This is a genomic window from Mesorhizobium sp. WSM4823 (assembly GCF_055811195.1).
Window position 1 is genome coordinate 958,809 of record NZ_JBVVQL010000001.1, and the last position, 56,464, is coordinate 1,015,272.

General features: G+C 62.9%; 49 protein-coding genes and 1 pseudogene (1 of these 50 running past the window's edge). 28 read left to right on the forward strand and 22 right to left on the reverse strand.

All coding sequences use genetic code 11. The features are described 5' to 3' along the window. Positions 1–211, reverse strand: partial view of a hypothetical protein gene (locus AC0L26_RS04560; RefSeq protein ID WP_473631449.1) — the 5' portion only. 806 nt of this gene lie to the left of the window's left edge; 211 of the gene's 1,017 nt are visible here — the first part of the coding sequence; it begins with the start codon at positions 209–211; the stop codon falls past the left edge of the window. Between the two features lie 409 nt (positions 212–620). Between AC0L26_RS04560 and AC0L26_RS04565 the strand changes: the two genes are divergently transcribed. Genes AC0L26_RS04565 through AC0L26_RS04575 form a run of 3 tightly spaced genes read left to right on the forward strand, consistent with a single transcriptional unit; the run spans position 621 to position 3,569 of the window. After that, complete coding sequence (locus tag AC0L26_RS04565; protein ID WP_473631450.1) at positions 621–1,889, forward strand: ADP-dependent glucokinase/phosphofructokinase; 1,269 nt, start codon at positions 621–623, stop codon at positions 1,887–1,889. Positions 1,890–1,901: 12 nt separating this feature from the next. Then, positions 1,902–2,675: an SDR family NAD(P)-dependent oxidoreductase gene (locus AC0L26_RS04570; protein ID WP_473631451.1), complete on the forward strand. Its 774-nt coding sequence runs from the start codon at positions 1,902–1,904 to the stop codon at positions 2,673–2,675. 60 nt (positions 2,676–2,735) lie between these two features. Continuing rightward, entirely contained in the window at positions 2,736–3,569 is an 834-nt protein-coding gene (locus tag AC0L26_RS04575) for a DeoR/GlpR family DNA-binding transcription regulator (protein WP_473631452.1), read from the forward strand. 86 nt (positions 3,570–3,655) lie between these two features. Here AC0L26_RS04575 and AC0L26_RS04580 read toward each other — a convergent pair whose 3' ends face one another. Together AC0L26_RS04580 and AC0L26_RS04585 are read right to left on the reverse strand one after the other, a co-directional pair. Then, positions 3,656–5,107, reverse strand: a complete 1,452-nt coding sequence (locus AC0L26_RS04580) for an ROK family protein (RefSeq protein ID WP_473631453.1) — start codon at positions 5,105–5,107, stop codon at positions 3,656–3,658. A 150-nt stretch (positions 5,108–5,257) separates the two neighbouring features. Beyond that, on the reverse strand, positions 5,258–6,163 hold the full coding sequence (locus AC0L26_RS04585; protein ID WP_473631454.1) for a tagatose-bisphosphate aldolase: 906 nt from the start codon (positions 6,161–6,163) through the stop codon (positions 5,258–5,260). 282 nt (positions 6,164–6,445) lie between these two features. Here AC0L26_RS04585 and AC0L26_RS04590 point away from each other — a divergent pair, with 282 nt between their 5' ends. From AC0L26_RS04590 to AC0L26_RS04610, 5 genes are all read left to right on the forward strand, one after another. Beyond that, positions 6,446–7,351: a sugar-binding transcriptional regulator gene (locus AC0L26_RS04590; protein ID WP_473631455.1), complete on the forward strand. Its 906-nt coding sequence runs from the start codon at positions 6,446–6,448 to the stop codon at positions 7,349–7,351. 456 nt (positions 7,352–7,807) lie between these two features. Next, a complete protein-coding gene (locus AC0L26_RS04595) occupies positions 7,808–8,788 on the forward strand; it encodes an ABC transporter substrate-binding protein (RefSeq protein ID WP_352937196.1) in 981 nt (326 codons plus the stop codon). A gap of 99 nt (positions 8,789–8,887) precedes the next feature. Beyond that, on the forward strand, positions 8,888–9,949 hold the full coding sequence (locus tag AC0L26_RS04600) for an ABC transporter permease subunit (protein WP_473631457.1): 1,062 nt from the start codon (positions 8,888–8,890) through the stop codon (positions 9,947–9,949). Beyond that, positions 9,942–10,697: an ATP-binding cassette domain-containing protein gene (locus AC0L26_RS04605; protein WP_354492030.1), complete on the forward strand. Its 756-nt coding sequence runs from the start codon at positions 9,942–9,944 to the stop codon at positions 10,695–10,697. The genes AC0L26_RS04600 and AC0L26_RS04605 overlap by 8 nt, the downstream gene beginning before the upstream one ends. Positions 10,698–11,315: 618 nt before the next feature. Then, positions 11,316–11,570 carry a hypothetical protein gene (locus tag AC0L26_RS04610; protein WP_473631458.1) on the forward strand — a complete coding sequence of 85 codons (255 nt, stop codon included), beginning with the start codon at positions 11,316–11,318 and terminating at the stop codon, positions 11,568–11,570. Positions 11,571–11,664: 94 nt separating this feature from the next. On the opposite strand, the gene AC0L26_RS04615 is transcribed toward AC0L26_RS04610, so the two are convergent. The 3 genes from AC0L26_RS04615 to AC0L26_RS04625 all read right to left on the reverse strand — a co-directional run bounded on the left by AC0L26_RS04615 (position 11,665) and on the right by AC0L26_RS04625 (position 15,447). Then, the gene (locus tag AC0L26_RS04615; protein WP_473631459.1) at positions 11,665–12,795 is read right to left on the reverse strand and encodes a DmpA family aminopeptidase; all 1,131 of its coding nucleotides are present in this window, start codon (positions 12,793–12,795) and stop codon (positions 11,665–11,667) included. 56 nt (positions 12,796–12,851) lie between these two features. Further along, positions 12,852–14,417, reverse strand: coding sequence for an exodeoxyribonuclease VII large subunit (xseA, locus tag AC0L26_RS04620; RefSeq protein WP_473631460.1), 1,566 nt, complete (start codon positions 14,415–14,417; stop codon positions 12,852–12,854). 73 nt (positions 14,418–14,490) lie between these two features. Beyond that, positions 14,491–15,447: a LysR substrate-binding domain-containing protein gene (locus AC0L26_RS04625; RefSeq protein ID WP_473631461.1), complete on the reverse strand. Its 957-nt coding sequence runs from the start codon at positions 15,445–15,447 to the stop codon at positions 14,491–14,493. A gap of 231 nt (positions 15,448–15,678) precedes the next feature. Between AC0L26_RS04625 and AC0L26_RS04630 the strand changes: the two genes are divergently transcribed. Beyond that, entirely contained in the window at positions 15,679–15,969 is a 291-nt protein-coding gene (locus AC0L26_RS04630; RefSeq protein ID WP_352937205.1) for a DUF1127 domain-containing protein, read from the forward strand. Positions 15,970–16,116: 147 nt separating this feature from the next. Here AC0L26_RS04630 and AC0L26_RS04635 read toward each other — a convergent pair whose 3' ends face one another. The 4 genes from AC0L26_RS04635 to AC0L26_RS04650 form a co-directional block, all read right to left on the reverse strand. Then, positions 16,117–17,208, reverse strand: coding sequence for a DUF937 domain-containing protein (locus tag AC0L26_RS04635; RefSeq protein ID WP_473631462.1), 1,092 nt, complete (start codon positions 17,206–17,208; stop codon positions 16,117–16,119). Positions 17,209–17,309: 101 nt separating this feature from the next. Continuing rightward, positions 17,310–18,683, reverse strand: a complete 1,374-nt coding sequence (locus AC0L26_RS04640) for a glutamate--cysteine ligase (RefSeq protein ID WP_473631463.1) — start codon at positions 18,681–18,683, stop codon at positions 17,310–17,312. 103 nt (positions 18,684–18,786) lie between these two features. Then, on the reverse strand, positions 18,787–19,521 hold the full coding sequence (locus AC0L26_RS04645) for a 16S rRNA (uracil(1498)-N(3))-methyltransferase (RefSeq protein ID WP_473631464.1): 735 nt from the start codon (positions 19,519–19,521) through the stop codon (positions 18,787–18,789). 31 nt (positions 19,522–19,552) lie between these two features. Beyond that, positions 19,553–20,215: a hypothetical protein gene (locus AC0L26_RS04650; RefSeq protein WP_473631465.1), complete on the reverse strand. Its 663-nt coding sequence runs from the start codon at positions 20,213–20,215 to the stop codon at positions 19,553–19,555. An 87-nt stretch (positions 20,216–20,302) separates the two neighbouring features. Here AC0L26_RS04650 and AC0L26_RS04655 point away from each other — a divergent pair, with 87 nt between their 5' ends. Continuing rightward, complete coding sequence (locus AC0L26_RS04655; RefSeq protein ID WP_473631540.1) at positions 20,303–21,001, forward strand: type 1 glutamine amidotransferase; 699 nt, start codon at positions 20,303–20,305, stop codon at positions 20,999–21,001. 268 nt (positions 21,002–21,269) lie between these two features. Further along, a complete protein-coding gene (locus AC0L26_RS04660; protein ID WP_352937229.1) occupies positions 21,270–21,401 on the forward strand; it encodes a hypothetical protein in 132 nt (43 codons plus the stop codon). Between the two features lie 551 nt (positions 21,402–21,952). On the opposite strand, the gene AC0L26_RS04665 is transcribed toward AC0L26_RS04660, so the two are convergent. Genes AC0L26_RS04665 through AC0L26_RS04675 form a run of 3 tightly spaced genes read right to left on the reverse strand, consistent with a single transcriptional unit; the run spans position 21,953 to position 24,758 of the window. Then, positions 21,953–22,726, reverse strand: coding sequence for a metallophosphoesterase (locus AC0L26_RS04665; protein WP_352937228.1), 774 nt, complete (start codon positions 22,724–22,726; stop codon positions 21,953–21,955). A gap of 35 nt (positions 22,727–22,761) precedes the next feature. Further along, the gene (locus AC0L26_RS04670; protein WP_292405417.1) at positions 22,762–23,898 is read right to left on the reverse strand and encodes an alpha-hydroxy acid oxidase; all 1,137 of its coding nucleotides are present in this window, start codon (positions 23,896–23,898) and stop codon (positions 22,762–22,764) included. Positions 23,899–23,954: 56 nt separating this feature from the next. Continuing rightward, on the reverse strand, positions 23,955–24,758 hold the full coding sequence (locus AC0L26_RS04675) for a FadR/GntR family transcriptional regulator (RefSeq protein WP_352937215.1): 804 nt from the start codon (positions 24,756–24,758) through the stop codon (positions 23,955–23,957). 261 nt (positions 24,759–25,019) lie between these two features. Here AC0L26_RS04675 and AC0L26_RS04680 point away from each other — a divergent pair, with 261 nt between their 5' ends. The 5 genes from AC0L26_RS04680 (at position 25,020) to glcF (ending at position 30,191) form a co-directional block, all read left to right on the forward strand. Next, positions 25,020–26,516: an FAD-linked oxidase C-terminal domain-containing protein gene (locus tag AC0L26_RS04680; protein WP_473631466.1), complete on the forward strand. Its 1,497-nt coding sequence runs from the start codon at positions 25,020–25,022 to the stop codon at positions 26,514–26,516. A gap of 98 nt (positions 26,517–26,614) precedes the next feature. Continuing rightward, positions 26,615–27,199: an ASCH domain-containing protein gene (locus tag AC0L26_RS04685; RefSeq protein ID WP_473631467.1), complete on the forward strand. Its 585-nt coding sequence runs from the start codon at positions 26,615–26,617 to the stop codon at positions 27,197–27,199. Next, complete coding sequence (locus AC0L26_RS04690) at positions 27,196–28,452, forward strand: FAD-binding protein (protein WP_473631469.1); 1,257 nt, start codon at positions 27,196–27,198, stop codon at positions 28,450–28,452. Before AC0L26_RS04685 ends, AC0L26_RS04690 begins: the two co-directional genes overlap by 4 nt. Beyond that, positions 28,449–28,850, forward strand: a complete 402-nt coding sequence (locus tag AC0L26_RS04695; protein ID WP_354492019.1) for a DUF4870 family protein — start codon at positions 28,449–28,451, stop codon at positions 28,848–28,850. Before AC0L26_RS04690 ends, AC0L26_RS04695 begins: the two co-directional genes overlap by 4 nt. Positions 28,851–28,859: 9 nt before the next feature. Then, positions 28,860–30,191, forward strand: a complete 1,332-nt coding sequence (gene glcF, locus AC0L26_RS04700) for a glycolate oxidase subunit GlcF (RefSeq protein ID WP_473631470.1) — start codon at positions 28,860–28,862, stop codon at positions 30,189–30,191. Between the two features lie 18 nt (positions 30,192–30,209). Here glcF and AC0L26_RS04705 read toward each other — a convergent pair whose 3' ends face one another. Continuing rightward, on the reverse strand, positions 30,210–31,130 hold the full coding sequence (locus AC0L26_RS04705; RefSeq protein WP_473631471.1) for a bifunctional 5,10-methylenetetrahydrofolate dehydrogenase/5,10-methenyltetrahydrofolate cyclohydrolase: 921 nt from the start codon (positions 31,128–31,130) through the stop codon (positions 30,210–30,212). A gap of 301 nt (positions 31,131–31,431) precedes the next feature. Further along, a complete protein-coding gene (locus tag AC0L26_RS04710) occupies positions 31,432–32,178 on the reverse strand; it encodes a L,D-transpeptidase (RefSeq protein WP_473631472.1) in 747 nt (248 codons plus the stop codon). 212 nt (positions 32,179–32,390) lie between these two features. On the opposite strand from AC0L26_RS04710, the gene AC0L26_RS04715 reads away from it, so the two are divergent. Further along, a complete protein-coding gene (locus tag AC0L26_RS04715) occupies positions 32,391–33,026 on the forward strand; it encodes a DNA-3-methyladenine glycosylase I (protein ID WP_473631473.1) in 636 nt (211 codons plus the stop codon). A 31-nt stretch (positions 33,027–33,057) separates the two neighbouring features. On the opposite strand, the gene AC0L26_RS04720 is transcribed toward AC0L26_RS04715, so the two are convergent. Beyond that, on the reverse strand, positions 33,058–33,309 hold the full coding sequence (locus AC0L26_RS04720) for a hypothetical protein (protein WP_473631474.1): 252 nt from the start codon (positions 33,307–33,309) through the stop codon (positions 33,058–33,060). Positions 33,310–33,525: 216 nt separating this feature from the next. Between AC0L26_RS04720 and hisS the strand changes: the two genes are divergently transcribed. From hisS to AC0L26_RS04740, 4 genes are all read left to right on the forward strand, one after another. Further along, a complete protein-coding gene (gene hisS / locus AC0L26_RS04725) occupies positions 33,526–35,028 on the forward strand; it encodes a histidine--tRNA ligase (RefSeq protein ID WP_473631475.1) in 1,503 nt (500 codons plus the stop codon). 178 nt (positions 35,029–35,206) lie between these two features. Then, positions 35,207–36,328: an ATP phosphoribosyltransferase regulatory subunit gene (locus AC0L26_RS04730; protein ID WP_473631476.1), complete on the forward strand. Its 1,122-nt coding sequence runs from the start codon at positions 35,207–35,209 to the stop codon at positions 36,326–36,328. After that, entirely contained in the window at positions 36,325–37,020 is a 696-nt protein-coding gene (gene hisG, locus AC0L26_RS04735) for an ATP phosphoribosyltransferase (protein ID WP_473631477.1), read from the forward strand. The genes AC0L26_RS04730 and hisG overlap by 4 nt, the downstream gene beginning before the upstream one ends. A gap of 287 nt (positions 37,021–37,307) precedes the next feature. After that, entirely contained in the window at positions 37,308–39,074 is a 1,767-nt protein-coding gene (locus AC0L26_RS04740) for an AMP-binding protein (RefSeq protein ID WP_473631478.1), read from the forward strand. A gap of 147 nt (positions 39,075–39,221) precedes the next feature. On the opposite strand, the gene AC0L26_RS04745 is transcribed toward AC0L26_RS04740, so the two are convergent. Beyond that, complete coding sequence (locus tag AC0L26_RS04745; protein ID WP_473631479.1) at positions 39,222–42,371, reverse strand: efflux RND transporter permease subunit; 3,150 nt, start codon at positions 42,369–42,371, stop codon at positions 39,222–39,224. Then, positions 42,368–43,534 (reverse strand): efflux RND transporter periplasmic adaptor subunit, encoded by a 1,167-nt coding sequence (locus AC0L26_RS04750; RefSeq protein ID WP_473631480.1) that lies wholly within the window; start codon positions 43,532–43,534, stop codon positions 42,368–42,370. The genes AC0L26_RS04745 and AC0L26_RS04750 overlap by 4 nt, the downstream gene beginning before the upstream one ends. Before the next feature lie 79 nt (positions 43,535–43,613). Between AC0L26_RS04750 and AC0L26_RS04755 the strand changes: the two genes are divergently transcribed. Continuing rightward, positions 43,614–43,835 carry a cysteine rich repeat-containing protein gene (locus AC0L26_RS04755; RefSeq protein WP_352938459.1) on the forward strand — a complete coding sequence of 74 codons (222 nt, stop codon included), beginning with the start codon at positions 43,614–43,616 and terminating at the stop codon, positions 43,833–43,835. 282 nt (positions 43,836–44,117) lie between these two features. Here the strand turns inward: AC0L26_RS04755 and AC0L26_RS04760 are convergent, their stop codons facing one another. Then, positions 44,118–45,026 carry a hydrogen peroxide-inducible genes activator gene (locus AC0L26_RS04760; RefSeq protein ID WP_473631481.1) on the reverse strand — a complete coding sequence of 303 codons (909 nt, stop codon included), beginning with the start codon at positions 45,024–45,026 and terminating at the stop codon, positions 44,118–44,120. A 142-nt stretch (positions 45,027–45,168) separates the two neighbouring features. On the opposite strand from AC0L26_RS04760, the gene katG reads away from it, so the two are divergent. Next, the gene (gene katG, locus AC0L26_RS04765; RefSeq protein WP_473631482.1) at positions 45,169–47,367 is read left to right on the forward strand and encodes a catalase/peroxidase HPI; all 2,199 of its coding nucleotides are present in this window, start codon (positions 45,169–45,171) and stop codon (positions 47,365–47,367) included. Between the two features lie 82 nt (positions 47,368–47,449). Here the strand turns inward: katG and AC0L26_RS04770 are convergent, their stop codons facing one another. After that, entirely contained in the window at positions 47,450–48,127 is a 678-nt protein-coding gene (locus AC0L26_RS04770) for an MIP/aquaporin family protein (protein ID WP_473631483.1), read from the reverse strand. A 335-nt stretch (positions 48,128–48,462) separates the two neighbouring features. Here AC0L26_RS04770 and AC0L26_RS04775 point away from each other — a divergent pair, with 335 nt between their 5' ends. The 5 genes from AC0L26_RS04775 (at position 48,463) to AC0L26_RS04795 (ending at position 54,166) form a co-directional block, all read left to right on the forward strand. After that, a complete protein-coding gene (locus AC0L26_RS04775; RefSeq protein WP_473631484.1) occupies positions 48,463–49,752 on the forward strand; it encodes an RsmB/NOP family class I SAM-dependent RNA methyltransferase in 1,290 nt (429 codons plus the stop codon). A gap of 97 nt (positions 49,753–49,849) precedes the next feature. Then, a complete protein-coding gene (locus AC0L26_RS04780; protein ID WP_352938473.1) occupies positions 49,850–50,308 on the forward strand; it encodes a PaaI family thioesterase in 459 nt (152 codons plus the stop codon). Positions 50,309–50,312: 4 nt separating this feature from the next. Then, a complete protein-coding gene (locus tag AC0L26_RS04785) occupies positions 50,313–50,978 on the forward strand; it encodes a 5'-methylthioadenosine/S-adenosylhomocysteine nucleosidase (RefSeq protein ID WP_473631541.1) in 666 nt (221 codons plus the stop codon). Positions 50,979–51,033: 55 nt separating this feature from the next. After that, positions 51,034–52,596: a glutamine-hydrolyzing GMP synthase gene (gene guaA, locus AC0L26_RS04790; protein ID WP_473631485.1), complete on the forward strand. Its 1,563-nt coding sequence runs from the start codon at positions 51,034–51,036 to the stop codon at positions 52,594–52,596. A 316-nt stretch (positions 52,597–52,912) separates the two neighbouring features. Beyond that, positions 52,913–54,166: a tyrosine-type recombinase/integrase gene (locus AC0L26_RS04795; protein ID WP_473631486.1), complete on the forward strand. Its 1,254-nt coding sequence runs from the start codon at positions 52,913–52,915 to the stop codon at positions 54,164–54,166. On the opposite strand, the gene AC0L26_RS04800 is transcribed toward AC0L26_RS04795, so the two are convergent. Then, a complete protein-coding gene (locus AC0L26_RS04800; protein ID WP_473631487.1) occupies positions 54,147–54,515 on the reverse strand; it encodes a helix-turn-helix transcriptional regulator in 369 nt (122 codons plus the stop codon). The genes AC0L26_RS04795 and AC0L26_RS04800 overlap by 20 nt on opposite strands. An 877-nt stretch (positions 54,516–55,392) precedes the next feature. Next, positions 55,393–56,080, reverse strand: a pseudogene (locus AC0L26_RS04805) (YggS family pyridoxal phosphate-dependent enzyme); the annotation flags it as partial. Positions 56,081–56,464: the final 384 nt, after the last annotated feature.

Sequence of the window (56,464 nt, forward strand, 5' to 3'; positions counted from 1 at the left end):
TGTCGACGATGTCCTGTTTGATGATCTCCTCGATCTGGGCGAGGAATTCCTGGCGGCTGCGGCGGCGCGGCGGCTTGACCGAGCAGTCGAAGCCGGTAGCGGTCACGCCGGCGCCGACGTCGCTGTCCTTGGCATCAGCAATGACGAAGTCGGTCGGCTTGTAGCGGCCTGCGCGGATGTTCGCCAGCTTCCTGTCGAGTCTCGTGAGCATAGGTGTTCCTCGGTAGAAATGTTGTACTGCCCTGCCATCGGCGCTCTTCCTTCGCCGCTCCAGGCTCGGAGTCATATGCGGATATTTCTCATAATCTGTCAATAGCTGTCTAAGTCTCTCTAATTTCATGCCAACGCAAGCCGTTTTCCGGCGTTTCGTTGCGGGCACGTCCTGCTTGCCGAGGCGAGAATTTGCCTTATGCGATTGTTTACAAAGATAAAGTTTCTTCTTGCCGACATATGGAGCAATTTGAGCATTTGCAGCAAAATTTCTTGCTGCGCTGCGCAAAGACGGGGGCTTACAATGCACATCTGCGCTATTTTGGCACGAGGTTGGCAAAAATCACATTGACGATTTGGAAGATAATGATAGCAATTGACAGCGTCGCTAGGCGAGGAGGAGCGCGGCCATGAGGGATGGGTTCACCGGATCGTGCGCGGAACGCTATTCCGCCCTGGTCGATCCACGGTCCGGTCCGCTTGGCGCGGACGCCCTGTCGTCGGCAGGCCTTTTCTTGTGCGGCATCAGCGCATGCGTCGATGCGCGGGTCGAGATGCATGACATGCAGCCGCTTCTGGACGCACCCGCCGATACTCCTGCGGCGCAACTTGCCAACCTTCTTCTTTCCCGTGCCGCGTGCGGGGTGGGCGGCGAGGTACGGTTTGACTGGTCGGAAGGCCCGGCATGGCTGCGCGAGCGGCTGCCGCTGCGCTATGCACTGGGGGGAACCGGTCCTCAGGCGGCTTGGGTGCTCGGGCAACTTGGCGTCCGCTCTCTGGTCGCCATCGAGGATCGCCACGCGGCGATGCTGCGGCAGATACCGGCCGGCGTTCTGTTGGCGGAAAGGGGGGCGCTCAAAACGGCGAATGCGGTATCGGCCGCTGGCCCGCACATCCCCGAAATCTTCATCTTCGAATTCACCGCCGGCCGCGCGATCGGCGCTGCCGTGCCGACCCGTTCCTCGCGTGTCATCGTCCGCTTCTGTGACCGCGGCATTCAGCATGACGAGCATTTCGAGGCCATGTCACGTCGGCTGGCACCGTCAGCCGCCGCCGGGCTTCTTTCCGGACTGAACGACGAGGCGGTGGAGAATGTCGGCGCCGCCAGCCGGCACGTCTTCGCTCTTAGCCGCGACTGGAAGGCAGCCGGCCTCAAGACGATCCATTTCGAGCTGGCGGGCTATGCGACGCAGCAGGCAGTCGAGGAGCTTTTTGCCCACGCCCGCGGCGCAATCACCTCGCTCGGAATGAGCCACTCCGAACTGCTCGCCATGAACCCGTCCGCCCATCATCCCATGGAGGCTCTTGTGGCGCTCGGCGAACGGCTTGATCTGGAGCGAGTCTGCGTGCATGCCGATACATGGGCCGCCGCTGCAACCTTGAACGACCCGAAGGAAGAGGAACGCGCGCTGATGGCAGGCTGCGCAATCGCCAGCGCCAGGGCAGCGAACGGAGAGCCCGCACGAACCATCGCGATCGCACCGACGGCCGAATTCCATCCGCTTCCCTTCGAGACGCCTGTCAGCAAGGGGCGCTGGACCTTCGTTGCCTGTGCTTCTCCCTATGTCGAGAAGCCAGTGACGACGCTCGGCCTGGGTGACAGCTTCACCGCCGGCTGTCTGCTCATCCTCGGACGCAACCGCCACGCCGATGCCGGCCCCACCCTCCAACACGCCTGAAGGACAATCCGCATGTTTCTCGAACGGTTCCGCCTGGACGGCAAAACGGCCTTCATCACCGGCGGCGGCCGCGGCATCGGCCTGTCGACGGCCGAAGCGCTCGCCGAAGCCGGCGCACGGGTCATCATATCAGACATGGATCCGCAAGTTCTGGAGGCAGGGCGTGACGAGCTGAAGCGGAAGGGCCACGATATCGAGGCGGTACAGCTCGACGTAACCGATTCCAAGGCCGTTGCCGCAGCTGCTCGATCCGCCAACGAGCGTCACGGCGCGGTCGATATCCTGATCGCAAATGCCGGGATCGCCTGGCCCGACACCGGCGGGGAGGAGATGAGCGACGAGGTATGGCTGAGGGTGGTCGACGTCGACCTGAACGGCGCCTATTGGTCCTGCCGGGAATTCGCAAGACCCATGCTCGAACGGGGCCGGGGCGCGATCGTCACGCTCGGTTCCATGTCCGGACTGATTTCCAACAAGCCGCAACGTCAGGTGCACTACAATTCGGCAAAGGCAGCCGTCCACCACATGACACGCTCCCTTGCGGGAGAATGGGCCGAACGCGGCGTGAGGGTAAACTGTGTCGCGCCGACCTATGTCGATACCGTCATGTCGCGCGGCGGCTTCACCGACGATAAGCTGATGCCGGTGTGGATGGAGATGACGCCGATGAAGCGCGTTGCGCGCCCGGACGAGATTGCCGCCTCCATCCTCTTCCTCGCCTCGGATGCCGCGAGTGCCATGACCGGCACGGTTGTGGTCGTGGATTGCGGCTATACGATTTGGTAGAGATTGACCGATTTGGCTGAAATCTGTCGACCTTCCTGTCGGCTACCAAGCGGGTGAAGCATGGAGTCTCCGAGCAAACGCGTCGATATCGTTCCTGCCAAGCGGCAGGCTCTTATTTTGGAGCACCTGCGCGTTAGCGGCGCGGCCAGCATCCAGGAGCTCGCCGACACGATCGGCGGATCGCAATCGACGGTAAGGCGAGATCTCGAACATCTGGTGGAAAAGGGTTATCTCGAGCGTACCCACGGTGGCGCGCATTTGCTGCAACCGATGCGCGCCACCTTCGAACGCGAGATGACTGTCAATGCAGAGCTGCAGCACGCCGAGAAGGTAGCGATCGGCCGCGAGGCCGCGCAGCGGCTGAGCGCTCGCGACAGTGTCATCTTCGACAGTTCCTCGACCGTTATGGAGGTGGTGCGCGCCGCCGCCGATCGGGATTTGCCGCTGACCGTTGTGACGAACAGTCTAGAGATCGCCGATTTCGCGGCCGACATCAAATCCTGGCGCATCATCCTGCCGGGCGGCACCGTCCGTCCCGGCTACCGGCACCTTGCCGGTGAGCCGGGCGAGAGCTTCATCAAAACGCTCCATGCCGACCTTTGCATGACAGGTGCTTCGGCTGTGACGGGCACGCTGCTGACGGAAACCTCGCTGGAGGTGGCTTCGCTCAAGCGCGCCATGATCTCTTCTGCCCGCAAGACGATCCTGCTCGTCGACAGCTCGAAGTTCACCGCACCTGGTTTCTGTACGCTCTCGGACATTTCCGAAATCGACGAGGTGATCACCGACGAGGGCATCTCCCAGGACGCACTTTCGTCCTTGCGCTCCGCCGAGCGAAAAGTGACGGTGATTCGCGTCAGCGCCTTGCCGGCCTCAGGGCGTTCAAAATTGTGATACCGTCGCTGTGTCGAAAGTGCCGACGGCAATCAAGTTGCCCCGAATTTGCAACTTGCCCCGAATTTGTCAGGCGGCCGCTCTGCCTATGCATCCGCCGCAATCGTCGCCTGCAGCCATTGCGTGATGGCATCGAAAGCGATCGGTTTGGTGGTGTCGACGTCAAACAGCGGCCCGCGCCGCAGCGGCTCGGCACGCTTGGCCAGTTCGATGAGTTCGGGGATATAGGCCGCGCCAGGATGGCCGGCGGGGCGCTGGTCGAGCCGTGCGCGATAGCGCTCGGCAAGAACCTCGCCGGGCGCGTGACACCAGATTTCGGCGGTCTGTTCGACTCCGGCCCTTCGCAGGTGATCTTCGAGCAGCTGGCGCGGCTGAAAGCCGAACCAGGCATCGACGACAATCGTGGTGCCCGCTGGAGCTTCGCCGACGACCGACCAGATGGCCTGGTAACTGGCGCGGCCGAGCAGGCGGTTGAATTCACGGTCGCCGCCGCCGAGCGCCTCGAGGAACGGGTTCTTGATCGTATCGAGCGTAAGCAGCGGCCATCCCATCCGGTCGGCGATGCCGCGTGAGACCGTGCTTTTGCCGCTGGCCGGGATGCCGTTGACCAGCACGGCGCGCCTGGTCCGGCCGAGCCGGGCGGACGGCAGAGACACTGGCGACGGTGGTGCGACTGTTGCCTGTGCGGCGAGCGCCTCCAGACCGGCGCCGATGACACCGGCGTCGTCGCCAAGTTGCGCCGGTTCCACCGGGCATTGGTACCAGGGAGCCAACGCGGGGGCGATGGCAAGTGCCCTGTGAGCCGCCAGGCCAAGTCCGCCGCCGAGCAGGACCAAATCTGGGGCGAACATCGCCACGGCCGAATCGATTGCCGCACGCAGCGGCCTGGCCCAGGCTTCCAGTATGCCGCGCGCCAGCATGTCACCGTCCGCATCCCGGGCAAAAAGCTGATCGACCGAAACATCCGGACCGAGGCCTGCCCGCGTGATGTGCCGGCCAAGTGCGGTGCCTGAGCTGGTGGTCTCAACGCAGCCGCGCCGGCCGCAGACGCACGCTTCGCCCGATATGTCGACAGTGATATGGCCGAGTTGCCCTGCCGTTCCCTTGCCGCGGACGATCCGCCGGTCTTGGACCACGGCACCACCAATGCCGGTCCCGATCGTGAACATGACGATGCTTTCATGGCCTCTGGCGGCGCCTAATGCCATTTCCGCGACCAGTGCCATATTGCAGTCATTGTCGATTACGACGGGCTTGCCCGCCAGGCTTTCCAGCCGCTGCGCCAGGGATATCGAGGCCAGGTTGACATAGCCTCCGGACAACACCGCGCCAAGCCGTGCATCGACGCGTCCGGGGACGCCGATGCCGATGGCGGCAACGCTGGGTGAATCGAGCCGGCGCACCATTCCGGCGATCCGGGAGAGCACGAGCTCCGGATCCGGCGCGCTTTTCTCGGAAATACGATCGAGGATTTCGCCTGTGCCAGAAATGCGGGCGGCGCGCAGATTGGTGCCGCCGATATCGATTCCTATGGCCATCGAACTAGAGCCTGTTTCATTTCGACTAAATCGAAATGGGGCTCTATCTTGCTGTTTGACCATGATCTTTTCCGAAAACCGGTCTCCGCTTTTCGGGATCATGGCCTGAGGCATGACGTCCCGTGCGTGCCTGGTGTGAACGCCGAATAGCTAAGCGGCTTTCTGCCGGTAGTTTCCGATCACCGCCTGAAGCTCGCGCAATCTCGACACTGCGATAGTCCTAAGCCTTTCCCGCTGAATGTCACGGTCAAGCGAGATACAGTCCTTCCACAGCGACCGGCCGGCGATGACGCCTGACGCGCCGTTCTTCATGGCGATCTCGACCTGGCCGAGGAAAGTCTCATGGTTGACACCGGCGGAGAGAACCGCCCATGGCACCTCGCCAGCCATGTCGGTGATCCTGGCGCAGGCTTCCGGCGTTCCGGGATAAGGGAGCTTGAGCACCTTTGCCCCGCATTCCAGTGAAATCCGGGTGCCCTCTTCGACAAGCAAAGGGATCTTGGCAGTATAGTCTTCAAGGCTTTCGCCTTCGACCTGATAAGTCAGGAACTCGACGACGAGCAGAAGGTCTTCTTGTCCGAAGTCGGCGATGCATTGGCGCAGAATGGCGATATTGTGCTCATTCGCCTCAGGCCTATCGGCCCTGAGATAGACCATGATCTTGCCGCCGGTCCCGCCGAGCTCGCGAACACGACGCGCGTCGATGTCGGGAACGAGGCGCGACAGGCGGTACCCGCCGGGCGAGACGTCGAAGCCCGAGGCGTCGAGGCCGATGAGCAGAGCCGTATCGCGATTCAGCACGCCTTCATCGACAACTCGCGGCACCGCGCAGAGCGGGTCGAGCAGCACGCAGGATGCCTGGCTGGCGAGGTATTGCGTGATGTCCGACTTGGTGTCGCCGAGCATGTCGTTGGTGATCTTGGCCTGTTCTGCAGGGGCCGACGCGAGCAGGCTCCGCATGCCGCCGCGCTGATCACAGGCGATGGCCATCATGGCTCCGTCCTTGCCGCATATCTGCTGGTAGCCGCGCAACTCTGCGGTCGTCATCTTTGTCATGGTCTTTTGTCCGATGTTGGCGCCCATTCGCCAGGGCGCGGATCCGTGGAACGAGAAAGGTTCAGTTTTTACCTGCCTGTCGGCAGAGATTTTTGCCGCTTTGATGCGCTATCAAACCGAGAATTCCGCCTGGCCCGCAACCGGCTCCGGAAACGAGCCCACGTTGCGAGTCGGCCGAATTTGCGCGATAACTCCCATCGGTCGATAAGCCTGTAACACATTGCTGAAAGGAATTGCAACCTGTCTATCCCTCCCGCACAAGATGCGGCCGCATCGCGGACGATGCTGCATACGGTCGCCAAACTGCACTACGAGGCGGAGATGTCGCAGGTCGACATCGCGCGGCGGCTCGGTGTCTCCACCGCGACCATATCGCGCCTCCTGCAGCGGGCGAGGGCAGAGGGCATCGTGCGGATCGAGGTTCTCGATCTTGCAGCGCCTGAAGGCATCGCCACGCAACTGATCGAAGGGCTAGGACTTCGTGACGCGGCGGTCATTGAGACGCCGGCAGCTGGCACGCTGACGGCGCTCGCGGCACCGCTCGGCGCCTTGCTCAAGCAAGCCGAACTGACGGCCGGCTCGGCGGTCGCCATTGGCTGGGGGCGCGCAGTTCGCGAGGTGATCCGGGCAGGCCTGCCGCGCATTCCCGGCGTTCTTACCGTCGCTGCCACCGGCGGCATGCAGCAGCAGGCGCCGCATTTTCAGATCAACGAATTCGTCCGGCTCGCCGCTGAAGAGTTCGGCGGGACGCCGCATTTCATCCATGCGCCCTATCTGCCGTCCAGCGAATTGCGTGAGGTCTTCCTAGGCGATGCGGCCATCCGCGACAGCGTCGCGCTTTGGGAGCGGACCGACGTTGCAATCGTCGGTGTCGGCCTGCCCCATGCCATCAACCAGCCTGAGGCGAGCGCGGCCACGCTGAGCGAACAGGCCCTGTTTCATGCGGCTGGAGACGTTATCAGGCATTATTTCGACGCCGAAGGTAATCTTATCCCGTGGGAGGGGGAGAGCCGGATGATCGCAATGTCGCCGGCCCAGCTTCGAGCCGTTCCCCTGGTGATCGGTGTTGCCGCCTCGCCGGAGAAGGCGACGGCCATTATCGGTGCCGTCCGCGCCAAGCTTATCAATGCCCTGGTAACAGACACCAAGACTGCTCAGGCCATCCTCGAGGCTCTCTTGCCGCAATAATCGATCCCAAGCTGATCGACATCAACTGCGGCTCGCGAGCCGGCCGCTGCGAAATCATCAGTTGTCGTTGAAGAGTTGGAGCAATAGTCTGCGTGCGTACGGGCTCTGCGGAGCAGCCAGATGTTGTGCGGTTTTGAAAGGGTTTCGACCCGGAAATACCGGGGTTGCAATTTCTTTCAGCAAAGTGTTACAACCTCGCGACTAGGCGCATGTGCGCCGAGCGGCGCTGTTCCCTGGATCTTGCGGGGGCCAGGACCGGGACTGCACGCAGCAGGCTGGTCGGTTTCGACTGGCTGATCTAAACGGATGGGGGGCGCTCGGGAGGAAAGCTGCCCATAACAGCAAGCAGGCGAAACCCGTTTCTCGCCGTCAGCACGTCACGTCGCCGAAACGAATTGACGGCCATTTCAACGTCAATCGCAACGGCAAATCTGCCAACATTAAGAGGAGGATGTTATGAAGAAGATTGTTGCCGCCCTGGCGGCTCTCGCCATCTGCGCAACGGCGCTGATCACGCCCGCTTTGGCGCAGGACAAGAAGTTCACCGTTGCTCTCGTTCCGGGCCTTACCACCGACGGCTTTTACATCACCATGCGCAAGGGAGCCCAGGCGGCAGCCGATGCTCTTGGCGTGAGCCTGGTTTTCCAGGGCGCCCCGGATTTCAATCCGGTAACGCAAGTCCCTGTGCTTGATGCCGTCATCGCCAAGAAGCCGGACGCCATCCTGATCGCGCCGACCGACAAGGTTCAATTGGTCGAGCCGCTCCGCAAGGCCCATGATGCCGGCATTCCGGTGATCACGGTCGACACCTTCATCGGCAGCGGCGTTTACCAGACCGGCGCCGGCGAGGCGGATTTCCCGCTGTCCTATATCGCTTCAGACAACGTTCTCGGCGGCGAGATCGCCGCCCGGGCATTGGCCAAGGCCGTAGGCGACAAGGGCAAGGTCTACGTTTCGAATGTGAAGCCTGGCATTTCGACCACCGATCAGCGTGAAGAGGGCTTCAAGAAGGAGATGGCGGCCAACCATCCCGGCATCACCGTGCTCGAAACCCAGTTCAACGACAACGACGCCAATAAGGCCGCCTCGCAGCTGCAGGCTGTGTTCGCGCGCAATCCCGATCTCGTTGGCGTGTTCGGTGCAAATCTGTTTTCGGCGCTCGGCGCGGCGAATGGCGTCCAGCAAGCTGGGCAGACCGGCACCGTCAAGGTGGTGGCGTTCGACGCGCCGACCAGCATCGCCGACAACATCAATACCGGCTTGGTGGACGTTGCGATTGCCCAGCATCCGGCTGAGATCGGCTACTATGGCGTCGTTTCGGCCTATGCCCACCTGACCGGCCAGTCGATCCCGGTTGCGATCGGCACCGGCTTCACGATCATGGACAAGTCGAACATCGCCGATCCGAACATCTCGAAGTACCTCTATTCCGAATGAGTCCAAACCAGCTTGATCTCCTTCCGGCTTGCCGGGAGGAGATCTGCGCCGGGTCTCTGGGACCCTGTTGACGGAGGCCGCGCCGCGGATCGGATATCAATGACCTCAACATCGCCAATCGAGCAAAGCGAACCCCATGTCGCTCCACAGGCCGACCATTGTGATCCAGCCAGGACCTGGCTCGGACGCATCGCCGATGGGCGCGCCTGGCTGTTTCTCGCCGGCCTGATCATCTGTTTTGAGGTTTGGTCGAGGCTCTCCTTCGGCGCGACCTTCATGCTCAATCCGTTCAACCTGCAGTCCATTGCGATATTCGCCGTGGCGCCGCTGCTGCTTGCGACCGGACAGACATTCGTCATCATTTCGGGAGGCATCGACCTCTCGCTCGGCTTTATTATGGGCCTTGCCGCTGTTGTCGCGGCCCATGCCACTAATCTGGCCGGCGTCGCCATGCCGCTGCCACTGGCCATGATGTTGGGCATTTTGGCGGCCGTGATCGTCGCAGGCGTGCCTGGCGTCATCAACGGCTTGCTGATCTCGCGCCTGAGAGTTCCGCCTTTTATCGGCACGCTTGGCATGTTCGGCGTTGCGCGCGGCGTTGCTTACCTGCTGGCCGGCGGCACGACGGTGCCGGTCCAGAATTCCTGGTTCGCGCTGCTCGGCAACGGCAGGTTCTACGGCGTGCCTTATCTCGTCATCATCGCCGCCGTTTTCGTCGTTGTGATGCACTATATCCTGAGTCAGACCCGGTTCGGCCAGCACAACTACGCTATCGGCGCCAATGTGCAGGCGGCGCGTCGTGCCGGCATCGACATCAGGGGCCATACCTTGCGTCTTTATGTACTTTCGGCGATGTGCGCAGGTCTCGGTGGCGCGCTCTATGCAGCGCGCTTCGCCGCGGGCGCGGCCCAGGCCGGCGAGCCGTTGCTGCTCGACAGCGTCGCGGCCGTCGTGATCGGCGGCGCCAGCCTGTTCGGCGGGTCCGGCACCATCTTCGGGACGGTTGCCGGTGCGCTGGTGATCGCGGTCATTCAGTACGGGCTGGTTTTCGTCAATGTCGAGCCGTTCTGGCAATTCATCGCCGTCGGCTTCGTCATCATCATTTCCGTTCTCATCGACCAGGCGCAGCGCCGGTTCAGTGGAGCCCGTCAGGATGAATAGCCCAGCCCAGACCGCCCCCCTTCTGGAAGTCCGGAACCTTTCCAAGCACTTCGGCGCCGTCCGGGCGCTCAACGATTTCTCCATGGTTGTGCGGCCCGGCGAAGTGGTGGCCCTGGCGGGCGACAACGGCGCCGGCAAGACGACGCTGATCAAGGCGATATCGGGCGTCTTTCAGCCGACGGGCGGTGAAATTCTGCTGAGGGGGCAGCCGGTGACATTCGCGACGCCGCATGAGGCGCGCGACAAAGGCATCGAAACCATCTATCAGGATCTCGCGCTCGCCGACAATTTGTCTATCGGCGCCAATATCTTCCTCGGCCGTGAGCCCATGCGCAAGGCCTTCGGCTTTTTGCCGGTGCTCGATCGCAAGGCCATGGCGGTTGCCGCCAAGAAGACGATGGGCCGGCTGGATTTCCATGTCAGCCGGCTCGACGCCCCGGTCAGCAATTTCTCCGGCGGCCAGCGGCAGGCTGTCGCCATCGGCCGGGCCGTTTATTGGGACGCGCAGATCCTGATCATGGACGAACCGACCGCGGCCCTCGGCGTGCCCGAACAGCGCAAAGTCATTTCGCTCATCCACCAGCTCAAGGCGCAAGGGCGGGGCGTGATCTTCATCTCGCATAATCTGCAGGATATTTTCGCCGTTTCCGACCGCATCGTCGTGCTGCGCCGGGGCGTTCAGGCCGGCGAGCGCAAGATCTCGGAAACCAATCATGACGAAGTCGTCAAGCTCATGGTTGGCGGATAGGCCGAACTTTCGATTGCTGAAACAGCCACTTCTCGAGGCTAACATCCGTCCGCCGTATCGCGGCCTGCACGGCGCCAGAACCCGTCAGGACAGGCAGGTCGCCGGCATAGCTACTGCGCCTGGCCGCTGCGCAGCATCGCGATGCGCTCGCTCGATTTCCGGCGAAATATGCTCGTTCCCGATGACGGTAAGATGCCATCCAGCTATGCGCGACGTAGCGGGAAGAGGCAGGATGGCGAGCAGAGTCGACATTGCTTGAGGATGTCACTATATAGCGGCGGCTTCGGCCCGCGTACCTAGGGTCGCGCGGCGAATGGCGTCACATATTATGACACCTGTGGTGATGGCAATCGGCTGGAATACCGAAAAAAAGCAAGTAGAAACAATGGCGCGATCCGGGGCATGATCCCAGCATATGGTGCCGGTCTCCTCAAGAAAACAGAATCCCCTCAAGAATTAGAATGAGCTCCTTGAACCTTCGATTTCCTTCAGCTCTGTGGAGCTTGGACAAGATCGGCTTGCCGGGTGACGACGACTCGGTTGGAATGGGGCGTGCATCTTTTCCGGGATGCTGGCGTTTATGATTACCAACCGGCGCAGCCGCCAGGGAATAGCAGTATGAGTGAACACGCGATCGAGTTCTTGCAGGAGTGGATCGGCGAAAAGGTCCACTGCCACGCCTCGCCGGACAGGATCGAGAAGCAGGCCGAGACCCTCGCCAGGGAATGCGCCGCCAAGGCGGCTGAGGCCGGCATACCGCTGGAGGACATCCAGGAAGAGGTTGGCGATATCAAGGAGCTTATAGCGTCGAGGCTGGAAGAAGCGGCCGAGGCCGAAGAGGAAGAAAAGAATTCGGATAAGCCCACCGAGTGATATGCCGACCCGGCGAAAGGCCGGGAAAGGCATCTATTGACCCGGCTCAACCATTTTCAAGACCTGCGCCGCGCGTGCGACGGCGCCAGGCAGTTTACGTCCCCTGACTTACACCGAATCTGCTTTCGAGCCATGCCTTCGGCAGCGCCGGCACAAAATTGCCGTCCCGCCCGGTCATGTCGTCATTGGCGACCAGCGCATTGAGGATTGCCTCCTCCACACTCCCGATCACCGCGTCGAAGAATGGATCGATGTCGCTGTCGGGGATGAAATCGGCGTTGGCGATGCTGCCTGACGGCGCCAGTGCCGCCTCGCGGTTGGCGGTCGAAAAGCCCAGGAAAATATCGCCCGAGCTGTGATAGCCGAAGCCGCCGGTCATGGCGACGCCGAGCGGCACCCGGCGGGCCAGCCGCTTCATCTGATGCGGCAGGAATGGCGCATCGGTGGCGACGATCCCGATGATAGAGCCCTTTTCGGCGCGTGGCGTGCCTTCGCGGATCGCCGGTTCCTCGAGGTCTGGCCCGGCGCGCAGGCCGCGAATGGTAAAATTGCTCCGCTTGCCGAAATTCGCCTGCACGAACGCGCCGACCGTGTAGCGCCGGCCGTGCCATTCGACGACGCGCGATGCCGTGCCGGAGCCTGCCTTGAAACCGAAGGCGATCATGCCGGTGCCGCCGCCGACGCTGCCTTCCTCGATCGGCCCATTGGTCGCGCCGTCGAGTGCCGCGGCAACATGCTCGAATGTGAGATGGTGGCCGTTGATGTCGTTCAGGAAGCCGTCATAGGTTTCCGCCGCCACCGGCAGGCCCCAGGCGCTGTCGAGCGCGGCTGGCAGCACGCGCTGCATCCAGCGCAGCGTTCCGTCGCGTGAAACCCCGCAGGAATGCGTGTTGGTGATAGTGATCGGGAAATTGAAGGCGCCCGTCTCCTCGACGATGTGCGAGCCGGTCAATTCGCCATTGCCGTTCTGGCTGAAGATACCGGCAAAGACCGGTGTGGCCAGATCGGCACGCGGTCTGGGCAGGATAGCGGTCACCCCGGTGCGCACCGGGCCCTTGCCGACCACCAGCGCACCATCGCCGGAAATCAGCGTCGAATAACCGACCGCAACGCCAGGCACATCGGTGATGGCGTTGAAAGGTCCGGGGACGCCGTCAAAACTTACGCCGAAGGCTCTTGCGCGAGGCCTGCCGGACGGTGTCGTCTGGTGATGATTGTCGGTCATTGCCATTCAGAAGTCATTGCCACTCAGAAGTCATGGGCATTCAGAAGTCATGGCATTCAAAACAAAGAGCCCTGATTGCCATGCTCCTTGGCTTTGGCGACTGGCCTTACAGTTGCTTTCGGCCGTGCGGCACCGCTGGTCGCAACCGCATTGGCGGTTCCGTCGGCGAACTCCAGCGAAAGCGCCATCCCCGACGCCACGTCAGCCGCCTGCTTGATCACCGTACCGTCGGCGTCTTTCACCAAGGCAAAACCCCGCGCCAGCACCGCCTTGTGCGACAGCGTCGCCAGCAGCCGGTCGGCCTGGGTCAGTTTCCCCCGCAACCGTTCGATTCGCACCGAAATCACCCGGTCCTGCCGCCGTGACAAAGCAGCCAAAGTATCGGCCTGCAATTTTTGCCGCCTTGCAATCGGCGCGGGGGACAGCCTTGCAGCGGTACGCGAAAACCGTGTTCGCCGCTCGCGCACGATGGCGAAGAACGCCGCTTGCGCGCGGGCGAGGTCGCGGCCTGCCAGCGTGCGGGCCTCGTTCATGCGTCGCGACAGCGTGGCCGGCGTCAGCCGCTGCGCCTGAAGCCTGGCTCGCTTGCGTTGGACACTGACGGACAGCGCCCGGCCAAGCCGGCTCGTCGCCTCGTCGAAACGCCGGCGCGGCAGCGCCAGCAATTGGTCGGGCGAGGGCAGCGCACGGGCGGCGGCACGGACCGCCTGGCGCTTGCGCTCGAAATTACGCGATGCCGCTGCCTTGAGCCGCGCACCAAGACCGGCAAGCGTCACTTCTAGGTCGGCCCGCACGGGCACGGCGATTTCGGCGGCACCCGTCGGTGTCGGCGCCCGCACATCCGCCGCCAGGTCGATCAGCGTCCAGTCCGTTTCATGGCCGACAGCGGAGATCACTGGAATGCGGGAGGCGGCGACGGCACGAGCCAGCGCCTCGTCATTGAACCCCCAAAGGTCCTCGAGGCTGCCGCCGCCACGCGCCACGATCAACAGGTCGGGCTGCGGGATAACACCATCCTGCGCCAGTGTGTTGAAACCGGCGACGGCGGCGGTCACTTCCGCGCCTGCCGTCTCGCCCTGCACCCGCACCGGCCACACAAGCACATGCAGCGGAAACCGGTCCTTGATCCGGTGGATGATGTCGCGAATGACGGAGCCTGTCGGCGAGGTGACGACGCCGATGACGCGCGGCATGAATGGCAGCAAGCGCTTGCGACCGGCATCGAACAGGCCTTCGGCCTGCAGCCGGCGCTTGCGTTCTTCCAGCAGTGCCATCAGCGCCCCGGCGCCGGCCGGCTCCAGATTGTCGATGACGATCTGGTAGTTGGACTTTCCGGGATAGGTGGTGAGCCTGCCTGTGGCGATCACCTCCATACCTTCTTCGGGGCGGAATTTCAGCCGGCTCATCGTGGTCTTCCACACCACGGCATCGAGCCGCGCGCGGTCGTCCTTCAGGCAGAAATAGGCATGGCCCGAGGAATGCGGCCCGCGATAGCCGGAAATTTCGCCGCGCACCCGCACATTGCCGAAGACGTCCTCGACCGTGCGCTTCAGTGCGCCGGAAATCTCGCTCACCGTGTATTCGGTGGCATTGGTGCGTGATTCGGATACTGCGTCGCTCATTGGCCGATTGGGGGGCGGTTGTGCGTCCGCGTCAAGACGGCTGTGTCCGGTGCCTGCCCAATTGCGGGGTCTTTCACCAGCCCGGCAGGATCTGGTTCGGCTTGGTTCGCTTCATCTTCGAAAAGGCGAGCGCTGCAAAGTCGAAGGTTCCCGTCTCTTCGCCGAGCGGCACGGAAATATTGTCGAGGCTTTCCGAAATGTGACGGGCAAGCGCCTCGACGATCTCCGGTCGCGACGTCTGGCCGCGCATGATGCCGATGCGGCAATCGGGCAGGGGGCAGAATCCCTCGGCGTCGCCCAGAACCCTCATCCCGGGCCGCAGCGCACATTCCGGCAGCACCGAGATCGCCAGGCCGGAAAGCACCGCGGCGGTGATGACGGTTGCCGAGAAGCTGGTGAACAGGATGCGGTAGTCACGGTTCTGCCGGTCGAGCACGTCGACGGCAGCCCGCCGCCAGATGCAGTTCGGCCGGCCGAAAGCCATCGGCAATGTGTCTTGCTCATGCGTCGCGTGGTTGGCCGAAGTGACCCACAGCAGCGGTTCGCGCCGCACCACTTCCGACTGGCCGTGCGCGTCATTGTGCGTCACCAGCGCCAGATCGAGATTGCCGCGCTTGATATGGTCGACCAGCCCCGGCGTCGGCTCGCAGATCACGGTCAGCTCGACACGCGGATTGGAACGGGCGAAGCGGGCCATGATCTCGGGCAGGAAGCGATCGGCATAGTCGTCCGGCGTGCCGATGCGGATCGTGCCTTCGAGCCGCCGGTCGTCGAAGGCAGCCAGCGTTTCCCGATTGAGGAACAGCAGCCGCCTTGCATAGGACAGCAGCCTGTCGCCATCCTCGGTCAGCTTGTTGGTGCGCCCGTCCTTTTCGAACAGCGGCTTGCCGACCCGTTCCTCCAGCCGGCGCATCTGCATGGACACCGCCGACTGCGTCCGATGCACCTCTTCCGCCGCGCGGGTAAAGCTGCCGGTGTCGACGATCGAGACGAAGGTCTGCAACTGATCGAGATCGAGTGGCGCTTTCATCGGTCCAATCCATCATTAGTGTTGATGCTAAAGATTAGAAACATTCGTTGGATTAATCAATCAAGCAGTGGCAGATTCGGCATTGTCCACATCAAGGCAGTGCATGTCGCCTAAGTGGTCACCGTTTTTGGGACGACGACGTGCATCTTCTACGTGGATCGGGACCGGAACGGCCGCTGTTGCCAGCGCCGATCGCCCCGCTTCGTCCGTTCAAATATGAAGGAGGCTGATATGGCTACGTTCGACTTCGCCACCGAGACTTCGCGCATCACGTCGCGTCCGGCTATTGCGACGCGCGCGGCCAATGCCATTTCCAACGTCTACCGCGCCTGGAAAAACCGCCGCGCCTTCTACCGCCTCGGCGAAATGTCGGACTCCGAACTCGCCGACATCGGCTTGACGCGCGCCGATCTCCACGTCGCCATTGAGGTACCGTTTGGCCGCGATCCAACCGAGAGGCTTCGCGTCATCGCGACCGATCGCGCGGACACGATCGAGGATCTTGCCCGCAAGGTGGCCTGATCGCGTTCCGGTTGCTGCCCAGGATTTCGCAGGCTCCCACTCCCTGCCGGTTCCCCGCCGGCTCGCCTGCACACTGCCCGGTTCTCACAAGGACCGGGCATTTTCTTTGGGCGGCGCTGAAGATCAGGTGTCGGCCACCTCGTCAGTTTACCGCCGACCCATTCCCTGCTTGAACTGGTCGAAGATCGACTCCATGCCCTTTTGGTAGTCGTCGCGCTGCTGCGCACCCGTCTCGAACATCTTGCCGAACAGATCGTCGAATGGATTGCTTGGCCTGCCGCTCGGATTGGGCGCGGGCTGCGGTGCCTGGCGCTGTTGCGGCGCAGGCTGCCCCCCAGCCATGCCGCCCCCTTGGCCGCCGCCGAACATGTCCTGCAGCACCTTGCCGAGCGGATTGTCGCCCATCGGATTTTGCGTCTGCTGGGGCTGGCGCTGCGGCTGCTGCGCGCCACCGCCGAACATGTCCTGCAGCACTTTGCCGAGCGGATTGTCGCCCATCGGATTCTGCGTCTGCTGGGGCTGGCGCTGCGGCTGCTGCGCACCACCGCCGAACATGTCCTGCAGCACCTTGCCGAGCGGATTGTCGCCCATGGGGTTCTGTGTCTGCTGTGGCTGGCTTTGCGGCTGCTGGCCACCGCCGCCGAATATGTCCTGCAGCACCTTGCCAAGCGAATTGTCAGCTGGGTCTGCAGGCTGCGGCGGCTGGCGTTGCTGTGGTGCCGGCGCCTGGCCGCCGCCGCCCGCTTGCCGCATCATCTGCTCGATGAGCTCGCCGAGTGGATTGCCGCTGCCGCCGAAGCCGCCGGCCCCCTGCATCTGGTTGTTGGTCTGTTTGAACAGACCGCCCATGACCATCGAAGCGACGGCCGGCAGCATCTGCTGCAAGACCTGCTGGCTAACGCCGCTTGCCTGCGCAGCCTGGCCGGCAACGGCGCGCGACAGATCCTTCGAGCCGAACAGATGGCCAAGAATGCCGTTGCCTTCATCGACGCCCTGCGGCGAGAAAGCCCGGCTTGCGTCCTCGAAATATTTGGCGTGCTGGCCGCTGGCCATTGCCGTCATGAACGAGCCGAGCCCGTAAGGGTCGGAGGTGTTGCGCTTCAGCCCCTGTGAAAAGGCCGGCAGCAACGCCTCGACCGCCGATTGCGTTTGCTGCTGCGAAAGCCCGAACTGTTGGGCCAGCGCCTGCATGCCATTTCCGTTCTGAGCCTGTGCTAGAATGTCGAACAAGGAAGGCATTGGTTTTCTCCTCGGGAAAATCCTAGGGAGAGAAACTAATCCGTTTCCATCATTGATTGAAGCGGCTTTCTTGAGCTGTCGGCCAAGCGGATAGCGAACAGTTAATACGCATACTCCATGAACACTGGCTCGATCGAACCGCCCCAGCGCGTATGATAGGCCGAGAGCAGCTCTTCGGCGCTGGTGGTACCGCGCGCGACGACTTCGTCCAGCGTGCTGAGGAACGAAGTTTCGTCGTAGCCGTCACGGTTCTTGCGGCCGCGGTTCTTCAGCCCCATGCGGGAGATGACCAGCACGTCGCGGGCGATCTCGCGCAGTGTCGTGTTGCGGAACGGCGCCGAAATACCTTGCGCGGGCACGGCGTTGCGCATTGCCAGCACTTCTTCATAGCTCCAGCTCGAGGTCAGCGCCTCGGCCGCGTCGAGCGCCGCCGCGTCATAGAGCAGCCCGACCCAGAACGCCGGCAGCGCGCAGATGCGCCGCCACGGTCCGCCATCGGCGCCGCGCATTTCAAGGAAACGCTTCAAGCGCACGTCGGGAAACAGCGTCGACAAATGGTTCGCCCAATCGCCCATCGTCGGCAGCCCGTCGGGTATCTCCTTGCGGGCGGCACCTGCCATGAACTGGCGGAAGGTGACGTGCGTCATGTCGTGGTACTGGCCGTCGCGGATGACGAAGTACATCGGCACGTCGAGCGCCCATTCGACATAGTCGGCGAAGCCGAAATCGGGCGAGAAGCAGAATTCGAGCAGGCCCGAGCGCTGGTTGTCGGTGTCGCGCCAGATGTCGCCGCGCCAGCTCTGCAATCCGTTGGGCCGGCTCTCGGTGAAGGGCGAGTTGGCGAACAGCGCCGTCGACAGCGGCTGCAGCTTCAGCGACACCTGCATCTTGCGGCGCATGTCGGCCTCGCTCTCGAAGTCGAGATTCACCTGGATGGTGCAGGTGCGGTACATCATGTCGAGGCCCTTGGTGCCGACCTTGGGCATATAGCGCGTCATGATCTCGTAGCGAGATTTCGGCATTTTCGGCGTCTCGGCCAGCGACCATTTCGGGCTGCCGCCGAGGCCGAGGAAGCGGATGCCCATAGGCTCGGCGATCTCGCGCACCTGCGCCAGATGCGCATTGCCCTCGCGGCAGGTCTGGTGGATCGTCTCCAGCGGTGCGCCAGACAGCTCGAACTGGCCGCCGGGTTCCAGCGAGATCGCGCCCTGGCCGGTCGGCTCGACCAGGCCGATGATGCGGCCGTCGTCGATGATAGGATCCCAGCCGAGTTTTTCCTGCATGCCTTCGAGAATGGCGCGGATGCCGTGCTCGCCGCCATAGGGCACCGGCGCATTGCCGTCGATATAGAACGGGAATTTCTCGTGTTCGGTGCCGATGCGCCATTTGTCGCGCGGCTTGTTGCCTTCGGCCAGATGCTCGACAAGCTCGTCGACGCCTTCAATGGGCCGGAAATCGGTTGTGTCGCGCGCCATTACAAGTCCTCTGCAGGCGGTCAGACGACCGCCGACGCTAGATGACGAAATGTCAGTAGACGAGCAAGCGAAAAATCCTGAGCCACAGGGTAACTGGAATTGATCACCAGTCTCCGACCGTCGCCTGCATCACGGCAAGTGCCGCCACCGCAGCCGTATCGGCGCGCAGGATGCGGGGACCAAGCGGAATCGCCGTGACGAAGGGCAGCGCCCTCAGCAGCCTTCGTTCCTCGTCGGAAAACCCACCCTCCGGCCCGACCAGCAGCCCGAACTTCTTCTCCCGCACCGCTTGCAGCGCGGGCAGGGGATTGTTGGTCGAGGCATCCTCGTCGCAGAAGATCAACCGCCGTTCCTTGTCCCAGCCTGCCAGCAGGCGTTCGAATTTTTCCGCCTCGCGCACCTCCGGCACGGCCAGGATGCCGCATTGTTCGGCGGCCTCGACGACATTGGCGCGCAGGCGTTCTATGCCAGGCTTTGTCGCTTGCGTGTGCTGGGTGACGACCGGCTGCAGGACGCCGGCGCCCATCTCGACCGCCTTCTGCACCAGATAATCGAGCCGCCCCTGCTTCAATGGCGCAAAACAGTAGACGAGATCGGGCAGCGGCGGCTGCGGCCGCTGCAAGGTGAGCACCTTCAGGCGTACCGCTTTCTTGGATTTGGCGGCGATTGCCGCTAACCATTCGCCGTCACGGCCGTTGAACAACAGGACTTCGGCGCCTTCGCCGAATCGCAGCACATGCATCAAATAGTGGCCCTGCTGCGGGCTCGCCTCAAACTCGATATCCGGTCCGAGGTCGTCCGGCACGAACAGCCGCTGCATCTTGTAATTGGCGCGCATCGCCGAGGAATGGGCGAGCCGGCTCCTGGCGTCAAGTCTCGGCCGAGGGATGCCAGACGGGTTCGTAGCCTTGCCTCAGCACGGATACGGTGGTTGCCGGCGTGAGCAGGCGGATTGGACGGTTGGCAAAGCCGCCGAATCCCACCGGATGGCCCCCCACCGGATGCGTATAGCCTGCGAACGACCAGCGCAGTGCCTTGCCGCTGCGCAATGCATAAGCGTTGCCGCCGTCCGCGACCATAGCGCCGTCCGGCAGCCCGGCAAGCTCTTCTGCGGATACGACCGGTGCCCGCCCGCCTGCCGCGAGCCGCTCCTTATGCAGTCGCTTGTCGACCTGCGGTGCGCGCGGCTCGGCAATGCCGAAGGATACGCCGAAGCGCTGGACGAAATCCCTGGCCCGTTCGCGCCGGCAGAAGAAGCAGGGCCGATGCCCGGCCGAGAGCGCCGTCACCTCGTCCAGGAAAAACAATTCGGTCCAGCCGGGTTTTCCTCCTGGCCGATTTCGGCCCATCGGCTCGCGCTGCGCGTCGCGGAATTCGCAGACGCAGATGATCCAGGCATGCAGCGCCCAGCGCTTTTTCAGCAGCGTCTTCGTTTCGGGATCATGGATGATGCCGCGATTGCCCATGAACAGGCCGCGTTCCGGCACGGCATGGATGACGCCGAACGGGTCTACCCGGTTCTGCAGTGGCATAGCTTTCTCCCCGAATACGCATCTTGGCTGGAATGACGGCGGCATGATATCGCTCGTCGCATCTTTTTCGTGTCAGCAGGTTTTTCGATGCGGGTGCTGGTGGTCCAGAACTACGACAAAGCGGGCCTTGGCCAGGTCGGCGCAGCGCTTGCTGAGGCCGGCGCCGATCTCGATCTGCGCCGCCCCTATCAAGGCGATGCCCTGCCGGAAGATGCTGCCGGGCACGACGCCTTGGTGGTGCTTGGCGGTGGCCAGAACGCGCTGGCCGACGACGACTATCCCTATTTCCCCGCCTTGCTCGAACTGACCCGCGATTTCGCCGACAGGGACCGCGCCGTGCTCGGCATCTGCCTCGGCAGTCAGCTGGTCGCCCGCGCCTTTGGCGGCGAGAACCGGATCGGCGCTGCCAACGAATTCGGCTGGTGCGGCGTATCGCTGACGCCGGCGGCCAAGGCCGATCCGGTGCTCGGCGCACTGCCCGAGAAATTTCCTATCTTCGAATGGCACGACGACACCTTTGTGCTGCCTGAAAACGCCGTGCGGCTCGCCGGCAACGATGTCGCCGAGAACCAGGCGTTTCGCATCGGCCGCGCCGTCTATGGTTTTCAGTTCCATTTCGAGGCCGACCGTCCGATGGTCCGCGACTGGAGCAAGTCCTTCGCCCCGCTCATAGCCCAGCGGCATCCCGACTGGAGCGATCGGCTCGACGACGAAATCGCCCGCAACGGACCGGATGCCGATGCCGCCGGGCTGGCCATCGCCCGCGCCTGGGTGGCGGCAATCTGACGCTTGTCAGGACGTACGTTGCATATTTGGCACGCCGGCAAAAATCCGCTGTGGACAGTTTCTTTCGTCCTTGGCTTGTGGCCGCCCGCCACCCTAGAAGGCACCCGCTCTGCATCGTCAATGCAACGCGATAAACCCTTTGGATCACTCGCGCGACACATCGCCGATACAGAACATCCCTAGAAGCGCGAAATCGTGTTTTCCGTTTCAACCCATTGGTAACCCGGCTCGTGCACAGATACAGAAAGCTCAACAAGAGATGACGTCCGTGAAAGCAGCGCTTCTGTCCTTTGTCATGTTGTCGGCCATCGTGTTGTGCGGCCTCGGCACCTATGCTGGCGACGCAGCCAACAATCACAACGCCATCGACGGCTATGGCGTCACCACTGCGCTTCGCTAGGCTCTCTGCACAGAGATTTTGATTCTTTGACTGGGCCTGACAGGCACCATCGATAGTTGCTGGTAACCGGCCTGCAATCTCCAGGGTTTACGATTAGCCAGCCATAACCCAGGCCTTCGTCATCCTAGGGCGGAGCGACGCGAAGCGGAGCGCAGACCCTGGGATCCATTCCGTTACATCGGCCGAAGAATGCAGCGGTCCAGAACGGCGGTCGTACCGGCAATGGCGCCAGCAACCCTTAAACCATGACCGGCTACGTCCATATAAGCGCTTGTCAGAGTGCGGCACGATCTATATCGGCGTTGCCAACGACCTCGGCCGCCGGATGCCAGAGCACAACCGGTCAGCGTTTGCGCTTCACCAGCCGCTACGGCCGGAGTATTGCTGTGAGGTAGCGGCTGGATCCCAGGGTCTGCGCCGCGTCGCTTCGCTCCTTGCTCCGCCCAGGGATGACGAAGCGAGGGAAATCTGCGAGGTTTGCGGCCCGCCACCGAGATTGGCTGACAGAAACCATCGGCGGTCGCTGCCGATCAGCTCTGCGAAAAATGCTTTTAAGCTCTCTCCCCCGATACCACCAGGATACGCTTGTCCGCGCCGTCCACGACGAGCGCGGTAAGGTTTCCCGTCTGCCAGGCGAGCGTGTCGATGTTAACGCGGTTGATCATCACCTCCGCCTCCGGCACCGGCGTGTGGCCGTGCACCACGATCTTCGGATGGAGGCCCGCATGGTTGTGGAAGATATCGCGGATCCAGATCAGGTCCTGCGTGCTCTGACTTTCCAGCGCAATGCCCGGGCGGATGCCGGCATGGCAGAAGAAGAAGTCGCCGAACGTCAATGAAAACGGCAGCGACTGCAGGAAGTCGACATGGCTTTTCGGCACGGCCTCGACAAGCGCTGCATGGCCTTGCCGCAGTGCTGCCTCGGACCTGCCAAACCACGCGCCGCCGCCTTCATTGAGCGCCACGCCGTAGGATTGCGCGGTCTGGATGCCGCCATAGCGCATGAAAAGCCCGTCCGCATCCGGTGTGTCGAGAAAGTCGAGGAAGCCGATGTCGTGATTGCCGGCGAGCATCAGGTGGCGCGGGTCGCGTTTTTGCGCTTCGATCAGGAAATCGAGGACCCCCTTGGAATCCGGGCCGCGGTCGACATAGTCGCCGAGATGGATGACACGCCAGTCGGCCGGCCGTGCCTGGCGGATCTCGGCCGCAATCCGGTGGTACATGGCGGCAAGCAGGTCGAGCCGGCCATGCACGTCGCCGACCGCATAAAGGCGGATGCCTTCCGGTCCGCGCGCGTCGAGAAAGTGGATGCCGGGGGCGGTCAATGCTTGCATCTCTGTGATCATGCCGTCACGGGAGTCTAACGTCGAAGCTGATCCTTGCCCATGTCGGTTACCAAACGCTTTCCGCACAGCGCCAGCGTTATGTCCATCTCCTTGCGGATGATCTCCAAGGCTTTTGTCACGCCTTCCTTACCGAGCGCGCCCAAGCCGTAAAGGAAAGGCCGGCCGATATAGGTGCCCTTGGCACCGAGGCAAAGCGCTTTCAGCACATCCTGGCCCGAGCGGATGCCGCCATCCATATGGACCTCGATCGTGTCGCCGACCGCGTCGGCGATCTCTTCGAGCACTCCGATCGACGACGACGCACCATCGAGCTGGCGTCCGCCATGATTGGAGACGATGATCGCGTCGGCGCCGGTCTTGGCCGCCATCAGCGCGTCTTCCTTGTCGAGGATGCCCTTCAGAATCAGCTTGCCGCCCCAGCGCTCCTTGATCCAGGCAACGTCCTTCCACGACAGATGCGGGTCGAATTGCTCCGTCGTCCATGACGACAGCGAGGTGAGGTCGCCGACGCCCTTGGCGTGGCCAACGATGTTGCGGAAGGTCCGACGCTTGGTGCCTGCCATGCCAATGCACCAGCCCGGCCGGGTCGCCACCTGCCACATGTGCTTCGGCGTGAAACGCGGCGGCGCCGAAAGCCCGTTGCGGATATCCTTGTGACGCTGGCCGAGAATCTGCAGATCGAGCGTCAGTACCAGCGCCGAGCATTTCGCTGCCTTCGCCCTGTCGATCAGGTCGAGGACGAAATCCTTGTCGCGCAGCACGTAGAGCTGGAACCAGAACGGCTTCTTGGTCACCGATGCGACATCCTCGATCGAACAGATGCTCATCGTCGACAGCGTGAACGGCACGCCGAATTCCTCCGCCGCCTGCGCCGCCAGCATCTCGCCGTCGGGGTGCTGCATGCCGGTCATGCCGGTCGGCGCCAGCGCCACCGGCATCGCCACTTTCTCGCCGATCATGGTCGATTCCAGCGAACGGTTGCTCATGTCGACCAGCACGCGTTGGCGGAATTTGATCTTTTGGAAATCTTCCTCGTTCGCCCGGTAGGTGCTTTCGGTCCATCCACCTGAATCGGCATAGTCGAAGAACATCTTCGGCACGCGGCGGCGCGCCAGGTCCTTGAGATCGGCGATGGTGAGGATCATGCTCATGGGCTTCCCGCTGGTTCTTCGCTAATTCGTCGTTGTTGATTTTTTCTTGCCGGCGCTCAAGAGCGTTTCTTTGCCGGCTCGCTGTCGCCGGCTTCGGAGCGCTGCATGAGCCTCAGGCGCGACACGCGCTGCCAGTCGCCGCTGCGCTCGGCCTCGGTCATGGCGCGTTCGACATGGGTGATGTGGTCCATGGCCGCCTGTCTTGCAGCCGCCGGGTCGCCGGCTTTCACCGCTGCGTAGATCGCCCGGTGTTGCGAAAGCAGCGCCTCGCGCGCGCCCGGCACGTTGAACACCAAAAGCCGGTTCTGGAACACGCCCTCCGACAGCAGCCGGTAGCACGAGCGCAGCGTATGCAAGAGGATGATGTTGTGCGCACATTCGCAGATCGCGTGGTGGAACTCGACGTCGATTTCCGCCTCGTCGTCGAAGTTGCCGGTCCGGTGCGCCTCGTCCATGCGCGCCATGATGCGGTCGAGCAGCGCCAGGTCGTCGGATGTGGCGCGTCGCGCCGCGTACTCGGCCGCTACCGCTTCGATCTCGCGGCGGTATTCCAGATAGTCGGTCGCCGCTTTGCGGTGCATAGAGATCAGGTCCGTCACCGGCTTGGTGAACAGCTGGCCGATGACGTCGGCGACATGGGTGCCGCCGCCGGGCCGTGTCGTCAGCAACCCGCGCCCCTCCAGCACCTTCAGCGCATCGCGCAGGATCGGCCGCGATACTTCGAACCGACGCGCCAGCTCGCGTTCGCCCGGTAGCTTGTCGCCGGTGCGCAGGACGCCTTCGAGGATCAGGTTTTCGATCTGCTGCACCACCTCGTCGGCGGTCCGAGAATGCTCGATCCTGGAGAAAATGTCGCTCAACGGGAATGCCTGGGTTGAACCGGTCTTGCGCAGGATAAAGCCAGTGTCGATAGGTGGTCAAATTATTTATCCAATTGGTTCGCCGGGCAGATTGCGACGCTGAGGCGGATATCGTCTTCGGCTAATCTCTTATTTGCGACAAAACATTCTCGGCATCGAAAATTGCGAGCCGTCGGGTTTCCCGAATTTGGCAAGTGGGATTTGCAACAGTGACAAGTCGCTGGTAAAACATTTTTACCACTCAATTGAAGGAGGCTGTGAATGTCCGGCCTGCTGATGCCGAAGCCAGACGACGCCACGATGCGCCGGCGCGACGAGATCGTCGCCGATATGCGCATCATCGTGCCGGGCGAAGGCGTCGTCGACGCGGCCAATTCGATGCGTGCGTTCGAGAGCGACGGCCTCACCGCCTATCGGCAATTGCCGCTGGTCGTGGTGCTGCCCGAAACGGTGGCGCAGGTGTCGCGCGTGCTGAAATATTGCAACGACCGCAATATCCGCGTCGTGCCGCGTGGTTCCGGCACCTCGCTGTCCGGCGGCGCGCTGCCGCTCGAAGACGCCGTGCTGCTGGTGATGAGCCGGTTCAACCGCATCCTCGAGATCGATTTTCCCAACCGCATCGTCGTCGCCCAGCCGGGCGTCACCAATCTTGGCATCACCACCGCCGTCGAGCAGGAGGGCTTTTATTACGCCCCCGATCCATCCTCCCAGATCGCCTGCTCGATCGGCGGCAATGTCGCGGAGAATTCCGGCGGCGTGCATTGCCTGAAATATGGTCTTACCGCCAACAATGTGCTCGGTATCGAGATGGTGCTGATGAACGGCGAGGTGGTGCGGCTCGGCGGCAAGCACCTCGACGCGGAAGGCTATGACCTGCTCGGCGTCATGACCGGTTCCGAAGGGCTTCTTGGCGTCGTCACCGAAGTCACCGTGCGGATCCTGAAGAAGCCGGAGACGGCGCGGGCGCTTCTGATCGGCTTTCCGACCAGCGAGGAGGGCGGCCAGTGCGTCGCCGACATCATCGGCGCCGGCATCATCCCGGGCGGCATGGAGATGATGGATCGCCCGGCTATCCACGCGGCCGAGGATTTCGTCCATGCCGGCTATCCCCTGGATGTCGAGGCGTTGCTGATCGTCGAGCTCGATGGACCCGGCGTCGAGGTCGATCATTTGATCGGCCTTGTCGAAGCCATCGCCTATAGGAACGGCTCGACCACATGCCGCATCTCGCAGTCGGAGCAGGAACGGCTGAGCTTCTGGGCCGGCCGCAAGGCAGCCTTCCCGGCGGTCGGCCGCATCTCACCCGACTATTACTGCATGGACGGCACCATCCCGCGCAAGGAACTGCCGCGCGTGCTCGCCGGCATGCGCGAGCTCTCGGAAAAATATGGCCTCGGCGTCGCCAATGTCTTCCATGCCGGCGACGGCAACCTGCATCCGCTCATCCTCTATGACGCCAATATGCCGGGCGAGCTCGACAAGGCGGAAAGCTTCGGCGCCGACATCCTGCGGCTCTGCGTCAAGGTCGGCGGCGTGCTGACCGGCGAGCACGGGGTCGGCGTCGAGAAGCGCGACCTGATGCCGGAAATGTTCAACCAGATCGACCTCGACCAGCAGATGCGGGTCAAATGCGCTTTCGACCCCAACCATCTGCTCAATCCGGGCAAGGTGTTTCCGCAGTTGCGCCGCTGCGCCGAGCTCGGACGCATGCACGTGCATCGCGGGCAGACGGCGTTTCCCGACATTCCGAGGTTTTGATGGTAGCGTCGCAGAATGGCGGTTCCTCTCCCCCGCGTTGCGGGGGCGAGGAACCCAAGTTCTGCCGCGCTTGTCCACATACCCGCGTGAGGCCTGAGTTGCTGTTCAAACAATCCTCGCTGGACAAAATCGCACGCGGCGACATTACGCTCGCCTTTCGCCGATGGAAGCGGCCGACGGTCAAGGCCGGCACAAGGCTGCGGACGGCAGCCGGAGTCGTGCGCATCGGCAAGGTCGAACCGGCAGACGAGACCGGACTGACTGACGCAGATGCGATGGCTGCGGGTTACGCCGATCGCGCCGCCCTCCTTGCTGATCTCCGCGCCGGTGGTGATCGCAGCCTCTACCGGATTGCTTTCGACGGCGTTGAGGTCGACGCACGGATCGGCTTGCGCAATTCGGGGGACCTGTCCGATGCCGATTGGCATGCGCTTGCGGCGCGTTTCGAACGCTGGGACAAGACCGCTCCTGGCTACTTCGCCGCGATACTCGGCTTGATTGCGAGAAACGCTGCCACGCCAGCAGCGTCCCTCGCCGACAAACTCAGCGTCGAAAAGCCGAAATTCAAACAGGATGTCCGCAAGCTCAAGGAGCTTGGCCTGACCGAGAGCCTTGATGTCGGTTACAGGTTGTCGCCAAGAGGTGAGGCAGTTCTCGAAAGACTTCGGGAGCATAGGCTTTGACCACCTTCACCCCATCCACATCAGCCGAAGTCCTCTCCACCGTCGCCTGGGCCGCGGCGGAAGAATCGCCGCTCGAAATCCTCGGCCACGGCTCCAAACGCGGCATTGGCCGCCCGCTGCAGACGGAACACACGCTCGACCTGTCGAAACTGTCCGGCGTCACGCTCTACGAGCCGGCCGAACTGGTGCTGTCGGCGAAAGCCGGCACGCCGCTCGCCGAGATCGAAAGCCTGCTTGCCGAAAACGGCCAGCAGCTTGCCTTCGAGCCGCTGGATTTCGGCCCGCTGCTCGGCGGCGAGAAGGGAAAAAGCACCATTGGTGGTGTGCTGGCGGCGAACCTTTGCGGCCCGCGCCGGCTGAAGGCGGGCGCGGCGCGCGACCATATCCTCGGCATTGCAGCGGTTTCGGGCCGCGGCGAGGCCTTCAAGTCGGGCGGTCGTGTGGTCAAGAACGTCACCGGCTATGATCTCTCCAAGCTCATGGCCAACAGCTGGGGCACGCTGGCTGTGTTCACCGACGTCACCTTCAAGGTCCTGCCCGCTGCCGAAACCGAAGTCACGCTCGCCGTCCGTGGCCTGCTCGACGACCATGCCGCGGCGGCCATGGCGCTGGCGCTCGGCTCCAGCGCGGAAGTGTCGAGCGCCGCCCATCTTCCTGAACGCGTCGCCGCACGGGTCGCCGGCGGCAGTCTCGGCGGTGCCGCGGCGACATTGCTGCGCGTCGAAGGGTTTGGGCCGTCGGTCGCCTACCGCATCGCCGCTCTGAAAGACCTGCTCCGAAATGCCGGCCCGCTCGAGGAAATTTCGGGCGATATCTCGCATTCCGTCTGGCGCGATATCAGAAATTGCGCACCGTTTGCCGACGGCCTGGAAAAGCCGGTGTGGCGCGTGTCGATGGCGCCGGCACAAGGTCACCAGATGGTGCTGGCACTGCGCATGCAGGCGGCCGTCGATGCCTTCTATGATTGGCAGGGTGGACTGGCCTGGCTGCGCATGGAACATGGCGATCCCGAAGCCGATCTCCTGCGCGGACTGGTGAGACAATATGGCGGCGGCCATGCGACGCTGGTGCGCGCCGCCCCTTCGCATCGCGCCGCTGTGCCGGTATTCGAGCCACAGGCGCCGCAACTGGCGGCATTGTCGGCGCGGCTCAAAGCCGAGTTCGATCCCAAGAATATCCTCAATCCCGGCCGTATGGCGCCGGCTGCAGGCTCTGCTACTCTTGGCCCGGCAACCGAGAGAGCAGCATCATGAGCGACATCAATCCAGGCCCGACCGACTCAGGCAAACCCGCGCCGCGCCAGACCGACCGCTGGCTGGAGCCCGGTCCGACCAACGCACTGGTCATCTACATCCTCTATCTTGCCAGCCTCGTCATCGGCGTCACCGGCATTGTCGGCATCGTTCTGGCCTATATCAACCGCGGCAAATCGGGCGGCTTCGTCGAGAGCCACTACACATTCCTGATCCGCACCTTCTGGATCGGCCTGCTTTATGCGCTGGTCTCGGTTGTGCTGATGATGGTGGCGATAGGCGTCGTGCTGATGTTCGCCGTCGCCGTCTGGTTCATCGCCCGCTGCATTCTCGGCCTGCAGGCGCTGCAGCGCGGCGAGCCGGTCAAAAATCCGGAAAGCTGGTTTCTGGGATTATAGGAATTTCTAGTGCAGACCAATTTCTCAGCTGCCCAGCTCGCCGATCCGCATGTCGCGGAATCGGAAAAGATCCTGCGCAAATGCGTGCATTGCGGCTTCTGCACAGCCACCTGCCCGACCTACGTGACGCTTGGCAACGAGCTGGATTCGCCACGTGGGCGGATCTACCTGATCAAGGACATGCTGGAGAACGGCCGTCCGGCCGACAAGGAAATCGTCACCCATATCGACCGTTGCCTGTCCTGCCTCGCCTGCATGACCACCTGTCCGTCGGGCGTCAACTACATGCATCTGGTCGATCATGCCCGCGCCCATATCGAGGGAACCTACAAGCGCCCGCTGCTCGATCGCCTGACGCGCGCCATGCTGGCTTTCGTGCTGCCTTATCCCGCGCGTTTTCGAGCTGCGCTCAAGCTGGCGAAGCTCGGCCAGCCATTCGCCGGTCTGTTCGAAAAGGTCTCGGCATTGAAGCCGCTGGGCGCGATGCTCAAGCTCGCTCCGGCGTCGGTTCCCGTCGCCTCGCCAATGGCTTCGCCGGGCATCCATGCCGGCCAGGGTGCGAGAAAAATTGGCCGCGTCGCCATCCTCACCGGCTGCGCGCAATCCGTGCTCGATCCCGGCATCAACGACACGACGATCGCGCTGCTGACGCGGCTCGGCGTCGACGTCGTCGTGCCTGAGGGCGAGGGCTGCTGCGGCGCGCTGGTGCATCATATGGGCCGCGAGGAGGCCGCGCTTGCTGCGGCCAGGCGCAATGTCGACGCCTGGACGCGCGCCATCGACCAGGGCGGGCTGGATGCCATCGTCATCACCGCGTCCGGCTGCGGCACCACCATCAAGGATTATGGTTTCATGCTACGCCTCGATCCGGCCTATGCCGGCAAGGCGGCGCTTGTGTCGGCGCTGGCCAAGGACATCACCGAATATCTGATGGGCCTCGACCTGCCGGAGCCGGTGCGCAAGCCGGGCACCATCGTCGCCTATCACTCGGCCTGTTCGATGCAGCACGGCCAGAAGATCACCCGTCAGCCGAAGGAGCTTCTGGCCAAAGCCGGCTTTGTCGTGCGCGAGCCGCGCGAGGGGCACCTGTGCTGCGGCTCGGCCGGCACCTACAACATCCTGCAATCCGAGATTTCGGCTCAGCTGCGTGACCGCAAGGTCAGGAATATCGAGGCGACGGGTGCTGAAATCGTCGCCACCGGCAATATCGGCTGCATCACCCAGATCGCCTCGGCTGCGAAGCTGCCAGTGGTGCATACGATAAAACTGCTCGACTGGGCCTATGGCGGGCCGAAACCGGACGGCGTGCGGGAAAACAGGTCGGTCGTGGCAGCGGAGTGACGTTACTCCAGACTGCTCTCACTCAGCAGCGAGCTTGTCCACCACGCCGTAGGTCGCCTGGTAGCGCGCGCGCTGGCGGCTGAGCGCCACCATCGTGTTGCGCAAAAGAATCGCCACGGTGATGGGGCCGACGCCGCCCGGCACCGGCGTGATCCAGGACGCGACATGCTTGACGCTCTCGGTATCGACGTCGCCGACGATGCGGCTTTCCCCGTCCGGTCCGATCTCGGCATTGATCCCGATGTCGATGACTGCCGCACCCGGCTTGACCATGTCGGCCTTGATCAGCCGCGGCTTGCCAACCGCGACGAACAGCGCGTCGGCGCGGCGCGCGTGCGCTGCCACCGAACGCGTCATGTGATGGCAGACCGTCACCGTCGCGCCTTCGCTCATCAGCAGGAAGGCGATCGGCTTGCCGACGATCTCGGAATGACCGACGATGACGACCTCTAGCCCCTTCAGATCGAGACCGGTTTCCTTGAGCAGTTCGACCGAAGCGGCGGCCGTGCACGGCGCGAGGTCGAGCTGGTTGTAGACGATATTGCCGATTGAGGCTGGATGCATGCCCTCGACGTCCTTGAGCGGATGCACCGCCGCTTGCAGTGTCTTGATCGGGATATGCGCCGGCACCGGCCGCTGGATGATGATGCCGGTGACGCGTGGATCGGCATTAAGGCCGTGGATCGCCGCTTCCAGTTCGCCTGATGTGATGTCGGCGAAAAACCGTCTTTCCTCGAAACCGATGCCGGCCAATGCCGCCTTGGCGCGCTGGTTGCGCACATAGACATCGACCGCTGCGGTGTCGCCGACAGTGATCGATATCAGTTTGGGCGGAAAACCTTCGGCGGTGGCGATCGTTGCATCCTCGCGAACGGCAGCGATGATGCGTTGGGCGACCGGGCCACCTTTGAGATAGCGGCTGTCGTCGGGCAGGGGCATAGAGATGGGCCTTTATCTGGAAGCGCTGCGGCCGACATAGCAAAAAAACGAGAAGAATGGCAGCGAGAATGCGAACCGCCATACCTTCAGCGCGACGTGCTGGCCAAGCCCGATCGTGTTCCAGAAACAGAAAGGGCAGCGCGGTTTGCCGTGCTGCCCTTTCGTGACTGGCCGCATCCCCACACGGCCCGTCCCCCGTTATCCCGGATCCAGAGTTTTCTGGTATCCCTGATCCAGAGTTGTCTGGTATCCCTGATCCAGAGCTTTTCTGGACAGAATCAGCAATAAAATCAACTGCAAATTATATCACCACAACCGTCGTGCCAACATTGACGCGTTCATAAAGGTCGACAACATCTTCGTTGCGCATGCGAATGCAGCCCGACGAGACCGCGCCGCCGATTGTCCATGGCTGGTTGGTGCCGTGGATGCGGTAGAGCGTCGAGCCGAGATAAAGCGCGCGCGCGCCGAGCGGGTTCTCGCTGCCGCCGGCGACATAGGTCGGCAAATAGCGCCCCTTGGCGGCCTCGCGCGTGATCATCTCCGCCGGCGGCCGCCATTCGGGCCAGACCTTCTTCTGCGAGATCTTGTGCTTGCCGGCCCATTCGAAGCCTGGCTTGCCGGTGCCGACGCCATAGCGGCGCGCCTTGCCGTTGTTCTCGACCAGATAGAGAAAATTCTCCGTCGTATCGATGACGATCGTGCCCGGCTTGTGCGGGCCGTCATAAGCGACTTCCTGCGGCAGGTAGATCGGGTTGATCTGCGGGCGCGCGACCATGCGCTTCTTGGACGGCGCCTGCACCGCGGCCGTGTGCAGCTGAGCCGGTTGCGCCTGCCGTTGATAACGGCGCTGCGGCCTTTGCATCTCTTGCCTGCCCTGCCGGACGATGCCCGGCGCGCGGCCAAGCTGCAGCACCCAGGGCGCCGAAAGGTCAGGGCTCACCATCACCGGCGGCCTGTCGGCATAACGGTCGCGGGCACTGGAGGATGTAGCGGCGGCGGCCAGTACGGCTGCGGCGCCGAGCAGCGGGAACAAAAATGTTTTCATCGAAACGCACCTTGATCGTCGAACACGCCGGGGCGCAAAGGCGTCCCCGATCGCCCGGACATTGGCGCGAAGCGGCAACTGAAACATGAATCGGAATGCGTAAAATGCCGATGTGTCAGTAAAGCTTTCGGTGTGGTTACCGGCCGGTTCAGGAATCTGGTAAAGCCGGAGTAAAGCGGCGCAAAAGCGCATTAACGAAGTGGAATTCCGCCATGGATGAGAACACAGGCCTGCTCGCCGGCCCCGATGGTATCGCGCGCTGCTTCTGGCACGGCAATCTACCGGACTATCTGCACTACCACGATCACGAATGGGGCCGGCCGGTCACCGACGACCGCAGGCTGTTCGAAAAGATCTGCCTCGAAGGCTTTCAGTCGGGCCTGTCCTGGCTGACCATATTGCGCAAGCGCGAGAATTTCCGCGAGGCCTTCGCCGGCTTCGATATCGACAAGGTCGCCGCGTTCACCGACAAGGATGTCGAGCGCCTGCTCGGCAATGCCGGCATCATCCGCCACCGCGGCAAGATCGTCTCGACCATCAACAACGCCAAGCGTGCGCGCGAAATGGCCGACGAGGCCGGCTCGCTGGCCGCCTGGTTCTGGAAGTTCGAACCCGGCCCGGACGAACGGCCAGAAATCGTCGATCTCGCCCATCTGCGCGCCAATCCGACCACGGCGGTCTCGGTGCGGATTTCGAAGGAGCTGAAGAAACGCGGCTGGAGCTTCGTCGGCCCGACCACCGTCTACGCCTTCATGCAAGCCATGGGGCTGGTCAACGACCATCTCGAAGGCTGCGTTTGCCGCGAACAGGTCGAAGCGGAACGCAAGACGTTCAAGCGCCCGAAGTGAGCTTCCTCACCGCCGAAGCGGGCGACAAAACTCAAGCACCGCCGGCGCCGGCCAGAAAAAGCCCGGCGACGATGGCCGCTATCGTGGCAAAAGCCGGATAGATCACCAGCAGGCTGGTCATCAGCGCATCGCGCATGGTCGGTCCTGTACGCTCGTCCGCGGCGATCTCGAATGGCCCCGCCGTTTGGCCGGCCAATCCGCGTGCATGGCCATCGGCCCGTCGCAGCCGGGGCAGGTCGGCGGCGCCGTTGTCGATAGTGTCGAATTCCCGTGCCGTGATCATGGCCCGAACCTCTTGTTTCGGCGCGCTTTATCGGCTGCGATTGTGTCGGCACAATGCCGCGCTTATGGCGGAATTGTTTCGTTTTGGCTCCGGTTTGTTTCAGGAAACGTGCAAACGCTTGCCGCTCCCGGCTGCATCGGTTAGGACACCCGCGCTGTGGAAATTCAGCAGTTTTGCCGATCCACGGAACGCCACGAAACACCGGGTACCCATGCCATGGCCGACAAATCGGAAAAGACGAAAGCGCGGCTGCCGCGCGGCTTTGCCGACCGCAGCGCCGACGACATCCGTGCCGTCGAAAAGATGATGGCAACGATCCGTGGGGTCTACGAGCTTTACGGCTTCGAGCCGGTCGAGCAGCCGCTGATCGAATACACCGATGCGCTGGGCAAATTCCTGCCCGACCAGGACCGGCCAAACGAAGGCGTGTTCTCGTTCCAGGACGATGACGACCAGTGGCTGTCGCTGCGCTACGACCTGACCGCGCCGACGGCACGTTTCGTCGCCGAGAATTACGAGCGCCTGCCGAAACCCTACCGCAGCTACCGCTCCGGCTGGGTGTTCCGCAACGAAAAGCCCGGCCCCGGCCGCTTCCGCCAGTTCATGCAGTTCGACGCCGACACAGTCGGCACGCCGGGTGTGGCTGCGGACGCCGAGATGGCGATGATGATGGCCGATGTGATGGAAGCGCTCGGCATCAAACGCGGCGATTACGTCATCCGCGTCAACAACCGCAAGGTGCTCGACGGCGTGCTGGAGGCGATCGGCCTTGGCGGTGATGAGAATGCCGGACGCCGGCTGACGGTGCTGCGTGCCATCGATAAGCTGGACAAGCTTGGTGTTGAGGGTGTGCGCCTTTTGCTTGGCGCCGGGCGCAAAGACGAGAGCGGTGATTTCACCAAGGGTGCGGGGCTGAACAACGTTCAAGCTGAGGCAGTACTTTTCGCTACCTCGAAGCCTGAGCGAGGTGATTTAGGGCACCCGGATTCTGCAGTGAGAGCCAGCCAGTTTTTCAATGAAGGCGTTGCCGAACTATCAACCATTGAAGACTTGGTAAGAGCAGCTGGATACGGCGAAGACCGCATAGTTATGGACCGTTCCGTCGTCCGCGGCCTCGAATATTACACCGGCCCGGTCTACGAGGCCGAGCTTCTTGCGGAAATCCCCAATGAGGATGGCCAGATCGTGCGCTTCGGCTCGGTCGGCGGCGGAGGGCGCTATGACGGCCTCGTCTCGCGCTTCCGTGGCGAGCCGGTGCCGGCAACCGGCTTTTCCATCGGTGTCTCCAGGCTGATGACCGCGCTGAAGAACCTCGGCAAGCTCGACACGTCGGACATCGTCGCGCCGGTCGTCGTGCTCACCATGGACAAGGACACCGAAAGCCTTGGCCGCTACCAGAAGATGGTCGCCGAACTGCGCGCCGCCGGCATCCGCTCCGAAATGTATCTCGGCGGCGCCGGCATGAAGGCGCAGCTCAAATATGCCGACCGCCGCGGCAGCCCCGTCGCCATCATCCAGGGCGGCGACGAGCGGGCCAAGGGCGAGGTGCAGATCAAGGACCTGATCGAAGGCGCGCGCATGTCGGCGGAGATATCAGACAACGCCGAATGGCGCGCCGCACGGCCGGCGCAGGTGACGGTGGCGGAAAGCGGGTTGGTCGGCGAGGTGAGGAAGATACTCGCGGCGCAGGCGGCCGATCGCGCGAAAGGTGGCGCTTGAACACCCCCCTCTGGCCTGCCGGCCATCTCCCCCGCAAGGGGGGAGATCGGCAGCGTCGGCACCGGCACTTACCTCTCGACCCTGAAAATAGGGCGAGGGCGGTGACGAGAGCGATCTCCCCCCTTGCGGGGGAGATGGCCGGCAGGCCAGAGGGGGGTGCCTCGCGCCCAACCGATCAATGACCTCCCGCTATCCCGCCATCGCATCAGACATCGCCGAGCTCTTCGCCGCGCGCAACACCCACGCGGTGGAAGTTGCGGTGCTGCAGCCGGCCGACCCGTTTCTCGACATGGCCGGCGAGGATCTGCGCCGGCGTATTTTTCTCACCGAAAGCGAGACCGGCAATACGCTCTGCCTGCGGCCCGAATTCACCATTCCGGTCTGCCTCGACCACATTGCCAGCCAGGCCGGCACGCCGCGCCGTTATTCCTATCTCGGCGAGGTGTTTCGCCAGCGCCGCGAGGGCGGCAATGAGTTTTTCCAGGCCGGCATCGAGGATCTCGGCGACCGCGACACGGCCGCCGCCGATGCTCGCTCGCTGGCCGATGCGCATGCACTGCTTTCCCTGGCGCTGCCGGCACGGCCTTTGACGGTCACGCTCGGCGACCAGACTTTATTCGAGGCGGTGCTCGCCGCCCTCGGCCTGCCGCGTGGCTGGCGCATGCGGCTGGCCCGCGCCTTCGGTTCGGCGGCGATGCTGGAGGCAGCGCTTGCCGACCTCGCCAACCCGCCGCGCAACGGTCAGCTCGCCGGTGCGGTCGCTGCCCTTGTGCTCGATGGCGATCTGGAAGGGCTTTCGTCGCACATCGCCGGCGGCATGGAGCAAGCCGGCCTGTCGGCATCGGCCGGGCGCTCGCCATCCGACATTGCGCGGCGCCTGATCGAGAAGGCCGAGTTACGCAGCGTGCGGCTGTCGAACGAGGCGTTTTCGGCGCTGAAGACTTTTTTGGCGATCGACGTGCCGCTCGACGGCGCTGCAAAAGCGCTCGAAATCTTCGCGACCGGCGCCGGGCTTTCGCTGGGCGCGGCGCTGGACAATTTTTCCGCACGTGCAAAGTCGATCGAAGCTCTTGGCCTGCCAGTCGAAAAAATCCGCTACGATGCCGCCTTTGGCCGTCCGCTCGATTACTACACGGGCATGGTCTTCGAGATCGCTACGGAAGGCGGCGAGCGGCCGTTGGCCGGCGGCGGTCGCTATGACCGGCTGCTGACGCTGCTCGGCGCGAAAACGCCGATTCCCGGCGTCGGCTTTTCCGTCTGGCTCGACCGCATCGAAGCGCTGCGGGAGCAGGCGCCATGATCACGCTGGCGATCCCGTCGAAGGGTCGGCTCAAGGAGCAGGCGCTGGAGGTGTTGACCCAGGCCGGGCTTGCCGTCAGCCTGCCCGGCGACGAGCGCAAATACCGCGCCCGCATCGAAAGCGCGGAAGCCGTTGAGGTGGCGTTCCTGTCGGCGTCCGAAATCGCTGGCGAGATCGGCCAGGGTTCGGTCGATCTCGGCATCACCGGCGAGGATCTGGTGCGCGAAAGCCTCGCCGACTGGGAGGCACGCGCGGAGATCGTCGCCCGGCTCGGCTTCGGCAATGCCGATGTCGTGGTGGCGGTGCCCGACATCTGGCTCGACGTCGATACGATGGCCGATCTCGACGACGTCGCCGCCGATTTCCGCCAGCGCCACGGCAGGCGGCTCAGGATCGCCACCAAATACTGGCGGCTGACGCAGCAGTTTTTTTCGCAAAAGCACGGCATCCAGGTCTACCGCATCGTCGAAAGCCTGGGCGCCACCGAGGGTGCGCCGGCAGCAGGACTGGCCGATGTCGTCGTCGACATCACCACGTCAGGCTCAACGCTGCGCGCCAATCATCTGAAGGTGCTGGCCGACGGCGTCATCTTGCGCTCGCAGGCCTGCCTTGTTGCGTCGAGGAAGACGCGTGCCGCTGCGGATGAAGCAGTGTTGCGCGACATCGCCGCGAAGATGGCTTCGGTCGCGTAAATCCCTTCCCCTTGTGGGAACTGCGGCAGAGGGGGTGGAAAGGATCGTCCTGGGGCGGAGCATATTTGTTCTTGCTTTGTGCCGGCACTTATGCTATTAAACTCCGCATCGTGCTGATTTGCGCCAACCACCCGCCGCTAAGGCGGGTTTTTTTGTTTCCGGCGCCATCCTCACCGGACTCCGACTTGGCGGCGCGACCTGACTTCGAAGCTCCGGCCGTACCATCGACGGGATTTCCACCACCCCGGCAGGCTGATAGACTCAGGCTGTCTGCGGAGGAGACGGCGATGCCGATCAATCTCGACGAGTTGAAAAATGCCACCAATCTGGGCGGCAAACGCAATGGCGGGGCCTTCATTGCGCCGGTCGACGGCCGGGCGCATGTGTCGGGCGAGCGCACCGTTCCGCTGCTGCAGCAGACCATCCCGGCGCTGCTCTCGGATACCGTCAGCAAATACGGCACGCTCGATGCCGCCGTTTTCGTCGAACAAGACAAGCGCTTCACCTGGAGCGAACTTTCGGACACGGTGGACGCGCTGGCCGCCGGCTTTCTGGCGCTCGGCCTGGCAAAAGGCGACAGGGTGGGCATCTGGTCACCCAACCGCTGGGAATGGCTGGTGACGCAATTCGCCACCGCGCGCATCGGCCTGATCCTGGTCAACATCAATCCGGCCTACCGGCTGGTCGAGCTGGACTATGCGCTGAACAAGGTTGGTTGCAAGGCGCTAGTGACGGCTGCCAAATTCAAGACTTCCGACTATCTCGGTATGATCGAGACGCTGGCGCCGGAGATCGCGACGGCGACACCGGGCAAGCTCGACGCAAAAAAATTGCCGGCGCTGAAGATCGTCATCCGCATGGGCGAGGAGAATTCGCCCGGGATGTTCAATTTCGCCGACGTGCTGGCAATGGCCGGGCGCGACGAGCATGACAGCCTCGACCGCATCTCCGAGGGGCTGAAGCCTGGCGACGCCATCAACATCCAGTTCACTTCAGGCACGACAGGCGCGCCAAAGGGCGCGACGCTGACCCACAACAACATCGTCAACAACGGCAATTTCGTCACCTCGGCGATCAGGTTGACCGTCGACGACCGGCTGTGCATCCCGGTGCCGCTCTATCATTGCTTCGGCATGTCGATGGGCACGATCGGCTGCGTCACCAAAGGCGCGACCATGGTTTTCCCCGGCGAGGGCTTCGACGCCGGCGCCACGCTGAAGGCGGTGGCGGGCGAGCGCTGCACCGGCCTCTACGGCGTGCCGACCATGTTCGTCGGCATGCTCGATCACCCGGATTTCCAATCCTTCGATCTCACAAGCCTGCGCACCGGCATCATGGCCGGCTCGCCGTGCCCGATCGAGGTGATGAAGAAGGTGGTGTCGCTGATGCACATGGCGGAGGTGACGATTGCCTATGGCATGACCGAGACCAGCCCGGTCTCGTTCCAGAGTAGCGTCGACGATCCGCTGGAAAAGCGCGTGTCGACGGTCGGCCGCATCCACCCCCATGTCGAGGTCAAGGCGATCGATGCCGACGGCGCCACCGTTGCGGTCGGCGCGCCGGGCGAACTGTGCACACGCGGCTATTCGGTGATGAAGGGCTATTGGGACGACGAGGAAAAGACCCGCGAGGCGATCGACGCCGACGGGTGGATGCACACCGGCGACCTCGCCACCATCGACGCCGAGGGCTATTGCAACATTGTCGGCCGGGTCAAGGACATGGTCATCCGCGGCGGCGAAAACGTCTATCCGCGCGAGGTCGAGGAATTCCTCTACCGCCATCCCAAGGTCAGGGAAGTGCAGGTGTTCGGCATTCCCGACCCGAAATATGGCGAGGAGCTTTGCGCCTGGATCGTGCTGAAGCCCGGCCAGATCGCCACCGAGCAGGAGATCAAGGCCTTCTGCGCCGGCCAGATCGCGCATTACAAGATCCCGCGCCACATCCGCTTCCGCACCGAATTGCCGATGACGGTGACCGGCAAGCCGCAGAAGTTTCTCATGCGCAAGGCGATGGTCGAGGAACTGGGATTGGTGGCGGCGAAGACGGCTTGAGGGGGCAACGGCTCCCATTCGTATTACGCGTTTCAAGAACAGAGGCGTCGTCTCAATGTCAGGCGACAATGAGCCGGTCGAACGGGGGTCCCCGCTGAGACGGATCCCGAGCCAGCACCAGTGACGGACCGCGATAAGATGGTACCGCTACCCGGGAAGTGTAGGTGTGTACTCACGCTTCGCCTTGCGCGCCGCGCGCCACTCCTCGAATCGCTGCAGAATTACGAAGAAGGAAGGCACGAAGAGCACGGCGAGGCAGGTCGAGGCGATCATGCCGGAAAAGACCGTGATGCCGATCGACTTGCGTGCGCTGGCACCGGCGCCCGTCGCCACCACTAGCGGCGCGACACCGAGGATGAAGGCGAAGGACGTCATCAGGATCGGGCGGAAACGCGCACGTGCTGCCTCGACCGCCGCTTCGACGATCGGTCTGCCGGCGGCGCGCAGTTCGCGCGCGACCTCGACGATCAGGATCGCGTTCTTGGCGGAAAGCGCAATCAGCAGGATCAGGCCGATCTGGACGTAGAGATTGTTGTCGATGCCGAGGCCGTTGAGGACCAGGACCGGACCGACCAGCGACAGTGGTGCGGCAAGCAAGATCGAGATCGGGGCCAGCCAACTCTCATATTGGCCTGCCAGCACCAGATAGACCAAGAGTAGCGCCAGACCGAACACCAGATAGATCTGGCTGCCGACGAGCTTCTCCTGGTAGGAGAGCGCCGTCCAGTCGTAGCCCGTGCCGGGCGGCAGTGTGTCGGCCGCGACCCCTTCCATCATTTTGATCGCTTCGCCGGACGAGAAGCCTTGCGCCTGCACGCCGATGATCGATGCCGAGGGATAGAGGTTGTAGAGGCTGATCAGCGAGGGGCCGACGCTCGGCGTGATCGTCAGTAACGTGCCGAGCGGAATCATGTCGCCATTCTGGTTGCGCACGCTCAGGCGGGCGATATTCTCGGGCGTCAGGCGGAATTGCGCATCGCCCTGCACATAGATCTGGAACACCCGCCCGAACTTGTTGAACTGACTGACATAAGTCGAGCCTAGATAGCCGGCGAGCGTCTGGAAGACCTGGTCCGTGGTCAGCCCCAGGGTTTGCACCTTCTCGCGGTCGATCTCGACCGTGTATTGCGGGACGTTGGCCCGGAACGGCGCCGATACGCGCTGGATGCCCGACTGCGTCTGAGCAGCCCTGGTCACCGCCGCGACCGCGCCCTGCAGCTTGGCAAGGTCGAAGCTGCCGTCACGGAGCTCGACCTGCATGGTGAAGCCGGCGGCGTTGCCGATGCCCTGGATCGGCGGTGGCGGCAGCACCAGCACAGTTCCGTCAGCCATGTCGGACATATTTTTGTTGAGCGTGGCGTAGAGCGAGGCAAGATCCTCGCCCTTGCCGCGCAGGCCCCAGTCCTTGAGGATGATGTAGGCGACGCCGGCATTCGCCAGTGTCGAGTTGTTGTCGAGCGCAGAGATGCCGGCGATGGTCACGACCTGATCGACGCCTGGGGTGGCCTTGGCGATCTTTGAAACCTGTTGCAGCGTCTCCTGCGTACGGCCAAGTGCGGCGCCGTCGGGCAGCTGAACCGCAGCGAGCATGTAGCCCTGGTCCTCGATCGGAATGAAGCCGGTGGCCACGCGCGATATGCCATAGCCCGCCGCCCCGATGATCAGCAGCGCAATGATGCCCATCACCGTGCTGTGACGCACCATTGAGCCGATCAAGCCGGCATAGCGGTTCTCCATACGCTGGTAGACCGCGTTGAAGCCGCGAAAGAAGAAATTGCGCTGGTCCGGCGGCACCGGCCGCCTTAGCCAGGTCGCACACTGTGTCGGCTTGAGCGTTGCCGCGTTGATGGCGCTGATTATGGCGGTTGCCGCAATCACCAGTGCGAATTGCGCATACATTTGCCCCGTGAGGCCGGGCAGGAACGCAGCCGGCAGGAACACCGCCATCAGCACCAGCGTGATGCCGATGATCGGCCCGAACAGAGCGTTCATGGCGGCAATCGCCGCGTCGTGGCCCGACATGCCGCGCTCCATATTGTGAGCGGCTCCCTCGACCACGACGATGGCGTCGTCGACAACGATGCCGATGGCAAGCACGATGGCGAACAGGGTCGACAGATTGACCGAGAAGCCGAGCGCGGCCATCGCCGCGAACGCGCCGATGATGGTCACCGGAACTGTCGTCGCCGGCACCAGCATCGCCCGCCAGTCCTGCAGGAAAAGCAGGATGACGATGAGCACCAGGACGGCGGCTTCGATCAGCGTCTTGTAGACTTCGTGGATCGCCTGGCTGACGAAGATCGTGGTGTTGAAGGGGATCGAGTACGCCAGGCCTTGCGGAAATTCGCCCGACAGTTCCTTCATCCTGGCCTCGACCTTGCCGGCCACATCGAGCGCGTTCGCGCCCGGCGACAGGAAAACGGCCATGCCCGCCGCCGGCTGGCCGTCGAGATTGAAGAACTGCCCATAGGTCTGGGCGCCGAGCTCGACCCGGCCGACGTCGCGCACGCGCGTCATGTCGCCATTGGCGCCGGTCTTGACGATCACGGCCCCGAACTGGTCGGGGTCGTCAAGGCGGCTGGACACTTCGACCGTGTACTGGAAGGACTGGCCGTCCGGCGCCGGCGGCGCGCCCATCTGGCCCGCGGTGACCTGCTCGCTCTGCTGCCCCAGCGCCTGGACGACGTCCTGCGTGGTAAGGCCGCGCGCCTGCATCTTCTCGGGATCGAGCCAGACGCGCATGGAATACTGGCCGGCGCCGAACACATTGACATTGCCGACCCCCGGTATCCGGGAGAGTTCATCCTTCAGCTGGATGGTCGCGTAATTTGCGAGATAAAGGCTGTCATATTGGCTGTCAGGCGAGGTCAGCGTGACGATTTCGAGGATCGAGGTCGACTTCTTCTGAACGGTGACGCCCTGCACCTGCACCGCTTGCGGCAGCCCTGCGAGCGCGGAGGACACACGGTTCTGCACAAGCACCTGCGCCTGGTCGAGATCGGTGCCGATCGCGAAGGTGACGGTGAGATTGTAGGTGCCATCCGATGCAGCATAGGACTGCATGTAGATCATGCCCTCGACACCGTTGACTTGCTGCTCGATCGGCAGCGCCACCGTGTCGATCACCGCGCGGGCGCTGGCGCCCGGATAGCGCGTCGTTACCGAAACGGTGGGTGGCACCACATCGGGATACTGCGCCACCGGCAGGGCAAAGAGCGAGATGATGCCGATGAGGACCATGAGGATGGCGATGGCGTTGGCCAGGACCGGCCGCTCGATGAAGAATTTGGAGATCATCTTGCCGCGCCGTCCGTGGCGGCCGCTTCCAGTTTCTTCTCCTGCGGTTCGATCTTCTGGCCAGGCACGGCCGTCAACAGGCCGGAGACAAGGACACGGTCACCCGGCGCGACACCTTTGGTGATGACACGCAACGCTCCGACCAGTTGACCGATCTCAACCGGCCGCTGCTCGACGACATCATCCTTTCCGGCGACCAGCACGTAGCGCCCCTTCTGGTCGCTGCCGATCGCCCGGTCGGGAATGAGCAGCATGTCCGGCTCTTCGCCCAGCGGCACGCGCACGCGCACGAAATAGCCCGGCAGCAGCGCCCGGTCTTCATTGGGCAGCACGGCGCGGACCGCCAGCGTGCCGGTGGCGGCCGTAACTTCTGGCGCGGCATAGTCCAGCATTCCTGCATGGGGATAACCCGTCTCGCTTTGCAGGCCGACCTCGATCGGTATTTTTTTGAGGTCCTGCGCGGTCATTCCACGCTTGGCCATGGCGGCGCGAATGCGCAGCACATCCTGCTCCGAGATATTGAAATTGACGTAGATGGGAGCGAGCTGAACGATGGTCGCCAGCGTGGTGGCGCCGCCGGCGCCGACCAGCTGCCCCATCGAAACCTCCCGGGAGGTGACGGTGCCCGCGAACGGCGCCTTGACCTCGGTGTAGCTCAGATTGAGTTGAGCCTGTTTGACGTCGACCGCGCTCTGCTTCTGCTTGGCGATGTCGACGTCTGCTGCCGCGGCGGCCTGGTCGGCGGTCGATTGCGAGATGATTTTCTGGGACAATAGCTCCTGCTGCCGCTTTAGGTCAGCACCGGACTGTTTGGCGGCGGCATCAGATGAACCCTGCCCGGCCTCGGCTTGCTCGAGCGCCAGCTGGTAGGAATCGGGCTCGATCAGGAACAGCCGGGCGCCGGCCTTGACCTCGTCGCCATCCTTGTAGTCGATTTCCTGGATGAAGCCCGAGACGCGCGCAACCAGAGGTGTCGTGTTTACCGCCGCGGCGCTGCCAGTGGCCTCGAGATAGGGGGTCACGCTCTGCTTCAATGGAAGTGCCACGTCGACCTTGGGCGGAGGTGGCGCCACGTAAGCGTTTTGTTCGTTGCATGCGGACAACAGTATTGTGACGGCGACCAGGCCTGCCGCCGGCGCGATTCTACCTGATACGAAAAGCATTTTCCCCCTCTGGATACTTCCCGGTGTATATCGCATTATATGAAAGTGAGCTAATTTACATGTTTGAGGGGAGTTTGTCATGCGGATTGCGTTAAGCGTGCTTTTCCTGGCAACCCAGATGGCGGCGACAGCAGCGCTGGCGCAGACTGCGTCCGAGCGCGAGGCCTGCGAGGCGGACTACAAGAAATTCTGCAGCGGCGTGGAGCAGGGCGGTGGCCGCATCATCAAATGCCTGGCCGATCACATGAGCGAACTGACGCCGGAATGCCAAAAGGTCGTCAAGGCGAACACGCCCGGATAGCACCACTGAGCGCTGGCGGCTGGCGGTGACGAAGCGTTTGATGCCATTGATGACCATGGAGAAAATCGACGTCGCCGCGATCGAGGCGGCGCGGCGCGGCTGACGGTCCATCGCGACCAATTGCTGCCAGAGCGTGTCAGTTCGCTACCAGTGCGGCCGTCCGCCCGTGCCTTCGATTTCCACGGTCAGCTGGCTCAGAGCAGGCTCGTAGCGCGATCAAAGCGACCTTCGCACACTCCTGCGAAGCGCACGCCCGATGCCAATGATGCAGTACACCTCGCCTCAGGCCGCCAGCACCGCCGCATCCAGCCCGCGAATAATCTTGGCCAGTTCCACACATTCATCGTGCCGAACCTTGTTGCGCCGCCAGGCGAGACAGATCGTGCGCTGCGGCATCGGCTCCTGGAAGGGCACGATCTTCAAATCGCGCATGGCGCTGGCCGGCCCTGTCGCCATTTCCGGAATGAGCGTGACGCCGAGCCCGTGCGCCACCATCTGCAGCAGCGTCGTCAGGCTGGTCGCGCCGTAGCTCGCCATTGCCACCGGGCGCACGCTGCCGCAGACGGCAAGCGCCTGTTCGCGCAGGCAATGGCCTTCCTCCAACAGCATCAGCCTTTCCAGCGCCGGGCTTTCGGGTGGAACCGGCGGCGAGGCGAAGGCGGGATCGCCCGCCGGCACGGCAAGGAAGAACCGGTCGGAGAAAAGCGCCTCGGTGATCAGGCCCGGCTGATCGAGGGGAAGGGCCGCGATGAAGGCGTCGAGCTTCCCCAGGCCGGTGTCTTCGATCAGCGACGCCGTCACCGCTTCGCGCAATTCGAGCTGCAAGGCCGGGAAATGACGTCTCAGCTCCGGCAGCACATGCGGCAGGAGATAGGGCGCCACCGTCGGGATGATGCCGAGCCGGAAGCGTCCTTCCATGGCGGGGCGCCCGCGCCGGGCCGTCGTCTCGATCTCGCGAATGTCGGCAAGAATACGCTCGATGCGCGGCAGCATGACCTGCGCCTCGTCGGTCATTCGAACCGATTTGCCGCCACGCTCGAACAGCCGACAATTCAGGCGCAGCTCCATCTCCGCGATCTGCGAGGACAGCGCCGGCTGGCTGACGCCAGCGAGCTTCGCGGCGCGGCCGAAATGCAGCGTCTGTGCCAGCGCCTCGAAATACTGCATCTGCCGGACGGTGAGACCTATCATAAGGAAAACCTATCGCAACAAACAGGAAAGGCAATTTGTTTTTATCGGCAATGCGGCCTAGTCTGGAACCATTCCAGAATGGCGTGGCTCAAGGCCCGTCCGGCAACAAATCCCGAAAAAATCAAACAAATCGGAGAGAACGATGGACGCAAAGACCGATGACAATAGCGTGGGAAAATGCCCGGTCGCGCATGGATCGGCCGGCAGGACCAACCGTGACTGGTGGCCAAACCAGCTTGACCTTGCCGTTCTCCATCAGCAGTCGAGCCTCTCGGATCCGATGGGCGAGAACTTCGACTACGCGGAGGAATTCAAGAGCCTCGATCTCGATGCGGTGATCAAGGACCTGCACCAGGTGATGACCGATTCGCAGGATTGGTGGCCGGCCGATTTCGGCCATTACGGCCCGCTCTTCATCCGCATGGCCTGGCACAGCGCCGGCACCTATCGCATCGGCGATGGCCGTGGCGGCGCCGGCGCCGGCCAGCAGCGTTTCGCGCCGCTCAACAGCTGGCCGGACAACGCCAATCTCGACAAGGCACGCCGGCTGCTGTGGCCGATCAAGCAGAAATACGGCAGGAAGATCTCCTGGGCCGATCTGTTGATCCTCACCGGCAACGTCGCCCTGGAATCGATGGGCTTCAAGACGTTCGGCTTCGCCGGCGGGCGCGCCGATGTCTGGGAGCCCGAGCAGGACGTGGACTGGGGGTCGGAAACCAAGTGGCTCGGCGACGAGCGCTATTCCGGTGATCGCGAACTTCGAGGCCATCTCGGCGCCGTGCAGATGGGGCTGATCTACGTCAACCCGGAAGGGCCGAATGGCACGCCCGATCCGTTGGCCTCGGCACGCGACATCCGTGAAACCTTCGCCCGCATGGCCATGAACGACGAGGAAACCGTCGCGCTGCTCGCCGGCGGTCACACCTTCGGCAAAACCCACGGCGCCGGTGATGCATCGCTGGTGGGCGCGGAGCCGGAAGGCGCCGGCATCGAGGCGCAGGGCCTCGGCTGGTCGAGCAAGCACGCCACCGGCATTGCCGGCGACGCCATCACCTCGGGCCTCGAAGTGACCTGGACCACGACGCCGACCAAATGGAGCAACAACTTCTTCGATAATCTGTTCAACTACGAATGGGAACTGACCAAAAGCCCGGCCGGCGCCCATCAGTGGACGCCGAAGGGCGGCGCCGGTGCAGGCTCGGTGCCGGACGCGCACGATCCGTCGAAGCGCCGCGCGCCGGCGATGCTGACCACCGACCTCGCGCTACGGGTCGACCCGGCCTATGAGAAGATCTCGCGACGTTTCCATGAGAATCCGGATCACTTCGCCGATGCCTTCGCGCGCGCCTGGTTCAAGCTGACCCATCGCGACATGGGTCCGGTTGTCCGCTATCTCGGCCCGCTCGTGCCGAAGGAAGAGCTGATCTGGCAGGACCCTATCCCGGCCGTCGATCACGAACTGATCAGCAAGCAGGACATCGCCTCGCTGAAGGCGAAGATACTGACCTCTGGCCTGTCCGTTTCCGAACTGGTCTCGACCGCCTGGGCCTCGGCTTCGACGTTCCGCGGCTCTGACAAGCGCGGCGGCGCCAATGGCGCACGCATCCGCCTGGCGCCGCAGAAGGACTGGGACGTCAATCAGCCGACCGAACTATCGAAGGTGCTTGCGCAGCTCGAAGGCATCCAGAGCGAGTTCAACGCGGGGCAGACAGGCGACAAGAAGGTCTCGCTTGCCGACCTGATCGTTCTCGGCGGCGTCGCCGCGGTTGAGAAGGCAGCCAAGGACGCCGGCCATGACGTGGAGGTGCCTTTCACGCCAGGCCGCATGGACGCCTCGCAAGAGCAGACGGACGTCCAGTCCTTTGCCGCGATCGAGCCAAAAGTCGATGGCTTCCGCAATTACGTCAGGGGCAAGCCGCCGATGTCGGTCGAAGCGATGCTGGTCGATCGGGCGCAGCTGCTGACATTGACGGCGCCGGAGATGACGGTGCTCGTCGGCGGGTTGCGGGTACTCGGCGCCAACACCGGCAAGTCGAAGCACGGGGTGTTCACCGACAGGCCGGGCACGTTGACCAACGATTTCTTCGTCAACCTGCTCAGCATGAACACGGTCTGGGATCCGGTCGCCGGCTCCGATGAGGTCTACGAAGCACGCGACCGCAAGATCAAGGCGGTCAAGTGGACCGGCACCCGCGCCGACCTGATCTTCGGTTCGCACGCCCAACTGCGCGCGCTGGCCGAAGTCTACGGGTCGGCGGACGCCGGGCAGAAGTTCGCTAGGGATTTCGTTGCGGCCTGGACTAAGGTGATGAACCTCGACCGCTTCGACCTCGCTGCCTGATCCAGGCACAAGGATTTCTGGACGCAACAAAAAAAGCGCGGGCCGTGGCCCGCGCTTTTTCCTTATATTCAGGCTTCGAAAATCAGTCCTTCTCGAAGATCCGGGCCTTGGCGACCACGCCGGCGATGGCGCCGCCGATCAGCGGTGCGACGATGAACAGCCAGAGCTGGCCGATCGCAGCACTTCCCGAAAACAGCGCCGGGCCGATCGAGCGGGCCGGGTTGAGCGACGTGCCGGTCACCGGGATGATGGCGAAGTGCAGTCCCGCCAGTGTCAGGCCGATGACGAGGCCGGCAAAGGCTGTCGTGTGGCTGCCGCTGGTGACGCCGAGGATCACCGTGACGAAGGTGAAGGTTCCGATCAGCTCCCACAGGAACGCCGAGCTGACGCCCCATTTCGTCGCATCCCAGCCATTGGCGCCGAAACCACCGGTGTGTCCGCCGACCTGTCCGGAGACGATGATCCACAGCGCCAGCGACGCAATGATGGCGCCGATGATCTGCGCGATCCAATACGGAATGACGTCCTTGGCCTGCATCCGGCCGGCAAGGAACACGCCGAGTGTCACCGCCGGGTTGAGATGCGCGCCCGAGATCGGGCCGATCGCATAGGCCGCCGCAATCAGGCCGATGCCGAATGCAAGACCGATGCCTTCCTGGCCGAGCGGCAGCGCGCCGCCGAAGCCGCCCGTCACCACCGAAGCCGTGCCGATGAACACCAGTAGAAATGTCCCTAGAACTTCAGCCAGATAAGTCTTCATTGCCCTCTCCTCGTAATTTCCCGCCGATCCGCTTGCAGTTCTTGGCGAATCACGCAGCGAAAGAGTATCGCAACTTCAAAACTTTGGAAGCACAAGCATTACGCCCGACTACAGCGCCGCGCGTCCATTGGGACGCGCACAGGACGCTGTAGCACTTTGATTTTGCGCATGATCCTTACCGAAAATCGGATCCGATTTTCGGGGTCATGCGCTAGATCTGTGGGTGCTAACATATCTGCGCTCGATCTGGCGTCCGAGGCTCTCCCGGCTTGTGTGCGCCAGTCCAGCGCTTTAGAGCAGGGCGGAAGTAATTTGCTGAATAACGGAATGACAAGATGCGACTGGGCGGACGGCTGGCGGCGGCCATCGAAGTGCTGGATGATATCGGCCGGCGTCACCGGCCGGTCGCCGATGCGCTGAAGGACTGGGGCCTGTCGCACCGCTTCGCCGGCGGCGGCGATCGCGCGGCGATCGGCAACATCGTCTATGACGCGCTGCGCCGGAAGCGCTCCGCCGGCTGGCTTTTGGACGAGGACACGCCACGCGCCATCGGCTTCGGCGCGCTGCTGCTTGAATGGAACCAGACCGCGCAGTCGCTGAACGAGGCGCTCGATGGCGACAAATTCGCGCCGCCGCTGCTCAACGCCGACGAATTGAAGGCGATCGCCGCCCGCCAGCTGGACGATGCGCCGCCGGTGGTGCGCGCCGACATTCCCGATTGGTGCGAACCGCTCTTCGAGCAGGCCTTCGGCGCCGCCTGGGTTGAAGAGGGTGCCGCGCTGGCGACCCGCCCGCCTCTGGATATCAGGGTCAACACGCTGCAGGCCGATCGCAGCAAAGTGCTCGCCGAGCTGGCCGAGACCGGCGCCAAGGCTGCACGGATCGCGCCGCACGGCATCCGCATCCCGCCGATCGCAGGTGACGGTAGGCACCCGAACGTGCAGGCGGAGCCGGCCTTCCAGAAAGGCTGGTTCGAAGTTCAGGATGAAGGTTCGCAGATCGCCGCCACGCTGGCTGGCGCCGAGGCCGGGATGCAGGTTCTCGATTTTTGCGCCGGCGCCGGCGGCAAGACCCTGGCATTGTCGGCGGCGATGGACAATCGCGGCCAGGTGTTTGCGCATGACGCCGAAAAGGCGCGGCTGGCGCCGATCTTCGACCGCATCCGCCGCTCGGAAAACCGCAATGTGCAAATCGTCACCAAGCCGGCGGAGCTCAGCGCCCTTTCGGGCCACATGGATATCGTGCTGGTTGATGCGCCGTGCACCGGCAGCGGTACCTGGCGGCGCCGGCCCGATGCCAAATGGCGGCTGACGCAGAAGCAGCTGGATGCACGCAAGGGCGAGCAATCGGCCATCCTCGACGCAGCCAAAGCCTTCGTCAAACCGGGTGGGCTGCTGGTCTACATCACCTGCTCGGTGTTCGACGAGGAGAATGGCGAGCAGGTCGCGGCCTTTCGGGATCGGAACAGCGGCTTTGTCCCGGTCGACCATCGTCAGCTCTGGGACAGCCGCTTTCCGGGCCACGAGGCGACCGCGCGTATCGGCGCTGCAGGCGGCATTTCGCTGTCGCCGGCGCTGAGCGGTACCGATGGGTTTTATGTCTGCGCGCTGCGTAAGGGCGGCTGAACTTGGCCAGCGAGCCTGATTGCTGCAGTGCAGCAATAGCGATTGCCTGCCGCTTATGCCTCTGCAATAAGCTTTTCTGACAGGAGCGTGAAAAGCCATGGCCGCAAAGATCGTACCCGCCTCCGATTATGAGGATCGCGTCAGGACATCCTTCGCGCGCCAGAACGCCATGACGACCATAGGCGCCGAGCTGACGTTGGTGACGCCCGGCATCATCGAGATCGAAATGCCCTATTCGGCGGCGCTGACCCAGCAGCACGGCTTTCTCCATGCCGGCGTCATTTCGACGGCGCTGGACTCGGCCTGCGGCTACGCGGCTTTCTCGCTGATGCCGGAGAATTCCGGCGTGCTGACCATCGAGTTCAAGGTCAATCTGCTGGCGCCGGGCCGGGGCGAGCGTTTCCTGTTCCGCGGCTCGGTGACGAAACCCGGCCGCACCATCATCGTCGCCGACGGCCAGGCCTATGCCTTCGCCGTCGACGGCGAGGCCAAGCTGATCGCCACCATGACCGGAACGATGATGACGGTGGTCGGTCGCGATGGCATTGAAGGTTGATCCGATGCCCAAGGCGGTCAGAATTGCGGGTAGGGACGTCCTCTTCGTGATGGCGGCGCAGGCCGAATACGGTCCGCATCTGCAGCGGCTTTTCACGCCTGTCATGACAGGCGTGGGGCCGGTCGAGGCGGGCGTCAGGCTGGGTGCCGAACTGTCATGGTTGAAGTCTGAAAAGGCGCTGCCGGACCTCGTCGTGTCGCTCGGTTCGGCGGGCAGCCGGACACTGGAACAGACGGAAATCTACCAGGCCGTTTCGGTCGCCTACCGCGACATCGACGCCTCGCCATTGGGGTTCGAAAAGGGCGCGACGCCGTTTCTCGACCTGCCGGTGATCGTGCCGCTGCCGTTCAGGATTCCCGGCATAAGAGAGGCGACCCTGTCGACCGGTGCGGCGATCATTTCCGGCAGCGCCTACGATGCGATTGCTGAGGACATGGTCGACATGGAGACCTTCGCCTGCCTGCGTGCCTGCCAACTGTTCAGGGTGCCTCTCGTCGGCCTGCGCGGCATTTCCGACGGGGCCGCCGATCTCAGGCATGTCGGCGACTGGAAGGAGTATCTCCATGTCATCGACGAGAAGCTGGCGGATGCGGTCATGCGGCTTGAACAGGCGATCGGGTCCGGCGCGCTGCAGTTTGGACCACCACATGAAGACGCGGAATCAGATTGAGAGAGACGCCTCGCAACCCATTGCGCCGACTCGTTTCTTTCTCTAAACGCTCGCCATGAAGATAGCCAATCACCCCGACACCGTCCTGATTGTCGATTTCGGCAGCCAGTTCACACAGCTCATCGCCAGGCGCGTCCGCGAGGCCGGCGTGTTTTCCGAGATCGTGCCGTTCCAGTCGGCCGAAGCGGCGTTCAAGCGCATCAAGCCGAAGGCGGTGATCCTGTCCGGAGGCCCGGCCTCGACCAGCGACATCGGCAGCCCGCGCGCGCCGCAGATCGTCTTCGATGCCGGTGTGCCGGTGCTCGGCATCTGCTATGGCCAGATGGCCATGTGCGTGCAGATGGGCGGCGTCGCCGAAAGCTCCGACCATCGCGAATTCGGCCGTGCCTTCGTCGAGATCCAGAAGGACAGTCCGCTGTTCGGGGGCCTGTGGGCGCCCGGCCAGCGGCACCAAGTGTGGATGAGCCACGGCGATCGTGTCATCTCCTTGCCGGAAGGCTTCGAGGTGTTCGGAAAATCGGAAGGCTCGCCCTTCGCTATCTTCGGCAATATCGAGCGCAAGATGTACGGCATCATGTTCCACCCCGAAGTGGTGCACACCCCGGACGGCGCCCGGCTGCTCAGGAATTTCGTCCACAACATCGCCGGCATCGAAGGCGACTGGACGATGCGCGCCTATCGCGAGCATGCGGTCGAGACAATCCGCAAGCAGGTCGGCAAGGGCAAGGTCATCTGCGCGCTTTCGGGCGGCGTCGATTCCTCGGTCGCTGCACTCCTGATCCACGAGGCAGTCGGCGACCAGCTCACCTGCATCCTTGTCGACCACGGGCTGATGCGCAAGGACGAGGCGGCAGGCGTGGTCGAGATGTTTCGCCAGCACTATAATTTGCCGCTCATCCTGGTCGACGCTTCGGACCGTTTTATCGGCGCGCTCGAGGGCGAGTCGGACCCGGAAAAGAAGCGCAAGACCATCGGGCGGCTGTTCATCGAGGTGTTCGAGGAAGAGGCCGAGAAGCTCGGCGGCGCCGATTTCTTGGCGCAAGGCACGCTCTATCCCGACGTCATCGAAAGCGTCTCTTTCACCGGCGGCCCGTCGGTGACGATCAAGTCGCACCACAATGTCGGCGGCCTGCCCGAGCGCATGAACATGCAACTGGTCGAGCCGCTGCGCGAACTGTTCAAGGACGAGGTGAGGGCGCTCGGCAAGGAACTCGGCCTGCCCGACAGCTTCATCGGCCGGCACCCATTTCCCGGCCCTGGTCTTGCAATCCGCTGCCCGGGCGGCATTTCTCGCGAGAAGCTGGAGATCCTGCGCGAGGCCGACGCCATCTATCTCGACGAGATCCGCAAGGCGGGCCTCTACGACGCCATCTGGCAGGCGTTTGCCGTGCTGCTGCCGGTGCAGACCGTCGGCGTGATGGGTGATGGCCGCACTTATGAATTCGTCTGCGCGCTGCGCGCCGTCACCTCGGTCGACGGCATGACCGCGGATTTCTACCACTACGACATGGCGTTCCTGGGCGCCGCCGCCACCCGCATCATCAACGAGGTGCGCGGCATCAACCGCGTTGTCTATGACGTGACGAGCAAGCCGCCGGGCACCATAGAGTGGGAATAAAGGTCGGTCGTTCGCCAGCATTCGGCGACTATCGAACAAACTTCATTAAACGTCTGAATCTTATCTGCTTTTCTCGCTACGTCTATCGCTGACTATCGCCCCTAAGCGGAATCATTTGACGGTATACCTGACGGCATTCCTTTTCGCGTCATCTTCGCTGCAGACTGATGCCGTCAGTGCGCCGGACTCAAGCATGTTGGCATATTTCGGGGTAAGGCATTTAGTTCAGTGGGCTCTCCCAGAGCCTTGACGGTAAAACGAATGACGGTAAAATTAGGCATGTCACAATCCTAGATGCGCCCGTCCGTCTCCTCCTATGCTCACAGACATCGCACTTAAGAAGCTGAAATCAAAAGAGAAAATATACAAAGTCACTGATCGTGACGGTATGTACGCGACCGTGGCTCCCACAGGGCAGATATCGTTCCGATACGACTACCGAGTGAATGGTCGGCGAGAGACAGTGACGCTTGGCCGCTATGGTGAGGGAGGCATCTCGCTAGCAGAGGCGCGTGACCGCTGTCTTGCCGCACGAAAAATGGTGGCAGCCGGAAAATCGCCAGCCCAGGAAAAGCAGCGTGACAAGAGGCGCCTGTCTGAGACGGGCACGTTCGGCGATGCCGGCAGAAGATGGTTTAAAGAGGCGAAGATGGCGGACAGCACGCGCTCCATGCGCAAAGCCGTCTTCGATCGAGACATCTTGCCGATTTGGGACAAAAGGCTCCTCACAGAAATAACATCGGACGATTTGCGGGCGCTGTGCGCAAAGGTGCGGGACCGTGGCGCACCAGCAACCGCCATTCATGTCCGGGATATTGTTAAGCAGGTCTATGGCTATGCCATTCTGCACGGCGAGAAGATCGCCAATCCGGCAGACGAGGTTGGGCCATCTTCGATAGCCACCTTCGAAGCGAAAGACCGGGGGTTGTCACCCGTAGAAATTCGAATCATGCTGAAAGAGTTGGAGAATGTGCCGACTTTGCCGACTATTCGGCTGGGCCTAAAGCTGATCCTGCTCACGATGGTTCGGAAGAGTGAGCTTCTGGACGCGACGTGGGATGAGGTCGACTTCGAGAACGCGGTATGGAGCATTCCCAAAGGGCGAATGAAGCGGAAGAAGCCACATAACGTCTACCTGTCCCGCCAGTCCCTCGACATCATGATTGCGCTCAAGACTTGCGCTGCGAACTCTCGATACGTGCTTCCATCTCGATATGACGCCGACGAACCCATGTCGCGCGCGACCTTCAATCGGATTACGATGGCGATTGTGGACCGCGCAAAACAACAAAATCTGCCGCTTGCTCCGTTTACGGTGCACGATCTACGGCGGACCGGCTCCACGCTCCTAAACGAGATCGGATTCAATCGCGACTGGATCGAAAAATGCCTTGCACACGAAGACAGTCGCTCCTCCCGCGGCGTTTATAACAAGGCTGAATACGAACCGCAGCGGCGCCACATGCTGCAGGAATGGGCCGACATGATTGAAGCGTGGGCAGCTGGCAATAAACACGCACCCACACTGCAGCCGATTTCCGGGGCAGCCGTCATCCTCGATCCGATTTGACCGGCCTCGTTTTCCGCGACCGCACGTCTGGTGCCGGGGCCAGTTCGATCGAACCAGCAAAGGACGCGTTCCGCCGTTCCTGAATCCAGGCTTCGACTTCTCCTAGGTCCCAAACGACGCAGCGGGGGGTCAGATTGAACCGTCGGGGGAACTCGCCTCGCTGTTCCATTTCAAAAATGGTCGTGTCCGATAGCGGGACGATTTCTCGCAATTGCGATCGGCGAACAGTTCGCACGACCTGTCGCGCCTCAATGTGCGGTAGAAACGGAAGGGGGCGATCCGCTGGCGCGGCCTCTATGCCCTGGCAGCTTTCGCGTTGAGTTTGCTTCTGCCGTTTGACCATTTGCATACCGAAGGGCTCCTTCGGGCCAATGATCGCGCATCTGCTCCAATCTGAGTATAGCTCTCAACTACGACCACATCGTCTCCTTTTGACCAACCGGCGAGCTTTGCGATGGTCGGCAAGCCTAGGTCTTGCTCACGAGCACACCGACTTCGCGACTGCGTCTCGAAGGCCTTCTGCCTCTTGGGCTGTTTGGACCTGTCCTCTTCGCTCACGGTTAACCCTTTGCATGGCTCCACGTCGGGTGGATTCATGTAGTCCCGGACTCCAGGCTCATCGCTCGGATTCTCGGCTTGCCGAATGAACTGATCGTCTCGGCGAAGTGCGGCGCGTGACGGTCCCGATGATCGGGCCGACGTTGCTCATCTCATACTGCCTCGCCGTGTTCGAGGACGGGATGGAGGACCAGGCCATCCATTGGGTCTTGGATCACGCGCTAAGCTGGGCCAGGTTCACCTGAAATATCCGAGGGACTTGCTCACCTAGGACGGCCATGGCGTTCGCCAGCTCCAGAGCGGAAACCAGAATCGTTCCAGCAGAGTGCGGCGACATCCATCACGGTGATAGAGCGGACGGCGAACACGCCCTGGACATCGGCGGCGTGCTGTGCCCCGATGGAATTCGAGACCAGCTTGCCCTGATCCTCAATGCAGGTCGTACCATAGGTGCGCGGCGGCCATGTCGAAATCCGCCCAAGTGACTATAAGCTTGCGCGGGACGCTCAGAAAGTCGCCTGCGTCGCACGATTGCGTGGGCTGGCAGACCGCGGGAAGCGACCTCAGCCGCGATCAGCCGCCTGACCCGTTTCCCTGACGCGTAAATCTCGACGGCCGGAACGATCGGCTGGGGTAATCGAAAGAGCAGACAGGCCGTTTGCGAAAAATCATGGTTCAATTCCTCGATCAGTGGGGGCGACACCCGGCCAGTAGTGGCCGTCAGGCGTCGGCCGCTTGCCGAAGATGGCCTGACCAACGCGCACGACAGTGGCGCCTTCCTCGAAGTCTCCGGTCATGCCCATGGATAGCCCGGTCAGCGCGGCGTTATGCTTCACGGCTTTGTCCCGCAGCCGGCGCAACAGAATGAAGCAAGGCCGCACCTTGGCCATGTCGGAGGAAAACAGCGCAAGTGTCATCAACCCGCATGGACGGAGACGGGGAAGCTGATCGCGAGACTTCACGAAGGGCAGCAGTGCGTTCGGATGGAGGCCGAACTTGCTGTGCTCGCCAGACGTGTTGACCTGCACATAGACGTCGAGGAAGCGATCTTCGCGCTCCAGCCGTGTTCAGAAGGTCGGCGAGCTGTAGGCTGTCGAGCGCATGAAACTCACGCGCGAAGCGGGGCAGATATTTGGCTTTGTTGGTCTGCAGATGTCCGACGATGCTCCAGTCGATGGCGAGATCGTGAAGCGCCTCGCATTTTGACATTGCCTCCTGGATCTTGTTCTCGCCGAAGGTGCTGATGCCGACGTCGAAGGCATATCGCAGGATTTAGGCCGGCACCGTCTTGGTGATCGGCAGCAACCGCACGGAGGCTCGGTCGCGCCCGACCCGTGCGCAGCGGCAGATTGTTCGTGCCCATTGTGATCTGCCCTTCACCGCACGGTGACCAGATAGCCGCCGGCTTGCGTGTCCGCACGCGCGCAAAGGCCCAGGATTCGAAGGCAATCAAGGTGCGCTGCCGTCCGTAGGCGACCGACCAGTGTCATCATTGGTCAGTATCAAGCCACATTGAAAGACTGAGCACTCCTGCTGACTTTGTCATTTGGCGTTCTCACCAGATGCTACAGTTCCAACAAATTTATGTTTGCTTACCATTCCCAGCGGTTCGGGGGTGCTAAGAGCCAATGAATTTCTTTGAAGAATCTGTTGCAACGCCTGCACGCGGATTGGCGGAGTGCTGATCAGGCAGCGAGACTTGCGAACTGCTTGGGCCAGGAGGTATTCGGACTGGAAGCG

What these genes read in the sequence shown, in the direction of transcription:
- AC0L26_RS04575 (WP_473631452.1), top strand. Translation starts at nt 2,736, where the DNA reads ATGGAGTCTCCGAGCAAACGCGTCGATATCGTTCCTGCCAAGCGGCAG.
- AC0L26_RS04645 (WP_473631464.1), bottom strand. Translation starts at nt 19,521, where the DNA reads ATGCGCGCCAATTACAAGATGCAGCGGCTGTTCGTGCCGGACGACCTC.
- AC0L26_RS04655 (WP_473631540.1), top strand. Translation starts at nt 20,303, where the DNA reads ATGCGGGTGCTGGTGGTCCAGAACTACGACAAAGCGGGCCTTGGCCAG.
- AC0L26_RS04750 (WP_473631480.1), bottom strand. Translation starts at nt 43,534, where the DNA reads ATGCTTTTCGTATCAGGTAGAATCGCGCCGGCGGCAGGCCTGGTCGCC.
- xseA (WP_473631460.1), bottom strand. Translation starts at nt 14,417, where the DNA reads ATGAGCGACGCAGTATCCGAATCACGCACCAATGCCACCGAATACACG.
- AC0L26_RS04785 (WP_473631541.1), top strand. Translation starts at nt 50,313, where the DNA reads ATGCCCAAGGCGGTCAGAATTGCGGGTAGGGACGTCCTCTTCGTGATG.
- AC0L26_RS04800 (WP_473631487.1), bottom strand. Translation starts at nt 54,515, where the DNA reads ATGCAAATGGTCAAACGGCAGAAGCAAACTCAACGCGAAAGCTGCCAG.
- AC0L26_RS04635 (WP_473631462.1), bottom strand. Translation starts at nt 17,208, where the DNA reads ATGCCTTCCTTGTTCGACATTCTAGCACAGGCTCAGAACGGAAATGGC.
- AC0L26_RS04780 (WP_352938473.1), top strand. Translation starts at nt 49,850, where the DNA reads ATGGCCGCAAAGATCGTACCCGCCTCCGATTATGAGGATCGCGTCAGG.
- AC0L26_RS04730 (WP_473631476.1), top strand. Translation starts at nt 35,207, where the DNA reads ATGACCTCCCGCTATCCCGCCATCGCATCAGACATCGCCGAGCTCTTC.
- AC0L26_RS04745 (WP_473631479.1), bottom strand. Translation starts at nt 42,371, where the DNA reads ATGATCTCCAAATTCTTCATCGAGCGGCCGGTCCTGGCCAACGCCATC.
- katG (WP_473631482.1), top strand. Translation starts at nt 45,169, where the DNA reads ATGGACGCAAAGACCGATGACAATAGCGTGGGAAAATGCCCGGTCGCG.
- AC0L26_RS04585 (WP_473631454.1), bottom strand. Translation starts at nt 6,163, where the DNA reads ATGACAAAGATGACGACCGCAGAGTTGCGCGGCTACCAGCAGATATGC.
- AC0L26_RS04590 (WP_473631455.1), top strand. Translation starts at nt 6,446, where the DNA reads ATGCTGCATACGGTCGCCAAACTGCACTACGAGGCGGAGATGTCGCAG.
- AC0L26_RS04760 (WP_473631481.1), bottom strand. Translation starts at nt 45,026, where the DNA reads ATGATAGGTCTCACCGTCCGGCAGATGCAGTATTTCGAGGCGCTGGCA.
- hisG (WP_473631477.1), top strand. Translation starts at nt 36,325, where the DNA reads ATGATCACGCTGGCGATCCCGTCGAAGGGTCGGCTCAAGGAGCAGGCG.
- AC0L26_RS04600 (WP_473631457.1), top strand. Translation starts at nt 8,888, where the DNA reads ATGACCTCAACATCGCCAATCGAGCAAAGCGAACCCCATGTCGCTCCA.
- AC0L26_RS04795 (WP_473631486.1), top strand. Translation starts at nt 52,913, where the DNA reads ATGCTCACAGACATCGCACTTAAGAAGCTGAAATCAAAAGAGAAAATA.
- AC0L26_RS04695 (WP_354492019.1), top strand. Translation starts at nt 28,449, where the DNA reads ATGAGCGACATCAATCCAGGCCCGACCGACTCAGGCAAACCCGCGCCG.
- AC0L26_RS04640 (WP_473631463.1), bottom strand. Translation starts at nt 18,683, where the DNA reads ATGGCGCGCGACACAACCGATTTCCGGCCCATTGAAGGCGTCGACGAG.
- AC0L26_RS04720 (WP_473631474.1), bottom strand. Translation starts at nt 33,309, where the DNA reads ATGATCACGGCACGGGAATTCGACACTATCGACAACGGCGCCGCCGAC.
- AC0L26_RS04775 (WP_473631484.1), top strand. Translation starts at nt 48,463, where the DNA reads ATGCGACTGGGCGGACGGCTGGCGGCGGCCATCGAAGTGCTGGATGAT.
- AC0L26_RS04605 (WP_354492030.1), top strand. Translation starts at nt 9,942, where the DNA reads ATGAATAGCCCAGCCCAGACCGCCCCCCTTCTGGAAGTCCGGAACCTT.
- AC0L26_RS04755 (WP_352938459.1), top strand. Translation starts at nt 43,614, where the DNA reads ATGCGGATTGCGTTAAGCGTGCTTTTCCTGGCAACCCAGATGGCGGCG.
- AC0L26_RS04580 (WP_473631453.1), bottom strand. Translation starts at nt 5,107, where the DNA reads ATGGCCATAGGAATCGATATCGGCGGCACCAATCTGCGCGCCGCCCGC.
- hisS (WP_473631475.1), top strand. Translation starts at nt 33,526, where the DNA reads ATGGCCGACAAATCGGAAAAGACGAAAGCGCGGCTGCCGCGCGGCTTT.
- AC0L26_RS04740 (WP_473631478.1), top strand. Translation starts at nt 37,308, where the DNA reads ATGCCGATCAATCTCGACGAGTTGAAAAATGCCACCAATCTGGGCGGC.
- AC0L26_RS04705 (WP_473631471.1), bottom strand. Translation starts at nt 31,130, where the DNA reads ATGCCCCTGCCCGACGACAGCCGCTATCTCAAAGGTGGCCCGGTCGCC.
- AC0L26_RS04570 (WP_473631451.1), top strand. Translation starts at nt 1,902, where the DNA reads ATGTTTCTCGAACGGTTCCGCCTGGACGGCAAAACGGCCTTCATCACC.
- AC0L26_RS04670 (WP_292405417.1), bottom strand. Translation starts at nt 23,898, where the DNA reads ATGAGCATGATCCTCACCATCGCCGATCTCAAGGACCTGGCGCGCCGC.
- AC0L26_RS04565 (WP_473631450.1), top strand. Translation starts at nt 621, where the DNA reads ATGAGGGATGGGTTCACCGGATCGTGCGCGGAACGCTATTCCGCCCTG.
- AC0L26_RS04595 (WP_352937196.1), top strand. Translation starts at nt 7,808, where the DNA reads ATGAAGAAGATTGTTGCCGCCCTGGCGGCTCTCGCCATCTGCGCAACG.
- AC0L26_RS04630 (WP_352937205.1), top strand. Translation starts at nt 15,679, where the DNA reads ATGGCTACGTTCGACTTCGCCACCGAGACTTCGCGCATCACGTCGCGT.
- AC0L26_RS04610 (WP_473631458.1), top strand. Translation starts at nt 11,316, where the DNA reads ATGAGTGAACACGCGATCGAGTTCTTGCAGGAGTGGATCGGCGAAAAG.
- AC0L26_RS04625 (WP_473631461.1), bottom strand. Translation starts at nt 15,447, where the DNA reads ATGAAAGCGCCACTCGATCTCGATCAGTTGCAGACCTTCGTCTCGATC.
- AC0L26_RS04710 (WP_473631472.1), bottom strand. Translation starts at nt 32,178, where the DNA reads ATGAAAACATTTTTGTTCCCGCTGCTCGGCGCCGCAGCCGTACTGGCC.
- AC0L26_RS04650 (WP_473631465.1), bottom strand. Translation starts at nt 20,215, where the DNA reads ATGCCACTGCAGAACCGGGTAGACCCGTTCGGCGTCATCCATGCCGTG.
- AC0L26_RS04680 (WP_473631466.1), top strand. Translation starts at nt 25,020, where the DNA reads ATGTCCGGCCTGCTGATGCCGAAGCCAGACGACGCCACGATGCGCCGG.
- AC0L26_RS04715 (WP_473631473.1), top strand. Translation starts at nt 32,391, where the DNA reads ATGGATGAGAACACAGGCCTGCTCGCCGGCCCCGATGGTATCGCGCGC.
- guaA (WP_473631485.1), top strand. Translation starts at nt 51,034, where the DNA reads ATGAAGATAGCCAATCACCCCGACACCGTCCTGATTGTCGATTTCGGC.
- AC0L26_RS04615 (WP_473631459.1), bottom strand. Translation starts at nt 12,795, where the DNA reads ATGACCGACAATCATCACCAGACGACACCGTCCGGCAGGCCTCGCGCA.
- AC0L26_RS04770 (WP_473631483.1), bottom strand. Translation starts at nt 48,127, where the DNA reads ATGAAGACTTATCTGGCTGAAGTTCTAGGGACATTTCTACTGGTGTTC.